The organism is Sinorhizobium sp. KGO-5, from assembly GCF_036245905.1.
In the GTDB taxonomy this organism is placed as follows: Bacteria; Pseudomonadota; Alphaproteobacteria; order Rhizobiales; family Rhizobiaceae; genus Sinorhizobium; species Sinorhizobium meliloti_A.
Genome location: NZ_BDIZ01000002.1, coordinates 734,445 through 791,718, shown reverse-complemented (window position 1 = coordinate 791,718; position 57,274 = coordinate 734,445). Strand labels below are relative to the sequence as shown.

The following is a 57,274-nucleotide window of genomic DNA, read 5'->3' as shown; positions in this document are numbered from 1 at the left end:
TTACCCGCGCGACGGCCGCAGATTTGACCGTCGTGTCGCCCGAAAACGGAATTTTCGGCTGTCTGTCTATCTCCAGTCGATGCATGCTGCTCGCCTTCCTCCGGTAGCCTCTTATGAGCTCACTTCGAGGACGCGCGACGACAAGCTTTGAGACAGTCTCCCCCTGCCCGTCGGGGAATTTCATCGGCGAGGGAGTGCGCTGTCGAAGGGGCAGAAAATAGTGCCGATAGATCAGCCGCCAAATAATTCCAGGTCAGCCTCCATGTCTCCAATCGTCAAGCGCATACAAAGCGATCAAGAGCTTCCCGCCAAGGCGGATGTCGTCGTCATCGGCGGCGGCATTATTGGTGCAACGGCAGCTTTCTTTCTCGCCGAGCGGGGACTGTCCGTAGCTCTGGTCGAAAAGGGCCATGTCGGCTGCGAGCAGTCGAGCCGCAACTGGGGATGGTGCCGCCAACAGAACCGGGATGAGCGCGAGCTGCCGCTATCGGGTGTCGCCCTGCGGCTATGGGGTGAGTTTGAGTCCAAAATCGGAGAGGACGTCGGCTTCCGTCGATGCGGTCTGCTTTACGCTACGGACAATCCCCGGCAACTGGCGGAATGGGAAGCATGGCGTGATACGGCCCGGCAGTTCAATGTCAATACGAAGATGCTGAGCGCCAAAGAAGCGGCTGCCACGATTCCCGCGAACGGCCGCCGATGGCTGGGCGGAGTGCATTCGATTGATGACGGCAAGGGCGAGCCTGCTATCGCCGCGCCGACGATCGCGAACGGCGCTCGCAAATTTGGGGCGACGATCCACCAGGAGTGCGCTGCCCGGGGCCTTGATCTGGTAAATGGAGCGGTGGCGGGGGTGATCACCGAAAAGGGGCTCATCCGGACACAAGCCGTTCTCTGCGCCGGCGGTGCCTGGACGTCCATGTTTTGTCGCCAGCACGGAGTTCTGTTTCCGCAGGCGAGCGTGCGCCAGACAGCGCTCCGTACGCGGCCAACAGCGAATCTGGGTGAGGCGATCTATACGCCGGAGTGTGCGTTGACCCGCCGGTTGGATGGCAGCTACACGCTTGCGATCAGCGGCAGGGCGATGCTCGATATCACCCCACAAGGCATTCGCTACGCCCGCTGGTTCATGCCGATGTTCATGAAGCGTCTGAAAGCGGTGCAGTTCGGCATCGGCAAATCCTTCCTCCATGGTCCGGAGGCATTCGGTACCTTGAACAAGAGTAAACCGTCGGCCTTCGAGCGGATGCGCGTTCTCGACCCGCCGCCGAGCCGCCGCACTCTCACGGCTATTTTGAAACGGGTAACCGAGCAGTTTCCTGCGTTGGCGGGGGTCGAAGTCGCCGACAGCTGGGGGGCCTACGTGGATTTCACGCCGGACGCGGTGCCGGTCATCTCGCCGGCCGATGGTGTGAAGGGGCTTTACCTGGCCGCGGGCGGCTCCGGCCACGGCTTCGGACTTGGACCGGGTATCGGACGCCTGGCGGCCGACCTGGTTGCCAATGACACACCCTGTGTTGACCCCACCCCCTTTCGCCTGTCGCGCCTCCTTGATGGTTCGAAAGTCAAGGTCGGCGCAATCTGATCGCGAGGCCAGATCCGGAGAAGGCCGTGGGATACGCGCCGAGGTTAGCTAGCGGAATGGATTACGACGGAATCGTCATCGGCGGCGGGCTGGTAGGCGTATCGATAGCCTGAACTCATCTCCTGCCTGGAACACCGTGAACCGGTAGTGCGCAATGACGGCTCTTGTCTGCAAACGCCGCCATTCAGCGCTTTGGGCGCCTAATTCCGCTCACCACCCAAAGCGGGAGTGCCAGGTCCTAAGCGCCAATTTTTCACCATTAGTTGGCTCCGAGCAGCAGCCGACATATGCAGCTCTCGATCTTGTTCCACTAGAAAAAGAACCTCCCCTGGCGAGGCCTGCCGTCCGAGCGTTCGACTGCACCTACGAGGGTATTGATGACACACGATTGTGCAGGGCACAAATTGTGCACGGCTAACGATCAGGAAAACCGGTAACGTACGGAGTGGCGGATCAAGCGGCCTTACCGTGCTGCCGACGCTCGGGCTGGGAAGAGCGGCGACCTGTTGGGGCCACGAATAGACCAGCAAGCCGCTACTTCTTGAAACGAACACCCGCGCCGCCACCATTTTCAGGGATGAACTCAATTCCAGCGGTTTCCAACGCGAGTCGAACGGCCTTTAAATTGGCGCTCGTAAGGGATGTGTTTCCATCCTCAACTTCCGCGCGGCTCACCGTTGCAACACCAATACCAGCTGCTTTCGCAAGCTCTTTTGCGCTCCAACGGATCAGCGCACGGGCCGCTCGTATTTGCGCCCCAGTGATTTCTTTGACATCATCTGATTTAGAATTGATCAAGCAGAACTCGTGTGCTACCTAGGGGTTACTTGAGACTGCAGTTCACTCTCGAATGGCGGCATCAAGGGAACTGCGGCTGCATCCGGTGCGGGAACACCGAATACAGCCTGACCACAACCAAGCTTACGGGAGCTCGGATCATGGCTGATTCCGACAATAGCAGAACTTTGTCTACGGTCACCCGGGGAGATATTCTTTCCTTCGTGGCCGCGTCGTTACCCACAATTCCCCACTTTACCACGACGAAGGCCCTGCCTTCGGATCGGTGCAACGACGATCCCGCGCTAGCGGTTTGGCAACAATGGTGCAGCGCTTGGCAGCATTTGAGCGAATCGAGTTTGCGCCAGCAGCAGCTCGAAAGAGCGCTCTTTTCGGCTGTTTTGCCGCCGCTTGAGCAAGCCGCAGGTTCGCGAGCCTACGACGATGCCCTCGAAGCTGAAGATCGTGCATCCGTCGCGGAGGACGAGGCGGCGGAAGCCCTGTGGAGAACACCGGCGCAATCGATTACGGGGGCAACGGCAAAACTCCACGCTGCCATCACCAAGTGGCAACCCTCCCCCACAAGCGAAGAAGATCCCTGGCCGCAAATCCGCTCCGTCATTGCCGACCTCCTGAAGATCGATATCGCCTCTGTTGCGAGCGCACGTAATCGCCTGTCGGCGCCCGAATTCCAACCCGAGTCTCCGGGGATGGTCCAACCACACGCGTGATCCCGGGCTCGCGGGCGAGCTAACAAGACATTCGCACCGCGCTCTTTGCGAGCATTTCGCCCTGGAAATCACGCGTTAGAGCCTGCCCCAACGCGGCATTCCGACTCTTCCAAAAACGAAAAACAAGGAACTTCAAATGAAACTGGGAAGCCAATTTCGTCCACGCCTGCTTTCCGCGCTTCTGATCTCAGTCTTCCTCGGGAGTGCTCCGTCGACGTCGGCGCAGGCACAGGAAACCGGGGAGCTTCGGATCGCCACGTCCTACAAGCTGATGACGCTCGATCCGCACTATGCCAATCTCAACGAGAACACCTCGCTGCTCTCCCACATCTACGAGCGGCTGGTCTATCAGGACGAGAATCTCGAGCTGAAGCCTGGCCTTGCCACCTCCTGGCGGCCGCTGTCCGACACGCAATGGGAGTTTAAGCTCCGCGATAACGTCCGCTTTCATGACGGCTCAAAGTTCGGGGCGGACGATGTCGTCTACACGATCGAGCGCATCCGTGACTTCCTCAAACCGCCTAGCGGCGGCTTTCGCTCCTATGTGAGCGGCATCAAGTCGGTCTCGGCCTCCGATCCCCTCACCGTCCTCATCGAGACCAATGGGCCGGTCCCCAATCTGCCACTCTTCTTCTCCTCCATTTTTGTGATGAACCGACCCTCTGAGGGCGAGACAACGGAGGATCTCAACGCCGGCCACTCTCCCGTCGGTACCGGTCCCTACCGGTTCGAAAGCTGGCGTTCCGGCGAGAGCCTGAGGCTTGTTCGGAACGACGACTACTGGGGCGGCAAGCCCGCCTGGCGCGATGTGATGTTCCGGGTCATCGAGAGCCCGGCCGCCCGCGTTGCGGCACTCAGCACAGGTGAGCTTGATCTGGCGGATGCCATCCCGGCGCGCGACGTCGCCTCGTTGAAGGAGCGCGGCGCCAGGATTGCAAGCGTGGGTGCCGCGCGCGTCAACTTCGTGCAATTTGACGTATCGCGAGAGACACTTCCGGGCGTGACGGGAAAGTCGGGCGAACCAATCGCCAATCCATTCAAGAACCCTCTGGTTCGCCGTGCGCTTGCGATGGCGACGGACCGAGGCATTTTGGTCGACAAGATCCTCGCGGGCTATGGCACGGCTGCGGCTCAGGTCTTTCCGAATGGCCTGCCGGGCACCTCGGCAAATTTGGTGCCAGGGAGGCCCAACTATGAAGAGGCAAAATCCCTTCTTGCGAAGGCAGGCTTTCCGAACGGCTTCAACCTCGTTCTTGCAGGGCCCGCCGGACGCTACCCCGGTGACGCCGAGAGCCTTCAAGCGATTGCCCAAAGCTGGGCGCGTATCGGCGTAAACGCCCAGCCATCAGCCGCTCCGTTCTCGGTCTTCAATACCAAACGTGCCGCCGGCGACTACGCGGTCTGGTACGGCGGCACGTCCGGCGAGGCGGTCGATGTCATCCTCCATACCCTGCTGGCATCCCCGAACCGCGAGCGCGGAACCGGTGCCCTGAACTTCGGGAACTATCAAAACGATGCCTTCGACGCGATGCTCGCAAAGGCGGAGAGCATTGAGGTGGGGCCGGAGCGGTACCAAGCGCTGGCGCAAGCCACGGAACTCGTTATGGCCGACCAGCCGATCATACCGCTCTACCATTTCCATCACATCGTCGGTTACGGCCCACGGGTCGGCTCCTATGTGATGCATCCCCGCGGCTGGACGACCGCGATGCAGACGCTTGCGGCAGTGGAGTAAGCGATCATGGGCATGATTTCAGTTGCATTGGGAAGGCTGTCGCAAGCCTTCCTGCTCCTCATCGTCATGTCGTTGATCGGATTTATCGGCATCCACAGCGTCGGCAATCCGGTCTTCAACGTGGTCAACATCGAAACCGCCACGCCAGAAGATATCAGGCAGGCGACAATCGCGCTCGGACTGGATCAACCGATCTGGAGGCAATATCTCGTCTTTATCGACAATGTGGTCAGCGGAAACTTCGGCACCTCCTACATCTATCATCTGCCGGCCTTCGAGCTGGTTATGGCCAAGCTGCCGGCAACGCTGGAACTCGCGTCGGTCGCCATGCTCATAGCGGCGCCGCTCGGAACGGGCCTTGGCCTCGTTGCTGGCCGACGGAGCGGAACCCTGTTCGATCGGACCGTCCTGAAGGCGAGCGTGTCGGCGCTGAGCATCCCTTCCTTCTGGCTGGCGATGATGCTGATCCTCGTCGGCGCCATACTGACAGGCTGGTTCCCTTCCGGTGGCAGAGGCTCGACCGCAAGTTTCCTGGGGCAGGAATGGAGTGTCTTCACCGGCAACGGGCTGTGGCACCTCGTGCTTCCGGCATTGGCGCTGGCGATACCGAACATCGCGCTGATCGCCCGTCTTTCACGATCGGGAACGATTGAAGTCGAAAGCCTGGACTATACGCGGTTTTGCCGCGCCAAAGGGCTTTCCCCGCAAAGGATTCTGTTCCGGCACACCCTCCCGAACATCAGCGTCCCGATCGTGACGATCATCGGCCTGCAGTTCGGCGGCATGCTCGCCTTTGCCGTTGTGGTGGAGTCGATCTTCTCGTGGCCTGGCGTCGGCAAGCTCTTGATCGACTCCATTCAGCTCCTCGACCGCCCGGTGGTGATGTCAACACTGACCTTCATCTCGGTCGCGTTCGTCGCGCTGAATGCCCTGGTCGACCTCTTCTATGCCGTGCTCGATCCGCGCGTGCGCCTGTCTTCGTGAAAGGTGACCCCGTCATGAAAGCTCAAATTTTGAGGGCGCTCCGAAAGCGTCCGCATGGACCGGTCCTGACTGCGTCCAAGGTGCTGCTTGCGAGCTACATTTTGCTTGCTATCGCGGCACCGGCAATCGCACCACAAAATCCCTACGATCCGTTGCAGATCTACGGATGGGAGGCGTCCTCGCCGCCGGGCACGCTCGGTAGCGGCGGCTATCTATACCTGCTCGGGACGGACGGGCTCGGCCGCGACATCGTCAGTACTATCCTCTATGGCCTGCGCATCAGCCTGGTGGTGTCGATCACCAGCGCGGCGATCGCCGCGCTGGTCGGGCTGACGGCCGGTGTCAGCGCCGCATATTTCGGCAAGTGGGTCGATGTCGCGATCATGCGGCTCGTCGACCTGCAGCTCAGCCTGCCGACGATCCTGATCGCGCTCATCGCCATCGTCACGCTCGGCCCGGGCGTGGACCGGATCATTCTGGCGTTGATCATTGCGCAATGGGCGACCTATGCGCGGATCGCGCGCGGCGTTGCCTTGAGCGAGGCGAACAAACCCTACATGGATGCGACCCGATTGATGCGGCTGCCGACGTCGCGGATCATCTTCCGCCACTTGCTTCCGAACAGCATCGCGCCGGCCGTTACCTTGATCCCGATCGAGGTCGGCCATGCCGTCGCACTCGAGGCGACCCTCTCCTTCCTGGGTTTGGGCGTTCCGATCGACAAGCCCTCGCTCGGCTCCGCGGTCGCAAACGGGTTCCAGTATCTTCTCACCGGTCAATACTGGATCAGCCTGTTCCCGGGGCTCGCCCTCTTCGGTCTGATCGCAAGCATCAATCTCGTCGGTGAAGACGTTCGACGCAGCCTCGATCCAAGGAACCATTCGCTATGACAGTGGAACACGTGACGACACCCCTGTTGCGGGTTGAAAACCTTGGCCTTCGCCACGCTTCGGGTGACGGCTTGACGACAATCCTCTCTGACGTGAGTTTGGAACTCGGACGCGGCGAGATCCTCGGCATCATCGGCGAGTCGGGAGCCGGAAAGTCGACGCTCGGCAATGCCGTGCTCGGCCTGCTTTCGCCCGAGTTCCAGCAGACGTCCGGGACGATCGAGTTCAATTGTCAGGCGATCCACACCATGACGCCCGATGAGCGCGAGGCGCTTCGAGGGCGTCGGATATCAGCGATCTTCCAAGACCACACCGCCTCCCTCGATCCGCTGATGAGCATCGGTGCCCAGGTGGAGGAAACCTGCCTTGCGGTCGATGGCTCACTTTCCAGGCGTGAGGCGCGGGCCCGCACCCTCGATCTCCTTGCCCGTGTCGGAATTCCGGAGCCGGAGCGACGATACCGCAACTACCCGCACCAGTTCTCCGGAGGACAAAGGCAGCGCATCGTCATAGCGATTGCTCTTGCCGGCTCTCCCGACATCATCATCGCCGACGAGCCGACCTCGGCGCTCGATGCGACCGTCCAGAAACAGATCCTCGGACTACTTCGAAACCTTGTAGACGAAACGGGCGTTTCCATCATCCTCGTAACTCACGACATGGGCGTGATCTCCGAGATCACCGACCGGGTCCTGGTGATGCGCAAAGGACAGGTGGTGGAAGCGGACCGCACGCCCACCATTCTCGATCAGCCCAGCCACGAGTACACACGCAAACTGCTCGCCGCCGTTCCGAGGCTCCGGGTCACCGCTTTGACAACCAGCGCGGACGACGGATGCGGCCGAAGTGTTTCCTCGATCGGAGACGACAAGGCGCCGATGTTTCTCGTCGCCGACGGCGTGTCGAAACAATTCGCGCAGCAGGGTTTTGCGTGGGGCTTTGGCCGAAGCAAGCCAAAGTTCGGCTTGCATGACGTCGGCCTCAAACTGCCGCGCGGCACGATCACCGGCGTTGTCGGCGAGAGCGGAAGCGGCAAGACGACCTTCGGCCGTATCATCGCCGGCCTTGATGCGGCGCTTGCGGGCAGGATCCGGATCGGTGCCAGCGAATTCGACGTTTCCAGAGGCGGTCGCCGCAACGGCCTCCTCGGCCGGGTGCAGATGATCTTCCAGGATCCTTCCGCGTCCTTGAACCCCCGCATGACCATCGCCGAGACGCTCGAGGAAAGCGTCCGCTTCGGCGCGAAGCTCGCCGCCGGGGAAGAAACTTCGGAAGCGGCGGCGATGATGGATCGGTTGGGGCTCGCTCGCAGCCTGCTCGCCCGCTATCCGCACCAGCTCTCCGGCGGTCAGAGGCAGCGCGTCTGCATCGCGCGGGCCCTGCTCGCGGCGCCTGAGATCATCGTCGCGGACGAACCGACATCGGCACTCGACGTGTCGGTGCAGGCCGAGATCATCCAACTTCTGAAGGACACCATCGCCGAGCGCGAGATGACGATGATCTTCATCTCCCACGACCTCGCCATCGTCCAGGAGATGTGCAGTTCGGTCTACATCTTCAAGGACGGCCGGGTCGAGGATTTCGGACCATCCGATTTCATCTTCTCACGATCCGACAATCCCTACACGCGCGCGCTCATCAACGCCCGACCGCACCGCTTCAGATGCTGAGCTGCGCCGGCGTCTCAACGAATGGGCCCAGCCCCGAACCACCAATTCTTGAAACACGTATCGCCACCGAGGGTGACTCCATGAATGACAGGTTCACATTGGCCGTGACTGGCCAATCGCTCATCAAGCACGACATCCGCGACATCCCTGCCCCGGCCTTCCGTGAGGTTCAGTCTCTCCTGCATCAGGCGGATCTCGCGTTCACCAACTTCGAAGGGACCATCCTTGGGAGCCACGGCGGGTGGCCACTTAAGGGATCCTTCTTCGGCTGCAGCGATCCAGCCGTTCTCGACAGCCTTCGTGCGATCGGGTTCCGCGCGCTTTCGCTTTCGAACAACCATGCGTTCGACCTCGGCCCATCCGGCGTGCTCTCGACGCTCGAGGAGGTGGAGAAGCGAGCCTTCCTCCATGCCGGCCTCGGCCGTGACCGCGCGCAAGCCTCACGGGCAGGCACCGGAATGATTGGTGGACGGCGCGTGGCGATCGTGGCGATGGACGGCGGCCCCGGTCCGAATTTCATGTACGCGGCCGACGCCGAGGACAATCGCCCAGGACGCCCGGGGGTCAATCGGCTTCGGCTGTCCCAGGTCATCGAGGTCGACGAGACCGCGTTCGATCAAATCCGGGCTATTCGCGACAAGGTTGGGTATACCGCTATCGATCTCACCAACGACAGTCAGCCGGACGATCCGCCGCGCCTCGCCCCGGAATCCGAAATCGGCATCTCGCGTGCGGTCTTCACGCGATCGGAAAGGTTCGGACGCAGCGTCAAGATCGATGAGGCCGATCTCGCCGGGAATCTCGCCGCGATCGCGGCTACGGCCGCGGACGGATCTCTGGTGATCGCCTATCTCCACCATCACCATTGGGCGTCCGACTGGTATCAGGTCCCCGACTGGGTGAGTGGCGTTGCCAAACGATGCATCGATGCGGGTGCTCATATGTTCGTGAGCCACGGTGCGCCCGTCCTCCAGCCGATCGAGATCCACCGGGGCCGGCCGATCTTCTACAGCCTCGGGAATTTCATTTTCCACGTGCGTTCCGAGAAGTCGACCTGGACGGCACCCGAAGTCTGGGAGAGCGTCATCGGCCTTTGCTCGTTCGGTGATGATAACGGTTTAATCGAGATCACGCTTCACCCCGTCATTATCGGAGGCGATGAAGCGCTGGCTGATGGGGTGCTGGAGCATCGCCTGGCGCCGCATCTAGCAGCAGGCGAAAGCGCCGAACGGATATTGCGCCGATTTTCCGAACAATCGACGAGATTCGGCGTCGACGTCGAGATTTCCGGCGGGGTCGGTGTCATCAGGTTTTAGCCTGTAGAGCGCCGTACCAAAGGGCTTGCTGGTTAACTCCGCAGTCCACCACGACAGCGGGCAGCGGAGCGGGCCGACCCATCTCAGCCAAAAAACGCCGACGACAAGAGCGGGAATCTCTTCAGGACGAGGATGGACAACATGGAAGTTAGGGAAGAACTCATCAGCCGCTTTTTTCGCTATTCCGCGATCGAGAGTCAAAGCAACGGCCGCTCCCAATCCTTGCCGTCCTCGCCCGGACAAGCAGCACTCGCTGCCCTGCTCGCCGACGAGATGCGCGCAATTGGCCTGAACGACGTGCTGGTCGACGAGCATGCCATCGTGACGGGAGTCAAGCGTGGCAACAGGCCTGAGGTCCCACCGATCGGCTTCATCGCGCATCTCGACACCGTCGATGTCGGCCTCTCGCCCTTCGTCCGCCCGCAAATCCTCCGCTTCGAAGGCAAAGACCTTTGCCTCAATCGCCAGGAAAACATCTGGCTCAGGGTCGCCGAACATCCGGAAGTTCTTGGGTGGGAGGGGAATGACATCATCACTGGTGACGGCACCAGTGTCCTCGGCGCGGACAACAAGGCCGCCATCGCCGTCATCATGACGCTGCTTGCCCGGCTTGATCAGCAGGTTGGCCACGGCGATATCTTTGTCGCCTTCGTCCCGGACGAGGAAATCGGAATGCGCGGCGCCAAGGCGATGGACCTCTCCCGCTTCCCTTGTGATTTTGCTTACACGATCGACTGCTGCGAACTTGGCGAGGTGGTCCTGGAGACATTCAACGCCGCATCCTGCGAGATCGTCCTCACCGGCGTCAGTGCGCACCCGATGTCCGCGAAGGGAACGCTCGTTAATCCGCTGCTGATGGCGATGGACTTCATCTCCCACTTCCACCGCGAGGAGACGCCTGAATCCACCGAAGGACGCCAGGGATTTTTCTGGTTCAAGGACGTCATCGCCAACGACAGCGGGGCCACACTGACCGCTTTGATCCGGGATTTTGGCACAGATGATTTCAATCGGCGCAAACGCCAAATCGCCGAGGTGGCGGAAGCGATGAGATCGCGCTATCCGACCGGGAATGTCCGGTATCAGGTCACCGACACCTATCGAAACATCTCCACGAGCCTCGCTCGTGACGATCGTGCCGTCGCTCTGCTATTTAGCGCTATGGAGGAACTAGGGATTGAGAAGAAGGTGATTCCGATGCGCGGCGGCACCGATGGCGCGGTCCTCTCGGCCAGAGGAATACCGACACCCAACTTCTTCACCGGCGCCTACAACTTCCATTCGCGCTACGAATTTTTGCCGATACCAGCCTTCGAAAAGTCGTTGGAAGTTGCGTTCAAGATTTGCCAACTGTCGGCGAGTAGCTGAGATGAGAAAGTCGCGGCCTAAATCTCAGAGTCGGTCGTTGTCGCCGCCAACGGCCGACACCTCTCTCTGCTCTCTATCCGTGAGCGTGCCCTGATCTGGAGTTAGGTCCAGCTTGCCCCAGATCGAGGTTGTGCGGTCGGTCGGTTTGAGCTTTCGGGATTGCTTGATTTCTACGGTAAACGGCTTTGTCTGCTGACGCATGAATCCTCCAGGCGACGAATCGCGAGCACTCGAGACCGGGTTGATTATTGAAGGCAACTCCAGCCGGCAGGTCCGTCGCCACCGAACCAGCGCCCGGACATAGGAATAGAGCAACGGTTTGACCACATGCTATGTTCCGCTTGGGCGAGTCCGTGGCACGTTGCCATCACCGCGTTCCTCTGATCCGTCGGCATTGGCCACGTCCTCCTCGGGCTCGATGAGGCATGTCTGATCGGAGAGCGGCTTCGCCTCGATCGTCTTCCCGCAACGGCTATACAAAACTTTCTTCCCCTGAGCGCTCAGGCGCTCATTCCTCCCGAAACAACAAAGTTTCTCCCGGCCGTCCTCCATTCCATTCCGGCCTTGTCAGGTGCGGCCCAATCGTCCCCGATCCTTGTGACAGCCATCGAGGCCGCGAAGGGCGCGGTCCGAAACCAACGAAAGGAACACCACAATGGCAACCATCGGCACCTTCAACTCCACCGAAAGCGGCTTCAACGGCTCGATCCGCACGCTCGCCCTCAACGTCAAGGCTCGCATTGCCCGCATCGAAAACCCCTCCGACAAGGGCCCGCACTTCCGCATCTACGCCGGCAACGTCGAGCTCGGTGCAGCTTGGCAGAAGCGGTCCGAGCAGGACCGCGACTACCTCTCGGTCAAGCTAGACGACCCGAGCTTCCCCGCGCCGATCTACGCAACCCTCACCGAAGTCGAAGGCGAGGACGGCTACCAACTGATCTGGTCGCGCCCCAACCGGGACTGAGATCCGGGCGAGGCCCCGCCGGGAGGCGGGGCCAACCGGCCGAATTGAGAAACCGCAAGCGGGCATCGAGCCGCTTCCGGCTCTTCTGGTGCCGTACAGGACCGGAAATGTCTGACCGATATCCGCGATTTTCTCCCCACCAAACCAGACGTATGGCCGTCGACGGCGCAGTTCACATGGCGATCGGCGCCGCAGATCAAAAACACGGTCGATAACGAGTCTGGTGTCGGTGTCCTAGCCGCAGTTAGCAGTTCCGGAGAGGTTGCCAGCGCCCCCGAGGGCAAGCCAGCCTCCCGTAGCAATGATGATCACGGCGCAGAGGATCGCGCGGTCAGTGATTTGCGCAGGCGGCTCGGTCCTCTCCTGTTCGCCTCAACCTACCTCGGCTTCGGTTTCATCTGCGTTTACGAACAAGGCGCTTTAGGCGGAGTGCGAGATGCGGGGCGCAGTCGATCCCGCCTCCCCTTCGGGCCACTATGTTGAAGCTCCTGCGGCTGCGCTGTTCCCGCCCTCGCACGACGAGAATTCCCGAAATCCCGCCCTTTGGGCGGCGCTCACGCTGATTTCTCCGATACTCTTCATTGTTCTGGTTCAGCCTTGCTCGCTGCGCTGCGCGCCGGCTCGACCCGAAGTGCATCGGGTGGGTTTCCGAGCGTGTGAAATCTGTTCGCTCCGACGCAGGATTTCATGTCGTCGCGCCTGAACCAGATCGCGCGGCCGCATCTCAGCGGCGCGTTCCCGGCCGTAAATACGATCTGCTCGTCCGCTCGCATTCGAAGAACCTCGTGCGGTTGGATCAACGGTCGTGCGGCCAACTGCTTCGACCGCGTCCGGGACGATCCTTTCATCTGCGAACTTCGGCTGACCTGGTCGATCTCGACTGTTGTCATGCCGCAACGGCGCGAGATGTAGTCCGCCGTTTCCGGGTCGTTGATCGCCGCAAACGAGATCCAGCTCGCACTCTCGAACCATTTGCTGGCGGCGTCGCGACCGCCATAGGTTTCGCGCATCTGCCCGATCGACTGGTAGATCATGACGAGCGTGATGCCATATTTGCGACCGGCATCGCGCGCGGTTTCCAGGATCCTCATATAGCCAAGCCGCGCCACCTCATCGAGGAGGAAGAGCGCACGGCCCGGCATCGCCCCATCACGATTGTAGATCGCGTTGAGAAACGAGCCAATGATGACGCGCGCGAGGCCCGCATGCGTCTCCAAGGTCTTGAGATCGATGTTGATGAAGACGTCGGTGTTTCCCTCGGCAAGATCCCCCGTCGAAAACATCTTTCCGGAAACCAGCGCGGCGTAGTTCGGATAGGACAGCCAATGGGTTTCCTTGATCGCATTGGCGTAGACGCCGGAGAAGGTTTCGGGCGTCATGTTCACGAAAGCCGCGACGTTCTCCTTGACGAAATCCGAATCCGAATTGTCGTAGATTTCCTGCAGGCGTTGGCGCAACTGCGGCTCCGGCTCGGAGAGATTGGCGCGAACTTGGCGAAGCGTTTGGTTCTCCTTCTCCGTATGGCCGGAGAGACAAACGTCAGCGATCATCGCCGTCAGCAATTGCAAGGCCGAGGCCCGGAAGAAGTCGTCGCGAACTCCGCGTGTGCCACCGCTATCACTCATGATCCATGAAGCGACGGATGAAATGTCCTCTTCCTTGGTGCCGCCGAATTGCCCGATCCAATCAAGCGCATTGAAGCCGGTCTCCGGCTTCTTCGGGTCGAGGACGAATAGATCCCGATTCGCGCTGCCTCGTTGCACTGACACCATCGGGGCAACCTCGTTCGACGGGTCGAGGACGATCAGCGAGCCGCCCCATTTGAGCGCCGTCGGGATCGTCACCGACGTCGTCTTGAAGCCGCCGGAACCGGCGAACACGATGCCATGTGATGAGCCGAACGAGCCGTCGAAGCACAGGAGCGGTGGCTTGCCGCCGATGCCCCATGTGTCGGGATCGTCAGCGCGAAACGGGCGCGTTCCTCCGCTGTCCTTGTCGACCCGATATCGTTCGCCGACGACGATGCCGCCAGCGTCCGAAAACAGGTTGGCCGCCTCCTGCATCTTCATCCAGTCGGCCTCGCCATGAAGCGCCCGCTTGCCGCGTATGCGTTTGGGCTCAGCACTGGCGAAGGCCGCGTTGCCGACGAGCGCGACACGTAGGGCGAAGCAGGCGGACATCGCTGCCGCCGCCGCGCCGATCAGCGTCGCGGGATCAATATAGGAGAGGATCGACTTGCCGGCCGGAACCTGGTTCCCGAATGCCGACAGCCTGATTGCCTCGCGAGCGATGGCGACAACGATTGTCGCTACACCGCCGGCAACTACGCCCCATCCTGCTGTCTTGATCCTGATCGCGCCGGCGCTCGCGAACAGGAAGACACTGCCGATGACCGCCGCGGCGACATAGGGCAGCGCGATACCGGCGCGTCCGAGCGTCTGCCGCGCAGTCTCCGTCTTTCCAAAGCCGGACAGCCAGTGTTCGATCCCCGTCAATCCGATCGTGACCAGGAACATCAGCGCGACAGGTACGATGAAGAGGATGATCCTATTCATCTGTCTTGAAGGCCTCCGCTCCGATCGCAAGCAGCCGCGGGCGCACGGTCTCGTCGGTTTTAAGCCGTTGGCTCAGCTCGATCAGGGCGCCCAGCAGAAGCGCGCGTTTCTCGTAGCGAAGGCCGGCTTTGACGATCAGGCCGCCAAGTTCGATCTTTTCCCGCGTGTCCTTCTTGCGGGCGTCGGATGTGGTCGTGCGCGCCATCCGCTCAAGCCTCCGCAGTCCCGCCCGCAGCCGCGCCAGCCGCGTTCTGCGCGGACGGTGCGCTGCTTTCCCCGACGCCAGCTCCTTTCTTCCCTCCGGTCGTGCGAACCTCGCCTCCGCGAAACCGTTTCGCCAGATCCTCGAAGGCCACCTGCAGCTCTGCCTCGTCGATCTCGATGTCGCCCAGACCTGCTTTTAGCGCGATCCGGCCGATCCGCTCGGCCTCGCGGGTCTCGGCGACCTTGAGCTGTTCCTGGAGTTTGGCGATTTCGTCGCGGATCTTCGAGGATGGCTTCTTCATTCCGTCTGTCTCCCTTGGGTGAGAAAGCTTGTCTTTCGAACCCAGTTTCAGGGAGGTGAGCGCGGAACGCACTACTGTGAATCCTACAATCGCCAAAGCGCAAGCTTTGGTGAATGATCCCGGCCGTTCCGAAGGAGCGGATCCGAAGGGCGCAATTATACGTCGCTAACGCGACGCCCTTGCTGGAGGCCTGGTGGCCCCGCCGCTCTCGACGAACCTGTTGATTTCGTTCGCAACCGGGAAAGAATTCGCCGTGGCCGTCCCTCACTTCTCCGTCAGCGTCGTCGCCCGTGGCTCCGGCCGCAGCGCCGTCCTGTCGGCGGCCTATCGGCACTGCGCCAAGATGGATTACGAGCGCGAGGCTCGAACGATCGACTACACTCGCAAGCAGGGATTGCTGCATGAAGAGTTCGTTATTCCTGCCGATGCCCCGGAATGGCTGCGTGCAATGATCGCGGATCGTTCGGTCGCCGGCGCCTCCGAAGCCTTCTGGAACAAGGTCGAAGATTTCGAGAAGCGCTCCGATGCCCAGCTTGCCAAGGACGTCACGATCGCACTGCCGATCGAACTGAGCGCTCAGCAGAACATTGCGCTCGTACGGGATTTTGTCGAGCGCCACATTATATCGAAGGGCATGGTGGCCGACTGGGTCTATCACGACGCCCCTGGCAATCCGCACGTTCATTTGATGACGACGTTGCGGCCGCTGACCGAAGACGGTTTCGGCGCCAAGAAGGTTGCCGTGCTCGGGCCGGACGGCAATCCGATCCGCAACGATGCAGGCAAGATCGTCTATGAGCTCTGGGCTGGAGGTATCGACGATTTCAACGCGTTTCGCGACGGATGGTTTGCTTGCCAGAACCGGCATCTGGCGCTGGCCGGTCTCGACCTTCGCGTCGATGGACGGTCCTTCGAAAAGCAAGGGATCGATCTCGAACCGACCATCCACCTTGGCGTCGGCACCAGGGCGATCGAGCGGAAAACCGATGTTGCCACGAAGCCGGTCGAGCTCGAGCGCATCGAACTGCAGGATGCGCGTAGAGCGGAAAATGCGAGACGGATCGACCGCAATCCGAAGCTCGTCATCGACCTGATCACCCGTGAGAAAAGCGTGTTCGACGAGCGTGATGTCGCCAAGGTCTTGCATCGTTACATCGACGATTCCGCCCTGTTCCAAAGCCTTATGGTTCGGATCATCCTGCATCCCGACACGCTCCGCCTGGAGCGCGAGCGGATCGACCTTGCCACCGGTATCCGAGTGCCGGTCAAGTACACGACCCGCGACATGATTCGTCTCGAAGCCGAGATGGCCAATCGAGCGGTCTGGCTGTCTCAGCGGACTTCGCATGGCGTTCGCGACGCGGTGCTGGCAGCGACATTTGCGCGTCATGAGCGTCTTTCGGACGAGCAGAAAACGGCGATCGAGCATGTATCGGGATCCGAGCGGATTGCCGCGGTGATCGGCCGCGCCGGCGCCGGCAAGACGACGATGATGAAGGCTGCGCGCGAAGCCTGGGAGGCGGCAGGCTACCGGGTTGTCGGCGGCGCACTTGCCGGCAAGGCGGCCGAGGGCCTTGAGAAGGAAGCCGGGATCGTCTCTCGCACGCTGTCGTCCTGGGAACTGCGCTGGAACGGGGGGCGTAACCAGCTCGATAGCAAGACGGTCTTCGTCCTGGACGAAGCCGGCATGGTGTCGTCGCGGCAGATGGCGCTGTTCGTCGAAGCCGTAACGAAGGCCGGTGCCAAGCTCGTTCTCATCGGCGATCCCGAACAGCTTCAACCCATCGAAGCAGGCGCCGCGTTTCGCGCGATTGCCGATCGCATCGGCTATGCCGAACTCGAAACCATCTATCGCCAGCGCCAGCAATGGATGCGCGATGCCTCGCTTGATCTGGCGCGTGGCAACGTCGGCAGGGCAGTCGCCGCCTACCGTACCAATGGCAAGGTGATCGGATGGGATCTGAAGGCCGACGCCGTCGACAACCTCATCGCCGCCTGGGACCGCGATTACGATCCGGCGAAGACGTCCCTGATCCTTGCCCATTTGCGCAGGGACGTTCGCATGCTGAACCAGATGGCGCGCATCAAGCTGATCGAGCGCGGGGTTCTCGACAAGGGAGCCATGTTCAAGACGGCGGACGGCGATCGCAATTTTGCCGTGGGCGACCAGATCGTGTTCCTCAAGAATGAGGGCTCGCTCGGTGTCAAGAACGGCATGCTGGCCAAGGTCGTCGAGACCGCGCCAGGCCGGATTGTTGCGCGGGTCGGCGAGGGCGAGCCTGCCCGCCAGGTCCTGGTCGAACAGCGCTTCTACAACAACCTCGATTATGGCTATGCCACGACGATCCACAAGAGCCAGGGCGCCACCGTCGATCGGGTGAAGGTGCTCGCGTCGCTGTCGCTCGATCGGCACCTCACCTATGTCGCCATGACTCGTCACCGTGAGGATCTGGCCGTCTATTATGGCCGCCGATCCTTCGCCAAGGCCGGCGGGTTGATCGCGATCATGTCGCGAAGGAATGCCAAGGAAACGACTCTCGATTACGAGAAGAGCGCCTTCTATCGCGAGGCGCTTCGCTTTGCGGAAGCGCGCGGTCTGCATCTCGTCAACGTCGCCCGAACTCTGGTTCGCGACCGCCTGGAATGGCTCGTCAGTCAGAAGCAAAAACTTGCCAATCTCGGTGTTCGCCTTGCCGCCGTTGCCGGCAGGCTCGGCCTTGTCAGCGGCGCCACGCAATCCTCAACCCAACCCAGCACCAAGGAGGCAAAGCCGATGGTCTCGGGCATCACAACCTTTGCCAAATCAATCGACCAGGCCGTCGAGGACAAGGTCACAGCCGATCCCGGCTTGAAGAAGCAGTGGCAGGAGGTTTCGACCCGTTTCCACCTCGTCTACGCGCAGCCGGAAAGCGCGTTCAAGGCAGTCGATGTCGACGCGATGCTGAAGGACGAGAGCGTTGCGAAATCCACGCTGGCGACGATCGGATCGAACCCTGAACACTTCGGTGCGCTGAAGGGCAAGACCGGCATGTTCGCAAGCCGCGCCGACAAGCAGGAGCGGGAGAAGGCTGAGACCAATGCGCCGGCGCTCGCGCGTAACCTCGATCGCTATCTGCGCCAGCGGGCGGATGCGGAACGCAAATATGAGGTCGAGGAACGCGCCGTCCGTCTGAACGTGTCGATCGATATTCCGGCGCTCTCGGCAAACGCAAAGGAGACCCTCGAACGTGTGCGCGATGCGATCGACCGGAACGACCTGCCGGCCGGTCTCGAATATGCGCTTGCCGACAGACAAGTGAAGGCCGAGCTCGAGGGTTTCGCCAAGGCTGTAGCGGAGCGTTTCGGCGAACGGACCTTCCTTCCTCTGGCTGCCAAGGACTCCAGCGGACAGACCTTCAATGCGATCACGGGTGCAATGACGGCCGGGCAGAAGGCCGAAGTGCAATCGGCGTGGAATTCGATGCGGACGGTGCAGCAGCTGGCCGCGCATGAGCGCACGACCGAGGCGTTGAAGCAGGCAGAAAGCCTGTGCCAGAAAAAGAGCCAGGGGATCTCCTTGAAATGACGGCGCAAGTGTCTGCACCTCGGATGGGACCTACGCAAAGATCGAATGCCGTCGTGCTTTTGCTGGTGGCAGCAACCACCCTTGCCGGCAGTGTTGCTGCGGCCATCATCGGCGGCTACCGCATCAATCTGACACCGAGCGAACCCCTTGGCCTCTGGCGCATCTCGGCGCTCAATCGAGTGGTGTCGACCGGCGATCTCGTCTTTATTTGTCCTCCGCAAACGCCTGTCATGCGGGAGGCCAGAGCGCGTGGCTATCTCCGCTTCGGAACGTGCCCGGGCGGGGTCGCGCCGCTCATCAAGACGGTCATCGCGGTTCCCGGGCAGCATGTCGAAATCGGTGCGGGCGTCACGATCGACGGGCATGCGATCCCTTTCTCCGATCTGGCTCAGCGCGACGGCGAGGGTCGGCCGATGGTGCCTTATTCCGGCGGCGTCGTGCCGCCAGAAAGCGTCTTCCTGCACTCACCGTTGAGGAGCTCCTATGACTCCCGCTACTTCGGACCCCTTCCCGTCGCGGGCATCCTCGGCCTGGCGCAACCGGTGCTCACCAATGCACTGTGAGCACGTTCGGCCGGTCCTGTTGATTACCGCTTCAATCATTGCCGGAACGGTTGCTTGGAGCGGGAACGTCCTTCTCCTTCCGCTCGCATGCACGTTTCCGACCCTCTGGGCGCTTGCGCGAAAGAGGCTGACGGCTGCGTGTGTCTCGGCCGGCTATTTTCTCGCTGCATCACGCGGTCTGCCACAAGGCGTGGCGGCCTTTTACGCGTTCGACCTGTGGCCTGGCTTGGCTCTATGGCTCTGCGCATCTTTGAGCTTTGTCGCGGTCCACGCGATCCTCTGGACAAGACATTCTGGCATTCGTCCGATTTGCTATCTGGTGGCGGCCGCGCTCATGGCTATCCCCCCATTTGGCATCACCGGTTGGGCGCATCCGATCACCGCCGCGGGCGTGCTGTTTCCAGGGTGGGGATGGTGGGGGCTGGTTGCCACGACAGCCGGCCTCATGGGCCTCGTTACCCGCATGTGGCCGGCTGTCCCGATCGTCCTCATTGGGTTTTGGGCATGGTCCGCCGCAACCTGGGACCCACCGAAACTACCGGAGGGCTGGCGGGGCGTCGATCTCCAGTTCGGAGCTTCGCTCGGTCGCGACGTCAGCATTGCGCGTCACCGTGATCTGATTGCCACGATGAAGGGTCAGGCATCCGGCGGCACCCGCACCGTTGTTCTTCCCGAAAGTTCTCTGGGCTTCTGGACGCCCACCGTCGAGCGGCTTTGGGTAAAAGCACTGCAGGAAAGTGACGCCACCGTCATTGCCGGCGCCGCCATCATCGATGCGAACGGCTACGACAATGTTCTGGTCGCGATTTCAGGCGACGGCGCTCAAATCCTCTATCGCGAACGTATGCCTGTTCCGGGCTCGATGTGGCAGCCTTGGCGCGCCCTGCTGGGTCAGAGCGGCAGCGCGCGGGCGCATTTCTTCGCCAACCCGCTTGTGACCGCCGTCGACGCTCGGATCGCACCGCTGATCTGCTACGAGCAACTGATCGTCTGGCCCGTCCTGCAGTCCCTGCTGCAGGAGCCGGACTTCATCGTCGCTGTCGGCAATGGCTGGTGGACCAAGGGGACATCGATCGTCGCCATCCAGCGCGCCAGCACTCAAGCTTGGGCGCGCTTGTTCGCGAAACCCCTCGTTCTTTCCTTCAACATCTGAATGCCAAGGAGCCCGCCATGCTCGACGCTGCCCTGATTCAACAATGCGCAGACCCCTCGTTGAAGCCCCCGATCGTCGAGCAGTTCGTGACCGCCGCGGGCGCAAATGATCCACTTGCCGTCACCGTCAAATCAGGTGGCCGATTGATCCTCATCCCGAAGGCGACGACGCCGGACGAAGCCATGGCGATCGTCCGGCAGTATGCCGGCCAAGCGGTGGTGCGTGTCGGCCTGACGCAGTTTCCGGCGGGCGTCGGAGTCAAGGATGCTTCCGATCTGCAGCCCGATCTGGTCGACGCCTGCGAGAACCTTCGCAAGGGAACTGCGATGTTCGCCAAGGTGCTTCGGATTGTGGCCAAGTGGTACGGCAACCCTTGGAGCGACGAGGTCTTTCCGCACATTTTCGACGATGCGATCTACGCTTGGAAGACCGGCGAATTCGAAGGCGTGCGTGTGTTTCAGGCTCCTGATCCGGGAGGGAGCGCGACGACAGACAGTGCGTCATCCTCAGACGCGGACGCCACCGACAGCTCTCCTGAGGATGCGGCCACTGAAAGTCCGGGGAAAAGCCGCAGCGTTGGATCGGCGGAGATGCGAATCGACCTTTCCCGGATCGGTGGGAAATAAACGACTGGAAATTTGAGACCTTCGTTCGCTGCCAAGTCAGATATAGACGGCTGCGCGATTAAAATTGGTCGGGAAATGACTTTAAAATAGACGGAGGCTCGTCCGATAGTCGAGACTGCGCTTGCCGACACTCGTGTCGTCCTCATAGCCGGCCCAAGGCAAGCTGGAAAGACAACTCTCGCGCGGCAATTCTCAGGCCCTGATCGCGCCTATATCACCCTCGACGACGCCGGCGCGCTCAGTGCTGCCAAGGCTGATCCGGTCGGTTTTGTCCGGGGCCTTAACAGGAGCGTGATCGATGAAGTTCAGCGGGCGCCCGAACTGATACTGGCAATTAAGGAAAGCGTTGACCGCGACAACGCCCCGGGCCGATTTCTACTCACAGGTTCGGCCAATCTGGCAACTGTGCGCGATTGCGGACTCCCTTGCCGGGCGCATGGCCGTGGTCCCGCCCTGCCTTTCGCCCAGTCCAAAATCCGTTCGACCCCGGGTGATTTGCTGGATCGTCTATTCGCTGGTGAGGAACCCGCGACCGGCGAGGACGCTATATTTGGTGATGATCTTCTGGAAACCGTGCTGCGCGTGGCTATCCGGAGGTCTTGCGTAGAGCGACGCCTGCCCGGCGGATCGCCTGGTTGGAAGACTACGTGGCCCTGATTCTCGACCGGGACGTTCGCGACATCGCCAACATCGATCAACTCGATCGACTGCCGCGGTTGCTGGATGTTCTTGCGGAACATGCCGGCCAACTGGTGAACCACAGCAGTTTCGGTGCCGCATTGGGACTGTCGAGCGTCACCGCGCAAAAATATGTAGCCATTCTCGAGCGGCTTTTTCTGATCAGAACGCTGGCGCCATGGTCGAACAACCGGTTAAGCCGGCTGATAAAAACGCCCAAACTGCACTTTCTCGATACGGGACTGCTGGCGAGCTTGCGGGAGGACGTATCCGAAGCGCTGCGTGAAAACAGAACACGGTATGGAGCGTTGCTTGAAAGCTTCGTTGTTTCCGAGCTTTTGAAGCTTGCCTCTTGGTCTGACCGGCGCTTTTCGTTTTCGCATTACAGGACCAAAGATCAGGACGAGGTCGATGTCGTCATCGAGGATCGCCGTGGTCGGATCGTCGGAATAGAGGTCAAGGCATCAGCGACGGTGAAGACTGAGGATTTCAGGGGATTGCGTCAGTTGCAGGAAGCGGTTGGCGGTCGTTTCGTGCGTGGACTGGTCTTGCACGATCATGACCGCGTGACGCCTTTCGGAGAAAAATTGCAGGCAGCGCCCTTGTCCATTCTATGGACCATGTGATTGCTGAGCAGCGTCAGGATGTTTCAAACCGATGCCCACGCATCTATTGCACGGCCGGTATCCGCAAAGCTTCCGGAAGTCGCGGCCTTTGTTCGTCACGAGGATGAAATCCCCCTTGATGATCCGAGGCATCAGATGCCAGTCGGTTTCGCCGCTAAACCCGAGCCAATTCACATTGGAAACAATCCTGGCTGTGAGCTTGGGCCACGGCCACGAATGATGTGTGAGGGCATTCATCAATAAGAAACTTCACGAGGTAGAGCCAGATGGTTTGGGGACGTTCTCGTTCCGAAGGACCAGGCGCTTCACGGATTTCACCTTCAGGCCCTGCTCCGAAAGCTTCCTCGGACGTCCCCTGGCGGGATGGGCCGCAACCCAGATCTCGGCAAGTTCCACCATACGCTCGGTGAGCGAAGGATAGCCCTCAACGATTTCCGCTGTACTTGCGCCTTGGGTCTTCATCGCGGCAATCGTTCGTACAGGAACACGGGTTCGCTTGAAAACCGGCTCGCCACCCACGACACCTTTCACGCTTTCAATCATTCGTTCGGCTTCTCGAAGCGCCTCGGCCCGCGCGGCCAGTTGTTCTCGTGCCCGCGCAACGTCGATAATGAGATAATCGTCTGCCCTGACAGTTTCGGCATCGGGATTCTGGTCGATGGTGTCGAACAAGCGCTTGCGGCGCTCGGCAGACAAGATCGATCCGACGCCGTACCAGAGCTTCAACCGAAGCAGATCCTGATCGGTGAGTGCTCGACCCCTGCTACCAACGAGATGAGTCTCGATGATGCGCTTGTCGATCGCATTGTGCACCGATTTCACAGCGATCTCGCTGACAGCCGCCGCCTCGGCGGGCGTGTAGACGTGTGATGTGCTGGTCATAATCATTCTCCTTATGGAGAATAAATATTGCAGGAGATGGCTGCCGTAAAGGCCGACCTCGCTTTTCGATCTCGCTGCTGATCAGGCTAGCAAGGCGTTCATTTCTTCTCTGCTGTCCGTTTCAGCAAATCAGACGCTTCTACTTCTAAAACCATTGCCAAGCGATCCACCACATCGATGCTCGCATTGTAAACGCTGCGTTCCAGGGAACTGATGTAGGTGCGATCGATACCTGCGCGATAAGCAAGCTCTTCTTGCGACAGGCCTTTGGCCCGACGCGCGGCTTTCAGATTTCGTGCAAATACCTCTCGAATCTCCATGATCGAGAGAGCAACGGCTTGTAGAGTATTTCACCACGGAGTATTCTCTACATCGACATTACATTTGACGAATCAAGGTGATGCCGCGGTGGCCGAAGCTTCTCTTCGTGTGGGACGGTGAACCGTTCGAAGATTTCGACTCTCTCCTATCCTCCGGTAATCTGGTATCTAATCGCAAGCGTATGCGACGCGAACTAAGCCTCGGTTCTTGGCGGTCTTAAAATGAAGTTAGAGGAGACAAGGATGAAGAACGCCAGCTCATCCGGGGCAGACGAAAAAATTGGAAGACAATCTCGCTGCGGTTTGATGCAAAAATCGGAATTAGAGGTCCTGGCTGTTTCGGCGATCCTCGAACACCGCCGGCTTCTCGCAGCCGATCAGGCCGTCTATGACGAGTGGTCGCGCGCAAGCGACGACCCGTCAACTTCCAGTTCCGTGCTCCAGACGCTTCAGGACGAATATATCGCACGTCAGAAAAAGTCCGAAGCCCATCAGGAGAAGCTCTCGGAAATTCTGGATGCACTCGGCTACGTTCCAGACGTGCCGTTTGAAGGCGACGATTAGACCTCAGACCAGGCCGCGATCCTTCGCAATGGCAACGAGCTGCGGCACAGACTTCGCGTCAAATTTCTCGCGCGCCTTGTCGAGATAATGCTGCACGGTTCTGGCCTTGATACCAGTGAGCATCGCCGTTTCAAGCGCGGTCCTCCCCTTCGTTGCCCACACAAGGCACACCATTTCGCGCGGCGACAGCATTCGTTTCGGGTTGATTGCAGTTTTCGCTGCGATGATTTTCAGTTGGTAATAGACAGCCATCACCAACTGAACCGCCTTCTTGGGATCCAGCATCCCTGAAATATCGACCTTTCTTTCCGAGGACGCGAAGGTCAGCATCATCGTGGATCCGAAACTGCCCTCAACCGGAATGGTGATGCCGCAGCGAATGCCGTGCTCAATGGCCTCGTCGCGAAACCGCCGAAGCGGAGAAGATCCTCGGGCAGGCCACTTATCGGCTGTCCAGAAAAACATACCTCGCCCGTGCTTTCCCTCCCTCACAACTGGGTCAATCCGTGAATAATCGCCACCGAGATAAATGCCCTCCCATGGTTCGGGATAGGAATTGAAGGTCCTGAGTTCGAGAGCTTCTGCTTGCAGATAGGCAAACCGGTCATATCCGCACGAATGGGCAAAGGTTTTCAGCGCACTTTTCATCATATGCTCGTCTTGCGCGGCTTCCAGCATATCGATGAGCGAGCGAACATGTCCGTCCACGGCTTTTCTCCTTACGTTCCTGACGCGGCGGCTCGTCTTCCCCGGCATCGTTCGTCGAAGAGGCAGATCAGCTGACCCGCGTACAGGGGGTCGTGGGGCAACGATAGCGTTTCGGACCTTCAGTCGATGTCTGAATCGCAAACCTGGTGTACCCGCGTCACGCGATGCAATGCGAAATTACTACCCAGCCCCGCGAAACTTTCAAGCGCGGTCAATCCGGAAAGGTGGCGGGAAATAGAAGGATTTCATATTGCGTGGTTGCACCGCCACACCTTGGTTCAACCTAAGGCATGGCGGCTGAGCATAGTCGCTGCCCCAAGTGGTTAAATTCCACGGTAAGCGGACGGGAAAATGATGTCCTGGTCCACTAACACGTTGAATCTGTAACCTGGCCGAATGCGGATTGTTGGCTGAACATTCAGGTTCTTCGAGATTGTCTGCTCCGCCACCCGACCAAACGATTCGGCGAAGTTTCTTCGCGCCGCATCGGATGCGGTATCCTGCGTCGCAAGCGTCGAACTTTCGGGCATTGACATGTCGATCCCGGTCCCGATCAAGGCAACGAGTGCTGCCGAACTCCACGTGCGCCATAGGTGCCGATCGACCTTGTCCTTTAAGCCGCCATATCCTTCCGAGTCAGTGCCTGCCATGCCCCCGATCTGAAGGGTTGAGCCGTTCGGAAAAATGAGGTCCGTCCAGACGACAAGGACCCTTTCCTGCCCGAATGAGACCTTGGAGTCATAGCGGCCGAGCAGCTTCGCACCCTGCGGTATGAGGAGCCGGTAGCCCGTCGCGCTATCAAAGACGTTCTGGCTCACCTGCGCTGTGATCCGTCCCGGAAGATCAGAGTTGAGGCCGGTGATCAACGTAGCGGGAACGACCGAGCCGCGTTTCAATTCGTAGGGCGAGATCTGCTTCACGGTCTGATTCGGCAGATAACCGAGATCTTTGATGTCCTGGTTGAAAAAATCTTCCTTCGAGGTTTGGCCATTCGGATCGACATTCTGACCCATAAGGCCGGCGTTCGTTGCCGCGGCATAGAGATCCGAGACCCTCGTGCCTGCCCCAGTCGAATTTTGGCCGCTCGAGTCTGTGGTAATCGTTGCGGCTTTTTCAATTTCGGAAATATCGACCTTCAATGGGGAGTCCAGCGCCGTTGCACGCGCCTGCAGGCGAGCCATCCGCTGGCGCTGGGCCTCTCGGATATACTGTTCATCCTGCTCCCGCTTCAAACGGTCCCGCCATTCTTCTTCCGATTCCAGCGGGGGGCGTCGCTCTTCCTGTTCGAGGGGTCGGCGAGCAACAGCCGGCGCCTCCTTCTCAACTTTCTGCTCGACGGCAGGCGTTGGCTGAAACGCTTCCCGCTCAACCGGCTCACCGATGATGCCGTCGGCAATGCCGCGCTTGAGCTGGTCCCCGAAATTGGTTGCGGGAGTATTCGAAGCACTGTCGATATCGCTGTTTCGGGCAAAGGGAAGCCCGCGCCACGACAGTCCGATCACGACCACGCCAACGAATAGCGCGACGAGAACGATGGCGATGATGATCGGCAGCCGATTGATTCGGCGCATGCTGTTCTCATCATCGGCATGAGCCGACGCACCAAGATAGAGAGACTGGACCATATCTGTCTCCCCTCAATTACGCTGCATGACGGAAAGCGGGCTTGCCGGCGTAGCGCCGACTGCTGTTGCTGTATACGCCCGGCCAAGGGCGATAGACGGCGTGGAGAGTCGCGCGAGCACCTGACCGTCAACGCCATCGATCGAATAGGCGAGCTCGACGGGTTTCACGTCCTTTCCGATCTTCCCGTCGGTAACGACCGTGTAGCCCCATCCCTTCAGCGCGGCCTCGAGGGCCATCCCATACTCCGACGTGCCCTTGCCCATCATGATGGTTGTGGTGCCTGCCGGGCCAATTTGCTCGGCGAACCGGCTCGCCATATCGCCGGCGATTGCGCTTGCGGCCGGGGCAGTCACCGCAGTGGCGTTTGAGCTGGTGTCCAGTCCCTCCTCGGCAGTTTGGCAACTGGAAAGAAAAACGGCAGCGACGATGAAAACGAGAGCTTTGCGCATCACTCAGCCTCCCCGCCGGATGGTGATCTTTTGTTGCTGCCAGCCAACTCCGGAGACGAGGATCGCCTTATCGATTGCGTAGTCGACGATCATCACGTCGTTCTTCATCCGGTAATTGACGACGCGGTTCTGGCCCCCGTTGACGACGAACAGCACAGGCGCATCCTGTCCCGAGATCGATTTGGAAAACTGGATGTAGGTTTTTACACCATCCGAATAGACGCGCTTCGGCTTCCAAGAGGCGCGCCCACTCACCGAGTAGGAGAAGTTCAGTTTATCGGGCGCCGTTCCGAGTGTTCCGCTGGTCTCGAGCCGGGCATTGATGTCCGCAAGCTTGGTCGAGACATCCTCGGGATATTCGAAGCCAACGCGGGCCATGTACTGGCTCGGATGGGACTTGAGTTGGATGTGATAGGTACGCCGCGACGTCGTGACCACCATGGAGGTGACGAGGCCGGGTTCCGACGGCTTGACGATCAAGTGGATAGCCTGACCGCCGGTGGCGCCGGAGGTCGCCGGCTCCACCTTCCAGCGAACGGTGTCGCCGACGAGGACATCGCGGACAATCTCGCCGCCCTGCAGCTCAATATCGCAGACCTGCAGCGGCGAGCAGACGACGGACGGCTGAGTTTCGCCGAAGAGAAAGATGACCTTGCCATCCAGCCCGGTGGTAACCAGTCCGGGTGTGCCGCGCCACTTCCGCGAAATGTTAGTTCCCTTCAACTCGTTCGACGTCATGCTTTGTGCATGAGCACCCGTCGCAATGACGAGTCCGGCTATGCAGCCCGCGGCTGCGATCAATCCTGTTCTTTGCATGTGAAGTCCCCTGCCCTTATAGCTGTGCTGTCCAATCGAAATCCCGGACGTAGAGACCGATTGGATTGTGGCGGATGGTCGCCTCGTCCTGTGGGGCCGTCAGCGTGACCGTCGCGATGCCGCGGAACCGGCGTGTGCCCGTTTCTTTGCCCTTCCGGTCCCGTTCGTATTCGGTCCAGTCGATCTGATAGGTCTGGTTCGAAAGCGCGACGATGTTGTTGACCTCGATGGCGACCGTCGACAACTTGGCCTTCTCGAACGGCGAATTGCTTCGGAACCAGTCATTTATCTTCTGCGTCGACGGATCGGACGTCCGAAGGAGTGCGTAGGTTCGGTCGATGTATTGCTTCTGAACCACGGCGTCCGGCGTGATCGAACGGAAGCTGGTGACGAAAATTCCGAGCGTGGCGCGCACCACCCGAACGTCGGCGTATTCGATCTGTTCAGGGAACCCGGCGGTCGCTGCGGTCCCAAGTTTGTCGACTTCGACGATATAGGGAACCAGTTTGACTTGGGTGCTGAGATACATGGCATACCCGAAGGCGATCACTGCCATGGCCAGACCCAGAATGCCGACGATGCGCCATGCAGCGGCTGCCTGGACATAGGAGCCGTATCGCTCACTCCATTCCTGGCGCGCGGCAAGATACGGGTTTTCGGGGGCGCGGTTCGCTGCCATCGACTGATCACTTTCTGATTGCTGTTAATCTTTGCGTTCGGGAGGTGGCTTTGGCCCGCTCTGCCCGCTACGACTCTGGTCCAGCTTGGCGTTGGCGAGCCCGAGAATCGATCCTGCATAAGCACCAGGAGAACCGATGGCCTTCTCCTTGGCAGCCGAGCCCGCCGCTTTTCCTGCGGATCCGATCCCTGCGCCAAAACCTCGAAGCATGGCACCTGCACCGGATGACCCTGCGGCCCGTGCGGTTTGAGTCGCCGCGAATCCCGCCCCGGCTGCACCGGCCGCGAGGAACCCTGCCCCGGTGGCAAAGGATGCCGCCTGACCACCGTGCCTGATCGCCTCCATTCCACCTGAAACGGATGCACCCTGAACGACACCTTGAATGATACTCGGCACATACATCGCGATGATGAAGACCACCACTGAAATGCCGGCGACCGCCAAGGTCGTGACGAACTGGTCCGAGGAGGCGGTTGGAGTATTCGCAAGACCCATCAGGACCTCGGATCCAATCTTTGCGATCATCACCAAGGCCATCAGTTTCATGCCGACGCCGAAGGCGTAGACGAGATAACGGACAGCAAAGTCCTTGGTGAAGGAGGATCCGCCAAGCCCGAGCATGATCATGCCGGCAAGCAGGCCGACATACATCTCGACCATGACCGAGACGAAAATTGCTGCGACCAGCGAGAAGCAGATGACGACGACACCCATCGCCAACACCGCCGCAATCGCCAGCGCATTGTCCTCGAATACGCCAAATTTCACTTGCTGCGACATTTGCGAGGCAACCCGGATACCGGCGTCGAACACTTCAGCAGGCGACGCCGATCCGCCGCCCGCGCCGATCTGGAAGAGGCTGTCGACTACCGCTCGGGCAAAGGTCGGCCCTTGAGTGAGAACGAAGGCGAAAAAACCAATGAACATGATCCGCCGCACAAGCTCCGCGAACCAGCTATCGAGCGATGCAGCGTGCAGCGCCAGCCAGACGGCGGCAATCCCCACCTCGATGGTCGCCAGGATCCAGAAGAGAGATTTCGCCGCATCCATGATGGTCGTCTCCCACCCTTTGGCGGCGGTCGAGACCTGATTTTCCAGTTCGGTTAGGACTTGTCCCTGTTGGGCAAAGGCGGGAGCTGCAAAGACGAGGCAAAGGATGCCCGCGATTAGTAATGACCGTTCAAGATTAGATTTCACCATCTTGGGCGCATCTCCTGGCCATCTTTGATCGGCGGCAGCGCTTTGTTCGAGCCGAAGAATTTTTCCCTGACGGCGCGTTGTTCCTCAGTGAGCGGGGGTTTGGTGGTGTCTCTGGATTTGACGATCAGCACCGTCGCCGCAGATGAAACAGCGGCAACAACCACAAGGAGGACAATGACGACAGCGCGGTTCACCAGCGGGGCTCCATCTTCTGACCTTCCGGAATGCTCTTGATCTCGGCGTTGAAGAACTTCTCCCGCCGGGCCTGGGCCAGGTCCTTGTCGGTTTGTTCGGTCTGAAGCCACGTCCCCATCATCGTCATCTGCTGGGAGACGAGACCGCGCAGCTTCTGCATCTGCGCCACCTGTTGCGCGGCGATTTGGTGACCCACTTGCAGGGCCTTCATCTGGCCATCTGATGTCTCGGACATCGACCGTAGTGAGGACATCGTACTTTCCTCGCTGTCGAACTGGTCGGCCGTCAGGTTCGCTGCCTTCAGCGTGCTGGCGATGGTTTCGCGGTTAGTGTCGGACCAGGTCTGGTAACTCGACGAGAATTTCTCGGTGTTGGGCAGATTGGTCCTAAGGCTCGAATAGCTTTGGAAGCGCTGCTGCAGCACGTCATCGGCGTTGCCCATGGAAAACGAAATGCTCTGGCCCTGGTCGACGATGCTGCGGAGATGATTGAGGTCGCTTTCTACCTGTCCCCACATATGCGACGGGAGGGTCGCGGTGTTTTGCAGCAAGTTTTGGTAGATGTTGAGCTGCGTTTCGATCTGCTGTGCCAACTGGCTGATCTGGGTGAGCTGGTTCTGGATTTGCTCGCCGGATTGGCCAACAAGGGAAACGAGCTCGCCATTGTTGAGGACCTGCGTCCACTCGGTCGCAGCGCCGGTGGCGGTTCCGGCCTCGGCGGGCTTTGCTTCGCCGGTAGCCACCACGAACGCCGCCAGACCAGCGAGCAATCTATTCGAAGTTAAGCAACGATGCGGCATCGTGGACTCCTTTCATTTGAAGCCAGTGGATCGGCCAGTCGCGGCCGTGTTCGGAATAGAGGGCGCGGATGCGCTTGAGGTCTTCCTTGCCGGATGCGCCGACGAAGCTAAGCGCCAGCGGCCCGAGCGCCATATCGAACAGCCGTCGGCCTTCAGGAGTGACGACGTAGTATTCGCGCTTGGGAATCGCGTTCGAGACGATCTCGATCTGCCGCTCGTTGAATCCGATCCGGTCGTAGAACTCGCGAGTTCCAGGCTCTCTGGCGGCACCATTCGGAAGGCAGATCTTTGTTGGGCAGGATTCCTTCAGCACGTCGATGATCCCGGAGCGTTCGGCGTCGGAGATCGACTGTGTGGCGAGCACGACGGCGCAGTTGGCCTTACGCAGCACTTTCAGCCATTCGCGTATCTTGCTGCGGAACACTGGATGGCCGAGCATCAGCCAGGCCTCATCCAGCACGATCAGGCTGGGAGCGCCATCGAGGCGCTTCTCGATCCGCCGGAACAGATAGGTCAGTACGGGCACGAGATTGCGTTCGCCCATGTTCATCAGTTGTTCTATCTCAAAGGTCTGGAAGGCACCGAGCGTCAGACCGTCTTCCTCGGCGTCGAGAAGCTGTCCCATTGGACCATCAACGGTATAGTGATGCAGCGCGTCTTTGATTTCACGCATCTGCACCCCACTTGCGAAGTCGGACAACGATCTTCCGGGCGCGCTGACCATCAACCCGATCTGGCGGGAAATTGCATTGCGATGATCGGGGGTGATGGTTACGCCTTGCAGGTCCACCAGCATCTCGATCCATTCCGTGGCCCAGGCCCGATCGGTTTCGCTGGAGAGGTCCGAAAGCGGGCAAAAGGCCAGCGCCTTTCCTTTTTCTTCAGAGCCGCCACCAATCTCATAGTGATCGCCGCCAGTGGCGAGCGTCAGGGGCAGGAGCGAGTTTCCCTTGTCAAAGGCAAAGATCTGGGCGCGTTCGTAGCGTCGAAACTGCGCCGCGATTAGTGCCAGAAGCGTCGACTTGCCCGATCCGGTCGGTCCGAAAATGAGAGTGTGACCAACGTCGTCGACATGAAGATTCAGCCGAAACGGTGTCGACCCACTCGCGACCTGCATGAGCGGTGGCGAGTCCGGCGGGTAAAAAGGGCACGGTGCAACGGGGTTGCCCGACCAAACAGAGTTCAGTGGGATGAGGTCGGCGAGATTGCTGGTATTGATCAGCGGCTCGCGCACATTTGCGTACCAATTGCCTGGAAGGCTTCCGAGATAGGCGTCGGTTGCGTTGAGTGTTTCGATCCTCGCTCCGAAGCCTTCGGCCTGTATTAGCCTGCGTACCGCCTCCGCCTCCTCCTGCAAGGCTTCGCGATCACCGTCGAATAGAACGACAACCGGGGTGTAATACCCATAGGCGACCAACTGCGAGGAGGCTTGCGCGATAGCGTCCTCGGTCTCGGCCACCATGCTCATGGCGTCCTGATCGATCGAACGACTTTGCGTCTGGAATAGCTGGTCAAAGAACGGCCGGACCTTTTGCTGCCATTTCTTGCGGGTGCGCTCGAGCTTTTGCCGCGCCTCCTCCGCATCGAGGAAGATGAAGCGCGATGACCAGCGATAGCTTAGCGGCATCAGATCAAGGCTGTGGAGAATCCCCGGCCAGCTCTCTGCCGGCAGTCCGTCGATCGCCACCACACCCAGGTAGCGGCTTTCAACCTTTGGCGTCAGCCCATGCTTGAGCTCGGCTGTCGCGATCCAGTCGAGATACATGGGAGCATCCGGCAGCCGGATTGGATGGTTTTCGCCCGTAATACAGAAGCGAACGAATTGCAGCAGTTCGTCATAGCGAGCGACCCTCTCCCCGCCCCTCTCGACGACCTCGCGCGTTTCCATTCGCCGGATCGAAAGGGTGTTGGCAAAATACTGCTCAATCTCCCGGACAGCGTTCTTGAAGATGAACAGCACCGTGTCGGCATAGGTCTTCTTGCGGCTCCCCTCGTCCGAGTAGATGTATCTGCTGAGGGCCGTCTTTTTGGGCTCCAGGGGCCGATAGGTGAGGATAAGAGCGTGCTTGCTCTCGAAATGCCGCTGATCTCGCGCAAAATGCGCCCGGCGCTCGGCATCAATCGCCCGGGTGACCGGGTCCGGGAAGTGGCACCGGTCCTCAGACGGATAGTCAACCGTCGGAATACGGATCGCTTCGACCTGGATCATCCACCCGTTTCCAAGACGCGACAGAATGGCGTTGATCCGTCGCGATAGCTCATTGCGTTCCAGATCGGTGGCACTTTCGGTGTCGGGCCCAGCAAAGTACCAGCCAGCCATAAGGCTGCCGTCCTTCAATAGCAGGACGCCATCGTCAACCAGACCGGCATAGGGGACGAGATCCGCGAAGGATGGGCCGGTTGCCCGGAACCGTTTAAGAGCGACCATGCAAACCTCCTCAATACCGCCGCCACGGCGAGGTGGTCGCCTTGTAGTAGGGCTTGTAAGAAATGTGCCGGAAGTAGACCTGACGCATCAGCGGGTCCGCCTTTGCCATCATTCTCAAGAGCCCGACGATGACGATCCAGACGGCAACCCCGAAGAGCGCGGAATATATTGTCAAGACCACAAAGATCAGGATGACCGCGGCGAGACCTGTGAGCAGGACCAGTTCCCGGTCCGCGCCCATCAGCAGATTCGGACGCGAAAGTGCACGGTGGATGCGGTTGTGTTTTAGACGGGACAGGGACTCAACCATGAGCCCCCTCCCCTACTCTGCTTCGGCTGAAGAATGTGGTTCGCTCGTCCGATGCTCCAATCGAGGCACCCGTCGCGCCGAACAGGCCGATGATGTTGGTGGCACCGAGCAGGATGCCCGCCACCAGCACGATATACACCAGCCGCCGCGCGAAGTCGTTCAGTTCTCCCCCAAAGATGAGCATGCCGCCAGCAATTGCGACCGCTGCAAGTGCAATAGCTCCCGCGACCGGCCCGGTGATCGACTCCTGGATTTGCTGCAGCGGCCCTTCCCAGGGAAGACTGCCGCCCGAACTGGCGAGCGCCGGCGCGACGCAGGCGAGAACGATGTGCGCCACAAGGAGTGCGACTGCGATGACGGCATTTCTACGCGACATTGCGCGCCTCCTTCTCTTCTGTAAGCTGGTCGGATTCGACTTCGTACTGGCCGCCCGCGAAGCGCTCGACCTGAATGACGTCGCGGACGCGCCGCCCGCGCGGGGTCCGTTCTATGGAGACGATGAGATCGACCGCTTCTCCGATCACCTCATGCATCGGCTGCTGGCTGGCTTCGGCGGTCAGCTGCTCGAGACGGCGGAGCGCCGACATCGCTGTATTTGAATGGATAGTCGCCACGCCACCCGGATGGCCGGTGTTCCACGCCTTGAGTAGTGTGAGCGCAGCGCCGTCGCGGACTTCACCGACCACAATTCTGTCGGGCCGCAGCCGCATGGTGCTCTTCAGCAGCCGCGCCATGTCAACGGTATCGCTGGTGTGGAGAAGGACAGCGTTCTGGGCCCCGCATTGAATCTCTGCGGTGTCCTCAAGAATGACGAGCCGGTCTTCTGGTGCGCTCTTCACAATCTCGTCGATGACAGCATTCGCGAGCGTCGTTTTGCCGGAGCCAGTTCCCCCGGATATGATGATGTTGAGCCTGGAGGAAATCGCGCTGCGGATCGTCGATGCCTGGTACTCTGTCATCACGCCGGAGCGCACATACTCATCGAGCGGGATAAGACGCGACGCACGACGACGAATAGTGAAGGCAGGCTTGGCGACCACCGGCGGCAAAAGACCTTCAAAGCGGTGGCCACCGATCGGCAGCTCTCCGGAGATGATCGGCTGTTCCGTGTCCACCTCTGACTGAAGCGCATGGGCAACGGTACCGATCACCATTTCCGCCGCGGCCGACGACATCTCACCGGCCGGCGCGACGCCGTGGCCGAGCCGCTCGATGAAGAGCTTTCCGTCCGGATTGAGCATGATCTCGACGACCGTTGCATCGTCCAGCGCCACGCAGAGGTGATCGCCGAGCGCCTCCTGAAGTTTGCGGACAAGCCGAGGGTGAGAGCGAAGCTGGTTCACCGATTTCTCCTTACGCTGCCTTGCAGAGGGGGGTGCATTCAGATCGGTAGTTAGATGGGCGGAGTTTTTGAAATGTGCCGGCGTCGGCGGGTAGGATGCCCGCCACGGCCATCGTTACGCCGATCTTCTTCGGCTCCCCCAACCGCTGCAGCGGCCAGCCAACACGAGCGAGGATCCGCTCGAAGCGGAGATCGGTCACCGTGACGATTTCGGTGAAGCCATTCGCCATGCACCATTCAATGATGCCTGCGAACATCGTCAGCGTTGCCTCATGTACCGAGCCGGCTCCCTTGCCCTCCCCGAGACTAGTGTCGACGCAGAAGCGGGAGCTTTCGATCATCGCGGAGTGCGCGTTGAGCTGGCCATTCGGAAGTAGCGAGGAAAAGACGTCCGTCACCATGGTCGGGCCAAGCGCCGGAAGCAGCCTCGCGCACCCTGCCACGTCACCGTTGTTCGAAATTGCGAGGATGTAGGTTGGCATCAGCGCGTCAAAAGCGTCTGACTCCCGACCGTCAATAACGTCAACGTCCCAGCCCAACCGGGCGGAAAAGATCCGGGCGCGCAATTGGTGATGCATGTGGAGGAGCCGGGCTTCTTCGTCATTCCGTGGCTTCGAGATCGCGAGAACCTGCATGAATTTCTCCGTCGTTGTTGGTCGGCGGTGAAATCAGCACGGATCGGAATCGGTTGGCAGTTGTAGAATCCTACAAAGCCAAGCCGAGATAAGCGGGCAATGCGGAAAGGGCTTGGTCATTCGGATGGGGATATCGCTGCCTTCGCTCGCACCGCGCCGAGCCGCCTCAATGGGGGTGACGGCCGAGTGTCAGCATGGGCGACCCTGTTACAACTCGGTTCGAGGCTCGGTTGGCTGCCAAATGCTTATTCTGCGGGTCTCTGGCATTAAGAAGATGGCGAGCACGAAACACACGGCAGGAACGGCAATTGGGTAGATCAGCGCGTACCCGATACTACCTGTCGCTGCGAAGGCCGCCGAGGTTATGAACGGCACCAGTCCGCCACCCCAGCCGTTTCCGATGTGATACGGCACTGATACCGACGTGTACCGAATCCTACCGGGAAAATATTCCGCCAGAAACGCCCCAACCGGTCCGTAGACCATGCCGACATAGCAAACGAGGATGAAGATGATGAAGATTGCGATCGGATAGTTGATGCTCCCAGGCTGCGTGACCGCACCGAGCCACAAATACAGCGGGTAATAGGTGAGCGCGGCGAGCAGCATTCCTCCCAGGATCACTGGCTTGCGGCCGATTACGTCGGAAAGCCAGCCAAAGAGGATTAGGCTCGGCGTTGCAAGAAGCAATGCCGCTCCGACGATGTAGGCGGAGTTCAGCGGATCCACTTTGGAGACCTGCTGCAGAAAGTACAACGCCCAGAACTGTCCGCTGTACCAGACCACGCCCTGTCCAATAAGCACGATGGTGGCGATCCCCACATATTTGATGTTGGAGCTGAGAAACGCTTCCCTCCAGGGATTTTGGGTCATTTGCCCCTTGGCCTTGATCTCCTGGAAGATTGGTGTCTCCTGGAGCTGGAGCCGAATGTAGATCGCGATGCCTACAAGCAGGAACGACACCAGGAATGGAACGCGCCACGCCCATGCGTCGAAAGCTTCACTGCCAAAATAGGTTCGCGCCGCGATGATCACCGCCAGCGACACCACGATCCCGAGAGTCGGGGAAGTCTGAAGCCAGCCTGTATAGTAGCCGCGGCGTTCGTCGGGGACGTGCTCGGCGACGTAGGTGATGGCGCCGCCATACTCGCCGCCTAAGCACAAGCCCTGGATCATCCGCAAGCTGAAAAGAAGGAAGGCAGCGGTCAGACCGATCGACTCATAGGTGGGGATTAGACCGATCGCACCGGTGCCTAACCCCATTCCCGTCAGCGTGATGAGGAATGTGTATTTGCGGCCTACCCTATCGCCCATCCAGCCGAAGAGGAAAGCGCCAAGTGGGCGGATCAGGAATCCTGCCGTGAAGAGCGCAATCGTACTCAGCAGCGCCGCAACCGGGTGTGATTGCTCGAAGAACTTGACGGACAGAACCGCAGCCAAGCTCCCGAAGATATAGAAGTCATACCATTCGATGATGTTTCCAACCGATGCGGCAACGATCACGCGGCGGAAATCCGTCGGGACTTGAACAGCCATGTTGCTTCCTCCCGTTTCAAGACATGGCTCTCGGTAATTTCCTATAGTTTACCACGAAAATCGCTTGGCCAAAATCGAGCAGTGCTCGCGAAACGCGGCATCGAGCCACCAGGATTAGCATTGAAGACGAAGGAGGGCCCCGTGAAACAACACTCCCGCTTGGCGATGCCGAGCCGCTCTTTTAGAGTTCCAGGGTGCGGGCGTCATTCTAAGCGCTTTGCTCACCAATTTCCGCTCTCCACTGGTGGCGGACCGAGGAAGCGTCCGCCCTTCGAAAGCCGGCTCTGAATCCTGTGCCTTGAATGGAGCCCAACCGAAGACTTCGAATGCTTCGGCAAGCTTGCCTCATACGCTCTTACCGCTAGTTATTCGTTTGACCAGGAGACGAGTGCGGTGATGATGGCGTTGTCGCGTAGAGGCCTCTTGCTGGCGGCTGCTATCTCGGCCGCTACTGCGCGCATGTCATTCACGTTGGCAGGGGAAACGGCTGTGGCGAAAAAGGTCGTGCTTCTGGGCGATTCGGTGTTCGACAACGGGGCTTACGTCGCCGGCGGGGCAGACGTCCTGCAGCATCTTGTGCGTCGGCTGCCGGCGGGGTGGTCTGCCTCTTTACTTGCCGCTGACGGCAGTCTGATGGAGGATGTGCGTCTGCAACTGCAGCGCCTACCGACCGATGCCACCCACCTGGTAGCAAGTGTGGGCGGCAACGATGCACTCCGCGTCTCCGAGGTCTTAAACGCTCCCTCGCGGTCGGTCGGCGACGCACTGCTCAGGCTCGCGGCCGTAAGAGAGCAGTTCTGCTCAAGCTATTTCGATATCCTAGATGCCGTACTAGCCGCCAAACTTCCGACGGCCATCTGCACGATTTACGACGTACGCTACGCCGACCCCGACCAAAGGCGTGTTGCGGTCACGGCCCTCTCGATCCTTAATGACTGCATTACTCGTGCAGCCGCCGAGCGAGGGGTTGCGCTAATCGACCTCCGCGTTATCTGCGACGAGGATAGCGATTTCGCCAATGCCATCGAACCGTCCGAGAAGGGCGGCGGCAAAATCGCTTCCGCCATCGTCTCGTTTGTTGCCCCGAATCCATCACCAGGTGGACGCGGCGAACTGATTGTACGCTGATTTCGACATCGAGCCAGTTCGGCTCAATCGGGCTGCGGCTTGGCTCGGCTTAAACGCCGCGGGTCCTTGCACTCACTCAGCTCGCAACTTCGCAGCGCCGGCACGCTCGTGACCGGACGAGGAAGCGGGGTGTACTTTGGCTCAACGCGTCCTACCGCCAACCTTGTGACAAGCCCCCTGAATGAACTTGAGTTGCGCGCGCGACCGACCCGAAAGCGCTAAAACTCAGCCACTTTGCCCCAGGCGGAGCCTGTAAGACGCTCCGGTTTGTAGGGAATAGGGTCGACAAGGGGCGTTTGTCCGGTGATGACATCTGCGATCAGATGACCGGCACCCGGGCCGATTCCGAAGCCATGTCCGCTGAAACCGGCCGCGAGAATGAAGCCGGGAATGTTGGGGACCTCGCCGATCGCCGGCACACCGTCGGGCGTGCTGTCGATATAGCCGGCCCATCTTGAGGCGATTTTCGCCTTTGCGAGACCTGGCAGTAAGTTCCGGGCCCGGCGGAGAACTTCGGAAATCGTGCCCTCGTCGACAGCCGGATCGAGAATACGCATGTGTTCCATCGGTGTGCGCTCATCGAGCCGCCAGCGTCTGAGCGTTTCATGTCCCGAGCGCCAGCCCTCGACCCCGCCCGGTGCCAGATTCCGCCAGCGGCGGGCAAACATCGGTACGAAATATCTCGCGAACCGGAGTTGCTGTGCCGTAACGTCGACCCTGGCGCGGCCGCTGATCGCCAGGGTGTAACCGCCATCGGCACGCCGTGTCGTGGAGACCTCCGTCGTGTGGAGAGCATCCGGCAGGCCCTCGACCGGTTCGACGGACAGAATCGACGACCGGACCGAAGCCTGAGGGAAGCGCACACCCAGGTTGTTGCAGAATGACGAGGCCCAAGCGCCACCGGCAAGGACGGCGACCTTTGTCCGGATTGTCCCTTTCTCGGTGATAACGGCGGAGAGTCGGCCGCCACTCGTCTCAATGCCGCGAGCTGCGCAATTCTGGAGTACGACGCCGCCCGCGCTGATGATCGCGCGCGCCACCGCAGGCGCTGCCTTGGACGGATCCGCGGTGCCGTCAGACGAAGAAAAGACACCGCCTTTCCACGGCTTCCCCGTGGCTTTGCCACGCTCGGTCGCCTCCGTGGAAGATAGCATGAAGGTGGTCACACCCGCCGTGCGGGCGAAGTCCCGCCAGCGAGCCCAGCCCTCCAACTCCCTCTCGTTGTTGGAGAGATAGAGAAGCCCGCAGCGTCGGAAGCCGGTGTCCTCTCCGGTCTCGGCGGCGAACCGATCCCAGAGATTAAGGCTCTTGGTGGAGAGTGGAAGTTCGCGGGCATCGCGGTTCTGTTGCCGGCACCACCCCCAATTGCGGCTCGATTGCTCGGCGCCAATAAGCCCCTTTTCAACGAGAACTACCTTGAGACCGCGGCAAACGAGATAGTAGGCCGTAAAGACGCCGACGATGCCGCCCCCGATCACGACCACATCTGCGGCTTGGGGCTGGGAGTCCGTGGTTTCTATGAGAACGAGCGGGGCAGGCATGGTCATCTCCGTTGAGGCAAATCCATACTATTGCGGGCTCCGCCAAAGTGGCGCGCTGAATCCAGCGTTCAACGGAATAATGTTCTGCAATCGATGGCAAGTATAACCATTTATGCTGGCTGGATGTTTCCAAGCGAAAATGGACAAGGTGGGAAGCTGTGTTATGCTCTCTGGCATAATCTGCTGAAAGGCGGGCCCGAAACGGCCCCGGGGAGACCGCGTGAAGCTCGACCGCATCGACATCAAGATTCTCTATGAATTGCAGAAGAACGGCCGGATCACCAATGTCGAGCTCGCCGAATTAGTTCATCTATCGCCGAGCCCTTGTCTGATGCGGGTGAAAAAACTGCAGTCGGAGGGCTATATCGACGGCTATTCCGCCCATATTAACACCGCCAAACTCGGTCAGACTATAACGGTATTCACCGAAATCACCTTGAAGAACCACCGGCAGGTTGATTTCGCACGCTTCCTGTCGACTGCCGAAAAGATTGACTCGGTCATCGAATGCCACCTGGTTTCAGGTGGGTACGACTATCTGATCAAGTTCGTCACCAGCGGCATCGCCGAATATCAGGAGATCATGGAGCGTCTCATCGACATGGATATCGGCATCGACCGATATTTCAGTTACGTGGTGTTGAAATCGCCGATCGTCAAATCGCACCTGCCGCTGACCAGCCTATTTCCCCTGTGAGCCGGCAAAAGCCAGCAAAGTTCGAGTGGCGCCTCCCGAGCAAGGCTTTTCCGAGCTGCCGGAAGTAAACAACTCGCTCCCGCATCAAGCCATGACTAACCTGACATCACTGTCTTCCAGCGTCTGGTCCAGTGTCTTCCGGGTGCGGGCGACGATCGCATCGATATCGCCATCTGTGCAACAAAGCGGCGGCGCATAGCCCAGCACGCCATTGCCGAAGGCGCGGATGATGAGGCCGTTGTCCCACGCCCGGTCGAAAATCCGACGGGAAGGATCGGCCGTGGCCGGAAGCGGCGTCTTCTTCGTCTTGTCGGTGACGAGCTCGATCGCCGCCAGCATGCCGCGGCCCCTGATGTCGCCTACGAGGGGATGGTCGGCAAGACCCTGCAGCCCCTCCATAAGGCGCTTGCCGGCCTTACGGCCATTTTCCAGAAGCCCGCCCTCGTAGAGGCGCAAAACCTCGAGCGCCACCGCGGCACTCACTGGGTGGGCTGAATAGGTATAGCCATGCCCCACCAGGGAAGTGCCAGCGCCGTCTGCGATCGTGCTATAGACGCGCTCGGTCATGAAGACCGCGCCCATCGGCACATAGCCCGAGGTCAGGCCCTTGGCGACTGTCAGGAAGTCGGGAACGACTTCGTCTTCGCTGCAGGCGAAGAGCGGGCCGGTGCGGCCGAAACCGGTGATCACTTCGTCGGCGATGAACAGGATATCCAGTTCGTGGCAGAGGTCGCGCATCGCCTTCATCCAGCCCTTGGGCGGCACCAGTACGCCGCCCGAGCCCTGGATCGGTTCAGCATAAAATGCCGCCACCCGCTCCGTGCCGATCTCCTCCACTTTCTGCCGCAACGCCTGTTTCGAGGCAGCGATAATCGCTTGCGGATCGGGGCCCACGGGATTGCGGTAAGCGTAATGCGAGGGGATCTTGTGCTGCCAGTCGAAGGGGATGCCGAAGCCGGCATGGAAGGCCGGAAGAGCCGTCAGCCCGGCGCCGACCGTCGAAGAGCCATGATAGCCCTGTTCGAGCGAGATGAACTGGTCTTTCTGCGGGGTACCCTTGGCGTGATAGTAATAGCGGATGAACCGGACAGTGCTGTCGATCGCGTCGGATCCGCCGAGGGTGAAATAGACATGATTGAGATCGCCAGGGGCCCGCTCGGCAAGCGCCGCGGCAAGACGGATCCCCGGCTCGGCTCCGAGGCCAAAATAAGCGGTAGCGTAGGGCAGTTCCCGCATCTGCCGCGCGGCAGCCTCGACGATGCTGTCATGACCGTATCCGGCATTCACGCACCAGAGGCCCGCGAAACCATCGATGAGCTGGCGCCCGGACATGTCGGTCACGGTCGCACCGGAAGCAGAGGACAGGACGCGTACGCCGAGTTTTTCGTGGGTACGATAGGAGGCGACCGGATGTATGAGATGGGCGCGGTCGAGTTCGATAAGGGAGTTGCTGAGCATCTTTGTCTCCGATTCAGCCGAAAGCCTGATTGGCCAGGGCAAAGGTTTTTACACGGGGAGAAGGGTTGACTTGGCCGCCGCGCTGCATTGCCGTCGCTCCGCCGACATGGATAAGTCCACGTTCGGCCAACCACTGCGACAAGCCCAAGTCCTTGGGTGTGTCGATGCGAAGAAATCTGTCGCCTCGAGCCGCTATTTGGAACAAAATAAGCTTTTTGGCATCATCGGCATTCTCCGCCACCACGGGACCGATGACCTCACCGCGGCCGAAGGGGCGCGTCGCCGAGAAACCTGCGACGTGTCCGTCGCGCCGGATCACCGCAAACCGCCCGATATCCTTCATATAGAAAATCAGCTTGCTGCGATCATCGCCGAAGGCTGCCCTGTCCAGGGCAGCTATTTGCGGGAGATCGCCGGATTGCATCCATTCGACATCGATCGGCGCTTCAACGGCCGCACAGATGCCCTGACATTGCAGAATATCTCCAACTTGGCGAAAGCCCATCTTCTCATAAAGCGGCAGGCCTTCCTGGGTCGCAACCAGTCTGCATGGCACTCCGTGAGCACCATCAAGACCCGCTTCCATCAGTCGGCGGCCGAGCCCACGCCCGCGCATGGCTTCAGCAACGATGACCATATTTATCGTGGCGCAGCCTCCGAAGACTGTTGTGAGTGTAGTGCCGACGACTTTTTCATTCTCCAGCACGACGACGCCTGTGCTCATTGCAAGTGCCGTTTCCCAATCCTCCAGCCTGTGTGGCCAACCGGCCTGTCGCGAAAGCGCCAGCGCGCCTTCGAGATGTTCGGTACCAAACGGAACGATGTCGAGTTGGGTCATATGCATTACCTGGATCCCTGCTTCTTCACAGGGAAGAATAACGTCGCCTGAAAAGAAGATCGTCCCGACAACCGGAGACGGGCGACATCTTTGACCGTGTTGGCGAGCGCTCACCGCATCTTATGCTGATAGCAAATCTTCGAATGGCTCGGTGCCACAACGGCTGGCGGGCGCAACTCTCTGCCAAATATCGAGGAAATACGAAAGATTCTGCTTCGCATAGTGGCATCTGCGGCCAGTTGCTCTGCATAGCCCCCGGTAGAATGACCTATATCGAAGGCGCCTCGGCATAACCAAGGACCACTCGATGATACGATACCGACCGAATGCACTACCTTAAATTACTGGAGTGTTCTCCTCTCATGTTCATGTCGGCACTCCTTTTCCAGAACAAACTTGATCGTAGACGCGAGCCGATCAACGGCTATGTCGAGATCAAGAGCATGGCAGACCATTCCGGCGTTGTCGGCCTCTAGCGGAGCAAGGCGATGAAGTTCGAATCCTACTGGCACGACACCGCCCCGAAATTCGCAGGCGCCTGCAGTGGCCCCGTCGAAGGCCATTATGATGTTGCCGTGATCGGCGGCGGCTTCACCGGCTTGGCCGCAGCACGGCAGCTCGCGAAGTCCGGCGCGCGCGTGGCCGTGCTGGAGGCGAACCATATCGGATGGGGTGCATCCGGCCGCAACGGCGGGCATCTCAACAACGGGCTTGCCCACAGCTTCATCGCCGCCAAGGCAGAGCTTGGAAAAGAACGCGCGGTGGCGCTTTATCGAGCTCTCGACGACTCCATCGATACGATCGAAAAAATCGTTGCTGAGGAAGCAATCGATTGCGACTTCCGGCGCGCGGGGAAGCTGAAGCTCGCTTCAAAGCCTCAGCATTTCGAGGCGATCGCCCGCAATTTCGAAGCGGTGCATCGTGAGGTCGATCCGGATACCGCCCTGCTGACGCCGGATGATCTCAGGACCGAGGTCGGCTCTCCCTTCCATGGCGCAATGCTCTCAAAGAAGAGCGCGATGATGCATATGGGCCGATATGTCGTTGGATTGGCCAAGGCGGCAGCACGGCATGGCGCGACGATATTGGAAGACGCCCATGTGACGCGCCACACCATATCGGGCCCGAAGCACCGACTGGAGACGGCCCGAGGTGAGGTGACCGCCGACCATGTCCTAGTCGCAACCGGCGCCTATACGTCCGGGGCCTCCTTCAACTATTTCCGGCGCCGCATCATCCCGGTCGGCAGTTTCCTCATCGCGACCCGGCCTTTGACCTCGGCGGAAGTGGCAGCCACCATGCCGGGCAACCGCACCTGCACCACCTCGATGAACATCGGCAACTATTTCCGCCTGTCGCCCGACAACCGGCTGATCTTCGGCGGGCGCGCCCGCTTTGCCGCGACGTCGGACCAGCGCTCCGACGCAAAGAGCGGCGCCATATTGCGCGCCAGCCTCGCCCAGATCTTCCCGCATCTTGCCCATGTGGAGATCGACTATTGCTGGGGCGGCCTGGTGGATATGACCAAGGACCGCTATCCCCGCGCGGGCTATGTCGACGGCGTGTGGTATGCGATGGGCTATTCGGGCCATGGGGCACAGCTCTCGACGCATCTCGGGATAATCATGGCCGACGCCATGCTGGGCAAGGCTGACCGGAACCCGCTCAAGGGCCTTGAATGGCCTGCTGTGCCCGGTCATTTCGGCAAGCCCTGGTTCCTGCCGCTGGTCGGGCTCTACTACAAGACCCTCGACCGATTTCAGTAAGGCGGCCCTCCTCCCCTGCCGCCAATTGGGGCGCGGATCTCTCGATCCGCGCCTTCTTTTTCACCGCTAGAATGGATGGAAGCACTGCAAGCAAGGATGCAGCTCAAAGCCAAGTTGGGGGCGCTTGAGCACTTGAGTGGCTCCTCAGAGAAGGCGTTCGAGCACTGCCTTCGCAATCGTCTCAGTCATATGCCTTCCGGGAATGGTGCCAATCCCGGCCTTCGTCGTCGCTTCGATCGCCGCCATGACGCGCGCCGCGGCGGCACGCTCGCCGAGATGGTCGAGCATCATCGCGCCCGACCAGATGGCGGCGATCGGGTTGGCGATACCGAGATACGCGATGTCGGGTGCTGAGCCATGGACCGGCTCGAACATGGAAGGCGCGGTGCGATCGGGATTGATATTGGCCGAGGCCGCAAAGCCGAGCCCGCCCTGGATGGCGGCGCCGAGATCGGTGAGGATATCGCCGAACAGGTTGGAGGCGACGACGACGTCGAGCGTGTCCGGTGCCATGACTATGCGCGCCGCCATCGCGTCGATATGATAGCTCGTCACCTCGACGTCGCGATATTCAGCGGCTAGGCTCCGGGTCATCTCGTCCCAGAACACCATGGTATATCTTTGGGCATTGGATTTGGTGACCGAGGCCAGCTTGCCGCGTCGCGCGCGCGCTTGCTCGAAACCGAAGCGCAGGATGCGTTCGACGCCTTTGCGGGTGAAGATGGCGGTCTCTATAGCCACCTCGTCGGCCGTTCCTTGATGAATGCGCCCGCCCGCGCCGGAATATTCGCCTTCGGTATTCTCGCGGATGCAGAGTATGTCGAAGTTGTCGCTCTTCAGCGGGCCGGAGGCGCCGGGCAAGAGCCGGTGCGGGCGGATATTGGCATATTGGGTGAAGGCCTTGCGGATCGGCAACAGCAGCCCGTGCAGCGACACGGAATCCGGCACCTCCGCCGGCCAGCCGACGGCACCAAGCAGGATGGCATCGAAGCGTCTGAGCGTTTCTATGCCGTTTGCCGGCATCATGGCCCCTGTTTGCTTGTAGAAGTCGCAGGACCACGGGAAGGTCGTCCCCTCAAGTGTAAAGCCCGATGCCTTGGCGGTCGCCTGGAGGACGTCCCAGGCGGCCTCAGTGACTGGTTTGCCGATGCCGTCGCCCGGCAGTAGCGCGATCGAGTAGGTCTTCATGTGTGATCCTGGAGGTTGATGAGCACGCTCTTGCTCTTGCGGTTGGCGTGATAGGCTTCGCGGCCGAGGTCCTTGCCGATGCCGGAACGCTTGTAGCCACCGGTCGGCAGGATATGGTCTCGGGAGCGGCTGTAGCGATTGACCCAAACAGTGCCGGCCTGCAGCCGTCGCGTCATGCGGATGGAACGCGAGAGATCGCAAGTGAAAAGTCCCGCCGCCAGCCCGTATGTCGGGTGGTCGGCGAGTGCGAGGGCCTCCTCTTCATCCGTGAAGCTCTGCACAGTCAGCACTGGGCCGAAGATTTCCTCCGTGACGGCCGGGGAGGTCTGGTCGACGTTCGACAGCAGGGTTGGGCCGTAGAAATAGCCGTCAGTTTCGAGGCGTTTGCCACCGGCCAGGCATTCGGCTCCAGCCTGACGCGCCGCCTGCACGATGGCATCGATACGGGTGATCTGGCGCTCGGAAATGATCGGCGAATAGTCGCTCGTCTCGTCCCAGGTCGGGCCGGGTCGGATTGTCGCCATTTGTGACAAGATCGCCTCAATCAGCGGCTCCATTACGGATTGCTCGACGATGATGCGCGAACCCGCGACGCAGGCCTGGCCGGCATTGACGAGGATGCTGTTGGCGATGGCATTGGCGGCAAGCGTCAGGTCGGCATCGGCAAAGACGATCTGCGGGCTTTTGCCGCCGAGCTCGAGCGTCATTGGCTTTACGCCCGTCCTCGCGATATTCGCCATGATGGCTGACCCGGCCGCAGTCGATCCGGTGAAGCTGATTTTCGCGATATCCGGATGACCGGTCATCGCCTGGCCGGTGGTCTGCCCGTCGCCGAGCACGATATTGATGAGGCCCGCCGGAATGCCGGCCCGAACGGCTAGTTCGGCGAGGTAAAGCGTCGAGAACGGCGTCATCTCCGAGGGCTTCAATACAATGGCATTGCCAGCGGCAAGTGCGGGCCCCAGTTTCCAGCCCGCCATGGAGAGCGGAAAATTCCACGGCGTGATAGCGCCGACGACGCCATAGGGCTCGGTCAGGATCATGCCGAGGCACGAGTCATCGGTCGGGACGAGATCGCTGCCTTCCTTGTCAGCGAATTCGGCGAAGAAGCGTATCTGCTCGGCGGTGACCGCGACATCGCCCCCAATGAGCTGGCCGATCGGGCGCGTGGAGGAGACGGCTTCCAGCCGGGCAAGGGTTTCGCCTTCGGACTCGATCAGGTCCGCCCAGCGATGCATGGCATTGGTGCGTTCGCGCGGGCGGCGGGTGGACCAGCTGCTTTCGCGGAGCGCCGTCTTGGCAGCGGATACGGCTTCGTCGACAAGGCCGTCATCGGCTACGGGGCACTCGGCATAGACGACGGCATCGGAGGGGCGGCGCATGGGCAACCCACCCCCGGCATCGATGTAGCGCCCGCCGATGAAATGGCCTTTCGGCAACTGAATTGTGTCTGGATCAAAGCTCAGAGCCATGGCCGTGTCCTTGGATGATATTGGCGAGGCCACACGAGGCCTACTATTCCACTCAACAGGCTCGTGCGGTCCTCATAAAAAGTGGTCGACGGTGCGGTTACATCACCGTCACATAGATCTTCCTGACCGTTTCGATGGTGCGCCAAGTGCCGGTGAAGCCCGGCTTCATGACAAAACTGTCGCCCGCTTTGTATCTAACCGGCTCGCCTTCATCCGGTGTGAGCTCAACGACGCCTTGAAGGATATGGCAGAACTCGAAGGTCTCGCCCTTGATCGAGCGGGTGAGACCCGGCGTTGCTTCCCAGACCCCGGTATGGACGAGCCCATCGCGCGCCACATCCTGGGCCCAGGTCTTGAACGAGGGATCGCCAGAGATCAGCCGCTCGGGGAGCGGTTTGGATTCGCGCGGGGCCTCTGTGCTGTTCGGGTCGATGGTCTTGAGAAGGGACATGATTTCTCCTTGCTGTCCTGCTGTGGTTTAGTACCCGCGGCTGCGATCGACCAGTCCGATCGGGACGAGGCCGGCGCGATGGCGCTTGACGTTCTCGATGACCGCACGGGCCGCGGTGTCCGGCTGTGTCACGCTGGCGATGTGCGGCGTGAGCATGATCTTGGGGTGCCGCCAGAACGGATGTTCGGGCGGCAGAGGTTCCGGCTCGGTGACGTCGATCACCGCCCCGGACAATTGATGCCTATCGAGCGCATCTATGAGGGCATCATGATCTAGCTGTGCGCCACGACCGACATGAACGAGCGATGCGCCGGGCGAAAGGGCCGCAAAGAGCTGCGCATCGAGAATGCCGCGGGTCTCCCCCGTGAGCGGGAGAAGGCAGACCAGAATGTCAGTCTCCCCAAGAAAGGACGGCAGCGACTCGGCGCCATAATGACAGCGCACTCCGTCGATCCGGCGTGGGGAACGGCTCCACCCGGACAGCGGAAAGCCGAATGGCGTCAGCCGCTCGATGACCGCTTGCCCGAGCATCCCGAGACCGAGCACGCCGATCCGGCGGTCTGCCGCCTGCCGGGCGGGCAGGGCTTGCCATCTGCTTTCGGACTGCTGCGCAAGATATGCCTTGAGATTGCGGTGAAGCGATAATACGGCAAGCGTCACATATTCCTGCATCATGCGCACGATGCCGTCTTCGACCATCCGGACGAGCTTGACCTCAGTCGGAAGGGTCTCGATCCGGAATTGATCGACGCCGGCACCGATCGAAAAGACGATTTCGAGATTTTTGAAGCGGTCGAGATCCGGCGGTAAGGTCCATGTCAGGACGTAACGGACATCATCAGGATCAACCTGCGTCAAATCCATAATGAAGGGGAGATCGGGAAGGTCGCGGGCGAAGGCTTCGGCGAAGATGCGCCCTCTCTCTCGATCGGAATTGAACCAGAACGCCATTTGTATGCCTCAGCTTCGGAGTGTTTCAGCGAGTCGCTCGATCATTGTCTGACACGCAACGAGTTCGTCGGTGCGAATGAATTCGTCGGCGCGATGGGCCCGGGCGATATCGCCCGGGCCGCAGATGATCGCGTCGATGCCGGCCGCCTGATAAAGCCCGGCTTCGGTGCCGTAGCTTACGGCGGCAAGCGTTTCGATACCGGTCAGTTGTTCCATCAGCCTAGCAAGTGGCGCATCGGCGGCGAGCGACAACGCGGGGTAGCAGCTCAGAAGATCCCACTTTGTTTCAAAGCCTCGCTGCGCAAGCGCGACTGCGGCAAGCCTTACCGGCTCGAGGAGATCGGCGGGTGTCGCTCCCGTGATCGCCCGGGCCTCGATTTCCGCCGTGAGGAAATCCGGAATGATGTTCACTGCTTGCCCGCCAGACACAGTTCCGACCTGGAGCGAGGAATAGGGTGGCTCAAAGCTTGGGTCCAATCGGCTGCTCCGGAGTGCCTCTCCCGTACGAACGGCGGCAAGCAGGACGCAGGCGAAGGCATGGATCGCATTTAGACCCTGATCGGGCCGCGACGAATGACCGGATCGTCCGCGAATCTCAACTCTTGCAGCGGCCTTTCCCTTATGGGCGCGGATCGCACGCATGCCACTGGGCTCGCCGATGATCGCTCCGATCGGCTTAGCGCAAAGGTCAGGCAACTGGCGGATCAGATGGGGCACACCCCGACAGCCGGCTTCCTCGTCATAGGAAAATGCAAAGTGTAGGGGGCGTGCGAGCGGCATTTCCACGACCGCGGGGAGTGCGGCCAATGCTGCAGCGAGAAAGCCCTTCATGTCGCTCGTCCCCCGGCCGAAGAGCAAATCGCCATCGGACCTCAGCGTGAACGGATCGGATGTCCAGTTCGACTCCAGGGCGGGAACGACATCCATATGTCCAGAGAGAATGTAGCCGGGCACATGATTGGGGCCGACCGTTGCGAAGAGGTTGGCACGATCGCCTTCCGGTCCCCGCAGTACCGTCACCCTGGCACCGCAGCCTTCGGCAAAATCCCTGATCCATGCAACGATTCCGTCATTCGGCGTGCCGACGACGGAGGGAAAACCGACCAGCCGGTCGAGTATTTCCTTGGCGTTCATCGCAGGTCTCCTTGACGTAAGCTTCCAGCCGCGCTCTGATCTCCACAATATCGCCAACTGGGGCCATATCCTGCCGAACGCTCCGTCCGGATTAGCAAAATCTATCGAATCGCCGTATTCCGAAGCAGGATGTTTCGTGCGGGGCGCACCCCCGCGCCAACGGCGGGCGATCTGCTTGACTAGCGACTCCGCTGCCTGCAATCGCGACCATTGCGGTGCGAATTCCGTGCGGATACAACTGGGATCATGGAGGGGTTATTCCGAGCCGGTCTTGTATATATCGGCAAGATCCGGCAGGTCCCAATTGCCACCGGTCAGAACCGCACAAACCTTTTCATCCGACCTGATTTTTATGGAGCCCGCGAGCAGTGCTCCGATGCCGATCGAAGCCGCGGGTTCGGCGATCAGCTTGGCGTCCTTAGCAAGTGCGCGCATGCCTGCGATGATGTGCTCGTCTTCGACGAGAATGATTTCATCGACGTATTTCTCAATTATTGGATACGGGTTCTGACCTGGAACGCTAATTCTCAGGCCATCGGCAATCGTGTTCTTCAGAGGCAACGAGGTGCGCTGCCTGTTGATCCGACTATGATAATATTTCGGCGTCAGAGCAGGCTCAGCACCGATGACCCGAACCGACGGTTTGGTTTCTTTGATGGCGGTCGCAATTCCCGAGATTAGCCCTCCACCGCCCAAGGGAACAATGACCGTGTCCACGTCCTCCAGATCGTCCAAAATTTCACACCCGATCGTTCCCTGGCCGGCCATAACAATGGGATCCTCAAAACCGTGGATGGTCGCATAGTTGTTTTCTTGCGCGATCTCGTAGACCTTTTTCCACCTGGCGGCGGTGTCGCCGTCAAAGAGGACCACCTCCGCGCCGAGTGCTTCCGTATTGGCAATCTTAATCTTGGGGGTTGTTGTCGGGAGCACCAGGATGACTTTCACGCCCAGCATCCGGGCCGCATAGGAGAGCCCCTGAGCATGGTTGCCAGAGGAACTGGCTATGACGCCGTTTGCCATCGCCTCCCTTGGCAGGGAAAGTGTCTTGTTTAGAGCGCCACGAATTTTGAAGGCTCCGGTAATCTGAAGCGTTTCGGGTTTGAGATAAAGCTCGCAGCCAACAGCTTGCTCGATCTTCTCTGCACGCAGCAACGGAGTGTGTCTGATGTGGGGCGCCAATCGTTGGCGGGCTTCTTGAATGTCCTGAATAGTGGGATGGTTTAACATGATGCTGCTCGCCTTAGTAGGTTGCGTTCCCTCGAGGCACAGGATGGTCTAGGTCGAAGATTGATTAATCTTCCGGGTCAGATCGCAAGATAACGTAATCGTCCCGCTGGGACCTTCCAGTTCTTTAAGAATAAGCCGTGACCGAGGTCAGGATTCGAAGAATTCGAAGAAGGTCCCGACGCTTCTTTCTATCGCGTTGCTATAGATCTTCGACGCGGTCGTATTGTCTTGGATGGCCATTCCTGTGGAGTCGAAAATCGTCACTTCTTGATCGTTTTCCCTTCCTGGCTTTTTGCCGAGCAATATCTCTCCAATTTCGCCATGGATCCCGTCCTTGGTGATGATATGCTTGTCGAGCGGATGCCATGTTTCGCCCTTGTCGCTGCACTGCGCGATCGAGTCCACGACGACTTTGGCACTCCTGAATATCTCTGGATCCAGTTCCTGTTTGCCACGTTGATCCGTACCGATGGCGACGATATGCGTTCCGGGTCTTATCCAATCGGCTTCCACGAGGGAGCCCTTCCCGCGTGTCGTCGTAACGAGGATGTCGGCCTGCTCGACCGCATCCTTCTTGGAACGCGCGATGACGACCGGAATGCCGAATTCGTTTTCGATATCGATTTTGAAGCGGGAGAGCGTATCCGCGCTATTGTCCCAAGCATGGATCTCTTCGATACTCATGACCTCCCGGATCGCTCGGATCTGCATTCTGGCCTGATTTCCAGTCCCGATCGACGTGATTCTGCGAGCATCTTTCCTCGCCAGCACCTGTACGGAAACAGCCCCCGCAGCGCCGGTTCTCAAGCCCGTGATCAGGCTGCCGTCCATAACGCAGATCAACGCGCCATTTCTGGCGTCGAACAGCAGAATGGTCCCCATCCCGTTAGGTACGCCAAATACAGTCGGATTGTCGACGAACCCTCCCGAAGACGTCTTCATTGAAATAAGTTCATTGCCTTTGTAGTAGCCGAGCTTGAAATCGATTTCGCTACCGGGCGACGGGAGATGCATTCCTATATAATCGGGTTGCTCCACCTGATCACTGTTGAAGGCTTTGTATGCCTCCTCGACGGCACCGATGACGTCCTTCATGCTGATCAATCTGCTGACTTCTTCTTTCTTGAGAAGCAGGGTTTTCACGAACTTTCTCCCGTCATGGCACGAAGGTAAAACGTTAGGTTGGGCCCGCGAACTTAAGCCAGCCCGCCGATATGGAAGCTCTTCATCTCCAGGTATTCCTCAATGCCTGCCTGAGCGCCTTCGCGTCCGAGACCAGATTGCTTAACGCCGCCGAAGGGAGCCACTTCGGTCGAGATCGCACCAGTGTTGAGGCCGATCATACCGAATTCCAGCGCCTCGCCCACGCGCCAGGAGCGCTTCAGGCTCTCTGTGTAGAAATAGGCCGCGAGGCCAAACGGTGTCCCGTTGGCAATCGCAATCGCCTCCTCTTCCGTCTCGAAACGGAACAACGGGGCAACAGGGCCGAAGGTCTCTTCGGTGGCCAGTAGCATGTCGGTCGTTGCGCCGGTGAGGACTATCGGCGTTGCATATTGCTTACCGTCCACCAACGAGCGGCCGCGAGCCGCAATCTGAGCACCCTTTGCAAGCGCATCTTCAACGTGACGATCAATTTTCTCTATGGCCGCAGTGTTGATCATCGGACCTATGTCGATGCCGGCCTCGGTTCCAGGGCCGACTTTCATGGCTTTGACCCTGGCGCCGAGCTTCTCGGCAAAGACGTCATAGACGCCGGTCTGCACCAGAATGCGGTTGGCGCAAACGCAGGTCTGGCCGCCATTGCGGAACTTCGAGGCGATGGCGCCCTCCACGGCGAGGTCAAGATCGGCATCATTGAAGACGATGAAGGGCGCGTTTCCGCCGAGCTCGAGGCTCAACCGCTTCACGCTGTCGGCGGCGCCGCGCATCAGGAGCGAACCGACCCGCGTGGAGCCGGTGAAGGAGATCTTCCGCACCGTTTCGTTCGCCATCATTTCATTGCCGATCTCGGTCGGCATGCCGGTGACGATGTTGATTACGCCGGCGGGAATGCCCGCACGCTCGGCAAGGACACCGAGGGCGAGTGCCGAAAGCGGCGTGAATTCCGAAGGCTTGATGACAACGGTGCATCCGGCCGCCAGGGCGGGCGCGACCTTGCGGGTGATCATGGCATTGGGGAAGTTCCAAGGTGTGACGATCGCGCAGACGCCGACCGCCTCCTTCAGTACGACGATCCGGCGATCTGCCGTAGGCGACGGAATAGTGTGGCCACCGATGCGACGGGCTTCCTCGGCAAACCATTTAACGAAGGAAGCACCATAGCGAATCTCGACGCGTGCTTCATCGAGCGGCTTGCCCTGCTCGAGCGTGAGGAGCGTAGCAAGATCCTCGAGGTTCTCGATCATCAGCGCATGCCAGCGCTCAAGCAGGGCGGCGCGCTCGGCGTGGGTCTTCTTCTTCCATGTCGCGAATGCCTTGGCTGCCGCGTCTATCGCAGCACGTGTCTCAGCCTGCCCCATATCTGGGACGGTACCTACGGACGCCTGAGTGGCCGGGTCGATGACATCAATCGTCTTTGAAGAGGTGGCTCCCACCCAAGAGCCGTCGATGAGACCGGCTTGCCGAAATAGGTCCTTATCGTTCAACTGATGCATGCTGTTTCTCCCTTCGATCAGTCATTACTTTAATGCCATGCTTCTTCGTTCCATCCCGAGGGCCGTCAGCCCGGCCGAACGCCGAGATGGACGGACGGCAGCTGCAGCGGTCGGAGGACGATTTGATGAAGCCGTCGTCCTGTTCGACATAATCCTAGCGAGGAACGGAAAGCAGAATGCGTCGGCCTGGGCTGCCTGGACGAAACAAAATGATGTGGTTGGCTGCTCAGCAGTCGTTTATTCGGAGCGCATTCTAACGGGAGCAGACTCACAATCTGAAGAGCACCGCCGGCGTCAACGGCGTGCTCGATAGAATGCTATTCGATCCTGGATCCGGTAACCTTGGATGATGGCAGGCATGAACCAAGGATTGCCACTGTAGAGAGGAATTGACGCGGGCGGCCGAAAATCGAAAGCCGAACGGGCCTGCTCTGTGTGACCCAGAAGTTTGTGAGCAGCGCGCGTTCCCACCCACGGCGCCCAGACCACGCCTGAACCGCAGAAGCCAGTCGCGTAAACGACCCCTTCCCGCTCGAATATCCTGGGAAGCATGTCGCGATGCATGGCAACGTTGCCAAACCAAGTGTGGGACAATTTGAAGTTTTCCAGCTCCGGAAACAGGTTGACGAGGCCGTTACGCAGATAGAGCTTGGGCTCAATCGGATCGCCCCTTCGTGAGCTGTCGCGGCCGCCGAGTAGAATGCGCTTTCCGTCCGGCGTGGGCCGGTAATAGAATCCAAGCTTACGGCCTTCCGTCATCGTCATCTGCTTCGGCATCAAGCGCGCCATGACATCTGGTGCAAGCTCTTCCGTTACGATGATGCGGCTTCGGACCGGCACCAGCCGGCGACGCAGATAGGGCACTGCGCCGTCTGTGTACCCGTCCGTGCAGACGAGAACTTGGCGAGCCCGCACCGTGCCTGCGGAGGTCGAAACCAGGAAGGCCGAACCATCCCGTTCGATAGAGCTCACACGAGTTCCAGAATGGACGGTCAACCCGGAAGCAAGCGCCACGCGCAACAATTCGGCATGGAATTTAGCCGGGTGCAGTCCACCGATATCCATTCGCACCATGCCGCCGCGATAGAAGTCGGTGCCGATATATTTGCCTTGTTCGCGGTAGGGTACACCATATGCTTCAATGCCGAGCTTTTTCGCCAGGACGTCAGCGCTCCGGGCCGTCTTCTCATAATCTTCGAATCCGACGACGCCTTTGAATTGACCCACAAGCCGGAAATCGCAGTCTAGCCCTTCAGTTTTGATCAGGTTGTAGACGAATTCACGTGCGATCTTGCCCTCGGTCTCGATCGCGATCGCCTTCTCTTCGCCAAATCGCCGAGTGATTGTCGCGTAATCCGGACGAATGCTTCCGCTTGTGATCCCCCCATTGCGGGAAGACGCACCCTCGCCGGGATTCATTGCGTCAAACGCAGCTACCGACCTGCCTGCGCGCGCGAGAGTCAGGCCCGCGGACAGCCCGGTATAACCTGCGCCGACGATCAAGACATCCAGGTTCTTGGCCAGCGACTGCTTCGGCAAGGGTCTTACAGGCGCCGCCTCCCACCAATATGGAGTATCCTTTTCGGCAATCTTATATTCTTTCATGAGCTCTGCTCTTTCGCTGTTTTGACCCGAGCCGGGAAGGACAAAGTTGTCAGCTGTGGTCGCCCCGCACATCAAGCGCGTCACGCAGACCATCTCCGATAAAATTGAAACTGGTGACGGCGATGGTGATTGCCGCGCCCGGAATGATCGCCAGCCAAGGCGCGGTCCCGAGATACTGCTGTGCCCCATTCAACATGTTGCCCCAGCTCGGAAGCGGCGGCTGGATGCCGTAACCCAGGAAGCTGATATACGCCTCCATCAGGATGGCCCGGGCGATGGTCAGGGTCGATGCAACAATGATCGGACCAATCGCATTCGGGAGGATTTCTCGAAACATGATATGCTTAGCGCTCAATCCCAGCATCCGTCCGGCCTGAACGAATTCCCGTTCGCGGAGCGAGCGAACCTCGGCCTCGACGATGCGCGCCACTTCCATCCAGCTGCTGGCGGCGATAACAACGGTGATCATGATCGCGCTTGGTTTGAGTGCCGCGGCAAGCGCAAGCACGAGGAAGATCGAAGGGAAGGCGAGGAAACCGTCCACTGTGCGCATCAGCGCCGCCCCGATCCAGCCGCCGCGATATCCCGCGATCACGCCAACGATGGTCCCGACCAGAGTGGACAGGAGCATTGCGGAAAAGCCGACGAGCAGCGAGATACGGCCGGCCATGAACAGTCGCGCCGCGATATCCCGGCCAAGAGGGTCGGTTCCGAGGTAATGATGACCAGTGAACGGACCAGCGAAGCGCGCACGCAGGTCGATATAAAGGGAGTCATAGGGGAGAATGTACGGTCCAAGCACGCATGCGAGCGTCAGAGCCACGATCATCGCCATCCCCAGCAGTGCGAGATGATGGCTCATGAAGCGGCGTGCAGCGCGGCTGTTCCACCAACGGTCCGACCCGGGATTTGCAGCAATAGCGGTCATAACGAGTGTCTCCTGTTGGGCGTGATGCGCTTAACTCATCCGAATGCGGGGATCGATGATCGCCACGGCGATGTCCGCGATCAGATTGCCCAGGATGACAAGTATGGCGGAGAACATCAGTAGTCCCATCACCACCGGATAATCGCTATATCCGAGACTATCGAGAAACAACCGGCCCATTCCCGGCCAGGTAAATACGGTCTCGGTAACGAGCGCCCCCGTAAGGATGCTGGGAAGCTGCATGCCCGCAAGCGTTATCATGGGCAGCAGGGCATTGCCGACGACGTGCTTCATAAGGATCCTGCGTTCACTCAACCCCTTGGCACGGGCGGTCTTCACAAATTCCTGGCTGATAGCATCAAGCGTCGCGGTCCGCATATAGCGGCTCCAAATCGCCACATGGACCAGAGCAAGTACGATACTCGGGAGGATCAGATGGTGCAGATAGTTCAGAAGGGAGCCATCGCCGACCGTGTACATGTTGCCGGCAGGCAGCCAACCCAGTTTGAGGGAAAAAACATAGATACCCAGCAATCCGAACCAGAAGGTCGGAATCGATAGTGCCACCATGGCGCCGACGGTGGCTAGATAGTCAAACGCCGAATAGCGGTGCGTGGCGCCACGGATACCAATCCAGGTGCCGATTGCGATCGCTATCACCGTGGACGAACCCATCAACAACAGGGTCGCGAAAAGGTGACGGCCGATGACGCTCAACACCGTTGCCCCATCCCGGAACGAGTGCCCCCAATCGCCCTGCAGCAGGCGCCAGGCCCAGTCCAGGTACTGCATCCAAAGAGGGCGGTTCAGCCCAAGCTGTTCCTTGAGGCGGTCGAGATCTTCTTGGGTCATTCCGGGGTCGAGGCCGTACTGCGCCAACGGGCCTCCCGGTATCAGATTCAGGATGGTGAATCCGATGATTGAAACTATCACCAGTAGGATGAGACTCTGGTAAAGCCGGTTAAGTAGGAAGCCGCGCATTCCACTCTCCTCATGACATCGCCAATGGATGGGCCGCCGCCGCTACTCGTGACGGCGGCTCCGGAGATCAGCTCTTCCAATGCCATCCGGCGGCATGCCAGGATGCGACGCGCGTGTTGGCATTCGGCTTGAAGCCCTCGAGTCCTCCCTTACGGCCGAACACGTTGGTGTACGCAAACAACGGCAGGAACGGCAGGTCTTGCCGGACGATTTCCTGCACGCGGAAGTAAATTGCCCTTCGCTCTTCGGGATCAAACGTACGGACACCCTTTTCGAGCAGCGCGTCGACCTCCGGGTTGGAGTACTGGCCGGTATTTGATCCTTTTCCGCCTTTCGCGACAATCGCGCGCGTGTGCAGGCGGTTCGTCACGTCGGGGTCCGCCGCGATGACATAGGTCACACCGGAAATTGCGGAGTCGAACTGCGATTTGAGCCAGAAATCGCCCCACATCACTGCTCCTGGCAGATTCG

Annotated in this window: 53 protein-coding genes and 1 pseudogene (1 of these 54 running past the window's edge); 18 read left to right on the top strand and 36 right to left on the bottom strand. The window is 60.0% G+C overall.

Annotated features, from left to right (window positions below; genetic code table 11):
- Positions 1–262 precede the first annotated feature (262 nt).
- The gene (locus BHD07_RS13020; RefSeq protein ID WP_338280602.1) at positions 263–1,585 is read left to right on the top strand and encodes an NAD(P)/FAD-dependent oxidoreductase; all 1,323 of its coding nucleotides are present in this window, start codon (positions 263–265) and stop codon (positions 1,583–1,585) included.
- 534 nt (positions 1,586–2,119) lie between these two features.
- Here BHD07_RS13020 and BHD07_RS13015 read toward each other — a convergent pair.
- On the bottom strand, positions 2,120–2,383 hold the full coding sequence (locus BHD07_RS13015) for a helix-turn-helix domain-containing protein (RefSeq protein ID WP_338280600.1): 264 nt from the start codon (positions 2,381–2,383) through the stop codon (positions 2,120–2,122).
- 140 nt (positions 2,384–2,523) lie between these two features.
- Between BHD07_RS13015 and BHD07_RS13010 the strand changes: the two genes are divergently transcribed.
- From BHD07_RS13010 to pepT, 7 genes are all read left to right on the top strand, one after another.
- The gene (locus BHD07_RS13010; RefSeq protein WP_338280598.1) at positions 2,524–3,093 is read left to right on the top strand and encodes a hypothetical protein; all 570 of its coding nucleotides are present in this window, start codon (positions 2,524–2,526) and stop codon (positions 3,091–3,093) included.
- 136 nt (positions 3,094–3,229) lie between these two features.
- Positions 3,230–4,828, top strand: coding sequence for an ABC transporter substrate-binding protein (locus tag BHD07_RS13005; protein WP_338280596.1), 1,599 nt, complete (start codon positions 3,230–3,232; stop codon positions 4,826–4,828).
- Positions 4,829–4,834: 6 nt separating this feature from the next.
- Positions 4,835–5,812, top strand: a complete 978-nt coding sequence (locus BHD07_RS13000) for an ABC transporter permease (RefSeq protein ID WP_338280595.1) — start codon at positions 4,835–4,837, stop codon at positions 5,810–5,812.
- Positions 5,813–5,826: 14 nt separating this feature from the next.
- Positions 5,827–6,702, top strand: a complete 876-nt coding sequence (locus BHD07_RS12995; protein WP_338280593.1) for an ABC transporter permease — start codon at positions 5,827–5,829, stop codon at positions 6,700–6,702.
- Positions 6,699–8,372 carry an ABC transporter ATP-binding protein gene (locus BHD07_RS12990; protein ID WP_338280591.1) on the top strand — a complete coding sequence of 558 codons (1,674 nt, stop codon included), beginning with the start codon at positions 6,699–6,701 and terminating at the stop codon, positions 8,370–8,372. Before BHD07_RS12995 ends, BHD07_RS12990 begins: the two co-directional genes overlap by 4 nt.
- 80 nt (positions 8,373–8,452) lie before the next feature.
- Positions 8,453–9,688 carry a CapA family protein gene (locus tag BHD07_RS12985; RefSeq protein ID WP_338280589.1) on the top strand — a complete coding sequence of 412 codons (1,236 nt, stop codon included), beginning with the start codon at positions 8,453–8,455 and terminating at the stop codon, positions 9,686–9,688.
- A gap of 141 nt (positions 9,689–9,829) precedes the next feature.
- Positions 9,830–11,056: a peptidase T gene (gene pepT, locus BHD07_RS12980; protein WP_338280947.1), complete on the top strand. Its 1,227-nt coding sequence runs from the start codon at positions 9,830–9,832 to the stop codon at positions 11,054–11,056.
- A 24-nt stretch (positions 11,057–11,080) separates the two neighbouring features.
- Here the strand turns inward: pepT and BHD07_RS12975 are convergent, their stop codons facing one another.
- Positions 11,081–11,257 (bottom strand): hypothetical protein, encoded by a 177-nt coding sequence (locus BHD07_RS12975; protein ID WP_338280587.1) that lies wholly within the window; start codon positions 11,255–11,257, stop codon positions 11,081–11,083.
- A gap of 454 nt (positions 11,258–11,711) precedes the next feature.
- On the opposite strand from BHD07_RS12975, the gene BHD07_RS12970 reads away from it, so the two are divergent.
- A complete protein-coding gene (locus BHD07_RS12970; RefSeq protein ID WP_018098123.1) occupies positions 11,712–12,020 on the top strand; it encodes a DUF736 domain-containing protein in 309 nt (102 codons plus the stop codon).
- A 578-nt stretch (positions 12,021–12,598) separates the two neighbouring features.
- On the opposite strand, the gene traG is transcribed toward BHD07_RS12970, so the two are convergent.
- The 3 genes from traG to traC are packed head-to-tail and all read right to left on the bottom strand — an operon-like array spanning position 12,599 to position 15,081.
- On the bottom strand, positions 12,599–14,575 hold the full coding sequence (gene traG, locus BHD07_RS12965) for a Ti-type conjugative transfer system protein TraG (protein WP_338280584.1): 1,977 nt from the start codon (positions 14,573–14,575) through the stop codon (positions 12,599–12,601).
- A complete protein-coding gene (traD, locus tag BHD07_RS12960) occupies positions 14,568–14,780 on the bottom strand; it encodes a type IV conjugative transfer system coupling protein TraD (RefSeq protein WP_338280582.1) in 213 nt (70 codons plus the stop codon). Before traD ends, traG begins: the two co-directional genes overlap by 8 nt.
- 4 nt (positions 14,781–14,784) lie before the next feature.
- Entirely contained in the window at positions 14,785–15,081 is a 297-nt protein-coding gene (gene traC / locus BHD07_RS12955) for a conjugal transfer protein TraC (RefSeq protein ID WP_338280945.1), read from the bottom strand.
- A 253-nt stretch (positions 15,082–15,334) separates the two neighbouring features.
- On the opposite strand from traC, the gene traA reads away from it, so the two are divergent.
- From traA to BHD07_RS12930, 5 genes and pseudogenes are all read left to right on the top strand, one after another.
- Positions 15,335–18,646: a Ti-type conjugative transfer relaxase TraA gene (traA, locus tag BHD07_RS12950; protein WP_338280943.1), complete on the top strand. Its 3,312-nt coding sequence runs from the start codon at positions 15,335–15,337 to the stop codon at positions 18,644–18,646.
- Entirely contained in the window at positions 18,643–19,209 is a 567-nt protein-coding gene (gene traF, locus BHD07_RS12945) for a conjugative transfer signal peptidase TraF (RefSeq protein ID WP_338280580.1), read from the top strand. The genes traA and traF overlap by 4 nt, the downstream gene beginning before the upstream one ends.
- Positions 19,199–20,362, top strand: coding sequence for a conjugal transfer protein TraB (locus BHD07_RS12940; protein WP_338280577.1), 1,164 nt, complete (start codon positions 19,199–19,201; stop codon positions 20,360–20,362). The genes traF and BHD07_RS12940 overlap by 11 nt, the downstream gene beginning before the upstream one ends.
- Positions 20,363–20,379: 17 nt before the next feature.
- A complete protein-coding gene (locus tag BHD07_RS12935; protein WP_338280576.1) occupies positions 20,380–20,988 on the top strand; it encodes a TraH family protein in 609 nt (202 codons plus the stop codon).
- Positions 20,989–21,093: 105 nt separating this feature from the next.
- Positions 21,094–22,292, top strand: a pseudogene (locus tag BHD07_RS12930) (ATP-binding protein).
- A gap of 249 nt (positions 22,293–22,541) precedes the next feature.
- Here the strand turns inward: BHD07_RS12930 and BHD07_RS12920 are convergent.
- Both BHD07_RS12920 and BHD07_RS12915 read right to left on the bottom strand, forming a co-directional pair.
- On the bottom strand, positions 22,542–23,174 hold the full coding sequence (locus BHD07_RS12920; RefSeq protein ID WP_324765115.1) for a DUF433 domain-containing protein: 633 nt from the start codon (positions 23,172–23,174) through the stop codon (positions 22,542–22,544).
- 98 nt (positions 23,175–23,272) lie between these two features.
- Positions 23,273–23,494: a helix-turn-helix domain-containing protein gene (locus tag BHD07_RS12915; protein WP_324765114.1), complete on the bottom strand. Its 222-nt coding sequence runs from the start codon at positions 23,492–23,494 to the stop codon at positions 23,273–23,275.
- A 243-nt stretch (positions 23,495–23,737) separates the two neighbouring features.
- Here BHD07_RS12915 and BHD07_RS12910 point away from each other — a divergent pair, with 243 nt between their 5' ends.
- Positions 23,738–24,058, top strand: coding sequence for a transcriptional repressor TraM (locus BHD07_RS12910; protein ID WP_324765113.1), 321 nt, complete (start codon positions 23,738–23,740; stop codon positions 24,056–24,058).
- 3 nt (positions 24,059–24,061) lie between these two features.
- Here BHD07_RS12910 and BHD07_RS12905 read toward each other — a convergent pair whose 3' ends face one another.
- The 14 genes from BHD07_RS12905 to BHD07_RS12840 all read right to left on the bottom strand — a co-directional run bounded on the left by BHD07_RS12905 (position 24,062) and on the right by BHD07_RS12840 (position 36,781).
- The gene (locus BHD07_RS12905) at positions 24,062–24,766 is read right to left on the bottom strand and encodes an autoinducer binding domain-containing protein (protein WP_324765112.1); all 705 of its coding nucleotides are present in this window, start codon (positions 24,764–24,766) and stop codon (positions 24,062–24,064) included.
- A gap of 323 nt (positions 24,767–25,089) precedes the next feature.
- Positions 25,090–26,391, bottom strand: a complete 1,302-nt coding sequence (trbI, locus tag BHD07_RS12900; RefSeq protein ID WP_338280572.1) for an IncP-type conjugal transfer protein TrbI — start codon at positions 26,389–26,391, stop codon at positions 25,090–25,092.
- Between the two features lie 12 nt (positions 26,392–26,403).
- Positions 26,404–26,841 carry a conjugal transfer protein TrbH gene (gene trbH / locus BHD07_RS12895; RefSeq protein ID WP_338280570.1) on the bottom strand — a complete coding sequence of 146 codons (438 nt, stop codon included), beginning with the start codon at positions 26,839–26,841 and terminating at the stop codon, positions 26,404–26,406.
- A 3-nt stretch (positions 26,842–26,844) separates the two neighbouring features.
- Positions 26,845–27,657: a P-type conjugative transfer protein TrbG gene (gene trbG, locus BHD07_RS12890; protein ID WP_338280568.1), complete on the bottom strand. Its 813-nt coding sequence runs from the start codon at positions 27,655–27,657 to the stop codon at positions 26,845–26,847.
- A 16-nt stretch (positions 27,658–27,673) separates the two neighbouring features.
- Positions 27,674–28,336, bottom strand: coding sequence for a conjugal transfer protein TrbF (locus BHD07_RS12885; protein WP_338280566.1), 663 nt, complete (start codon positions 28,334–28,336; stop codon positions 27,674–27,676).
- A gap of 24 nt (positions 28,337–28,360) precedes the next feature.
- Positions 28,361–29,536: a P-type conjugative transfer protein TrbL gene (gene trbL / locus BHD07_RS12880; protein ID WP_338280564.1), complete on the bottom strand. Its 1,176-nt coding sequence runs from the start codon at positions 29,534–29,536 to the stop codon at positions 28,361–28,363.
- On the bottom strand, positions 29,530–29,730 hold the full coding sequence (gene trbK / locus BHD07_RS12875) for an entry exclusion protein TrbK (protein ID WP_338280562.1): 201 nt from the start codon (positions 29,728–29,730) through the stop codon (positions 29,530–29,532). The genes trbL and trbK overlap by 7 nt, the downstream gene beginning before the upstream one ends.
- A complete protein-coding gene (trbJ, locus tag BHD07_RS12870) occupies positions 29,727–30,530 on the bottom strand; it encodes a P-type conjugative transfer protein TrbJ (protein ID WP_338280560.1) in 804 nt (267 codons plus the stop codon). The genes trbK and trbJ overlap by 4 nt, the downstream gene beginning before the upstream one ends.
- Positions 30,502–32,958 (bottom strand): conjugal transfer protein TrbE, encoded by a 2,457-nt coding sequence (locus BHD07_RS12865; protein WP_338280558.1) that lies wholly within the window; start codon positions 32,956–32,958, stop codon positions 30,502–30,504. The genes trbJ and BHD07_RS12865 overlap by 29 nt, the downstream gene beginning before the upstream one ends.
- Before the next feature lie 10 nt (positions 32,959–32,968).
- Entirely contained in the window at positions 32,969–33,268 is a 300-nt protein-coding gene (locus tag BHD07_RS12860; protein ID WP_324765103.1) for a conjugal transfer protein TrbD, read from the bottom strand.
- Entirely contained in the window at positions 33,261–33,644 is a 384-nt protein-coding gene (locus BHD07_RS12855) for a TrbC/VirB2 family protein (protein WP_338280554.1), read from the bottom strand. Before BHD07_RS12855 ends, BHD07_RS12860 begins: the two co-directional genes overlap by 8 nt.
- Complete coding sequence (trbB, locus tag BHD07_RS12850; protein WP_338280552.1) at positions 33,634–34,611, bottom strand: P-type conjugative transfer ATPase TrbB; 978 nt, start codon at positions 34,609–34,611, stop codon at positions 33,634–33,636. Before trbB ends, BHD07_RS12855 begins: the two co-directional genes overlap by 11 nt.
- 10 nt (positions 34,612–34,621) lie before the next feature.
- The gene (locus BHD07_RS12845; protein ID WP_338280551.1) at positions 34,622–35,245 is read right to left on the bottom strand and encodes an acyl-homoserine-lactone synthase; all 624 of its coding nucleotides are present in this window, start codon (positions 35,243–35,245) and stop codon (positions 34,622–34,624) included.
- A 207-nt stretch (positions 35,246–35,452) separates the two neighbouring features.
- Positions 35,453–36,781, bottom strand: coding sequence for an MFS transporter (locus BHD07_RS12840; RefSeq protein WP_338280549.1), 1,329 nt, complete (start codon positions 36,779–36,781; stop codon positions 35,453–35,455).
- A gap of 489 nt (positions 36,782–37,270) precedes the next feature.
- On the opposite strand from BHD07_RS12840, the gene BHD07_RS12835 reads away from it, so the two are divergent.
- Positions 37,271–37,909 carry an SGNH/GDSL hydrolase family protein gene (locus tag BHD07_RS12835; RefSeq protein ID WP_338280547.1) on the top strand — a complete coding sequence of 213 codons (639 nt, stop codon included), beginning with the start codon at positions 37,271–37,273 and terminating at the stop codon, positions 37,907–37,909.
- 218 nt (positions 37,910–38,127) lie between these two features.
- Here the strand turns inward: BHD07_RS12835 and BHD07_RS12830 are convergent, their stop codons facing one another.
- A complete protein-coding gene (locus tag BHD07_RS12830) occupies positions 38,128–39,450 on the bottom strand; it encodes an NAD(P)/FAD-dependent oxidoreductase (protein ID WP_338280545.1) in 1,323 nt (440 codons plus the stop codon).
- Between the two features lie 220 nt (positions 39,451–39,670).
- On the opposite strand from BHD07_RS12830, the gene BHD07_RS12825 reads away from it, so the two are divergent.
- Complete coding sequence (locus BHD07_RS12825) at positions 39,671–40,147, top strand: Lrp/AsnC family transcriptional regulator (protein WP_102762975.1); 477 nt, start codon at positions 39,671–39,673, stop codon at positions 40,145–40,147.
- A gap of 84 nt (positions 40,148–40,231) precedes the next feature.
- On the opposite strand, the gene BHD07_RS12820 is transcribed toward BHD07_RS12825, so the two are convergent.
- Both BHD07_RS12820 and BHD07_RS12815 read right to left on the bottom strand, forming a co-directional pair.
- A complete protein-coding gene (locus tag BHD07_RS12820) occupies positions 40,232–41,605 on the bottom strand; it encodes an aspartate aminotransferase family protein (RefSeq protein WP_338280542.1) in 1,374 nt (457 codons plus the stop codon).
- Positions 41,606–41,618: 13 nt separating this feature from the next.
- Positions 41,619–42,449, bottom strand: a complete 831-nt coding sequence (locus tag BHD07_RS12815; protein WP_338280540.1) for a GNAT family N-acetyltransferase — start codon at positions 42,447–42,449, stop codon at positions 41,619–41,621.
- A 482-nt stretch (positions 42,450–42,931) separates the two neighbouring features.
- Here BHD07_RS12815 and BHD07_RS12810 point away from each other — a divergent pair, with 482 nt between their 5' ends.
- Entirely contained in the window at positions 42,932–44,209 is a 1,278-nt protein-coding gene (locus tag BHD07_RS12810; protein WP_338280538.1) for an NAD(P)/FAD-dependent oxidoreductase, read from the top strand.
- Positions 44,210–44,353: 144 nt separating this feature from the next.
- Here the strand turns inward: BHD07_RS12810 and BHD07_RS12805 are convergent, their stop codons facing one another.
- From BHD07_RS12805 to BHD07_RS12750, 12 genes are all read right to left on the bottom strand, one after another.
- The gene (locus tag BHD07_RS12805; protein ID WP_338280536.1) at positions 44,354–45,397 is read right to left on the bottom strand and encodes a tartrate dehydrogenase; all 1,044 of its coding nucleotides are present in this window, start codon (positions 45,395–45,397) and stop codon (positions 44,354–44,356) included.
- Complete coding sequence (locus BHD07_RS12800) at positions 45,394–46,869, bottom strand: aldehyde dehydrogenase family protein (protein WP_338280534.1); 1,476 nt, start codon at positions 46,867–46,869, stop codon at positions 45,394–45,396. The genes BHD07_RS12805 and BHD07_RS12800 overlap by 4 nt, the downstream gene beginning before the upstream one ends.
- 97 nt (positions 46,870–46,966) lie before the next feature.
- Positions 46,967–47,320: a cupin domain-containing protein gene (locus BHD07_RS12795; RefSeq protein WP_102764728.1), complete on the bottom strand. Its 354-nt coding sequence runs from the start codon at positions 47,318–47,320 to the stop codon at positions 46,967–46,969.
- Between the two features lie 27 nt (positions 47,321–47,347).
- Positions 47,348–48,271: a 2-hydroxyacid dehydrogenase gene (locus BHD07_RS12790; protein WP_338280532.1), complete on the bottom strand. Its 924-nt coding sequence runs from the start codon at positions 48,269–48,271 to the stop codon at positions 47,348–47,350.
- Between the two features lie 9 nt (positions 48,272–48,280).
- Positions 48,281–49,405 carry an acetylornithine deacetylase gene (gene argE, locus BHD07_RS12785; RefSeq protein WP_324765089.1) on the bottom strand — a complete coding sequence of 375 codons (1,125 nt, stop codon included), beginning with the start codon at positions 49,403–49,405 and terminating at the stop codon, positions 48,281–48,283.
- 255 nt (positions 49,406–49,660) lie between these two features.
- Positions 49,661–50,635, bottom strand: a complete 975-nt coding sequence (locus tag BHD07_RS12780; protein ID WP_324765088.1) for a threonine/serine dehydratase — start codon at positions 50,633–50,635, stop codon at positions 49,661–49,663.
- Positions 50,636–50,782: 147 nt separating this feature from the next.
- The gene (locus BHD07_RS12775) at positions 50,783–51,778 is read right to left on the bottom strand and encodes an ornithine cyclodeaminase family protein (RefSeq protein WP_324765087.1); all 996 of its coding nucleotides are present in this window, start codon (positions 51,776–51,778) and stop codon (positions 50,783–50,785) included.
- Between the two features lie 53 nt (positions 51,779–51,831).
- Complete coding sequence (locus BHD07_RS12770) at positions 51,832–53,289, bottom strand: NAD-dependent succinate-semialdehyde dehydrogenase (RefSeq protein ID WP_338280527.1); 1,458 nt, start codon at positions 53,287–53,289, stop codon at positions 51,832–51,834.
- Between the two features lie 294 nt (positions 53,290–53,583).
- Entirely contained in the window at positions 53,584–54,894 is a 1,311-nt protein-coding gene (locus BHD07_RS12765) for an NAD(P)/FAD-dependent oxidoreductase (RefSeq protein WP_338280526.1), read from the bottom strand.
- A gap of 49 nt (positions 54,895–54,943) precedes the next feature.
- Entirely contained in the window at positions 54,944–55,822 is an 879-nt protein-coding gene (locus BHD07_RS12760) for an ABC transporter permease (protein ID WP_275598427.1), read from the bottom strand.
- 30 nt (positions 55,823–55,852) lie between these two features.
- On the bottom strand, positions 55,853–56,803 hold the full coding sequence (locus tag BHD07_RS12755; protein WP_338280523.1) for an ABC transporter permease: 951 nt from the start codon (positions 56,801–56,803) through the stop codon (positions 55,853–55,855).
- Between the two features lie 67 nt (positions 56,804–56,870).
- A protein-coding gene (locus BHD07_RS12750) for a peptide ABC transporter substrate-binding protein (protein WP_338280522.1) crosses the window boundary here: on the bottom strand, positions 56,871–57,274 show its 3' end. 1,267 nt of this gene lie beyond the right edge of the window; only the last 404 of its 1,671 coding nucleotides appear in the window; the start codon falls outside the window, past its right edge; its stop codon occupies positions 56,871–56,873.

Excerpts from the sequence above, each read along its gene's own strand:
- BHD07_RS12790 (WP_338280532.1), bottom strand. The coding sequence starts at position 48,271 with ATGGCGTTCTGGTTCAATTCCGATCGAGAGAGAGGGCGCATCTTCGCC.
- BHD07_RS12995 (WP_338280593.1), top strand. The coding sequence starts at position 5,827 with ATGAAAGCTCAAATTTTGAGGGCGCTCCGAAAGCGTCCGCATGGACCG.
- BHD07_RS12815 (WP_338280540.1), bottom strand. The coding sequence starts at position 42,449 with ATGCATATGACCCAACTCGACATCGTTCCGTTTGGTACCGAACATCTC.
- BHD07_RS12820 (WP_338280542.1), bottom strand. The coding sequence starts at position 41,605 with ATGCTCAGCAACTCCCTTATCGAACTCGACCGCGCCCATCTCATACAT.
- BHD07_RS12885 (WP_338280566.1), bottom strand. The coding sequence starts at position 28,336 with ATGGCAGCGAACCGCGCCCCCGAAAACCCGTATCTTGCCGCGCGCCAG.
- BHD07_RS12795 (WP_102764728.1), bottom strand. The coding sequence starts at position 47,320 with ATGTCCCTTCTCAAGACCATCGACCCGAACAGCACAGAGGCCCCGCGC.
- BHD07_RS13005 (WP_338280596.1), top strand. The coding sequence starts at position 3,230 with ATGAAACTGGGAAGCCAATTTCGTCCACGCCTGCTTTCCGCGCTTCTG.
- trbL (WP_338280564.1), bottom strand. The coding sequence starts at position 29,536 with ATGGTGAAATCTAATCTTGAACGGTCATTACTAATCGCGGGCATCCTT.
- BHD07_RS13000 (WP_338280595.1), top strand. The coding sequence starts at position 4,835 with ATGGGCATGATTTCAGTTGCATTGGGAAGGCTGTCGCAAGCCTTCCTG.
- BHD07_RS12800 (WP_338280534.1), bottom strand. The coding sequence starts at position 46,869 with ATGGCTCTGAGCTTTGATCCAGACACAATTCAGTTGCCGAAAGGCCAT.
- BHD07_RS12760 (WP_275598427.1), bottom strand. The coding sequence starts at position 55,822 with ATGACCGCTATTGCTGCAAATCCCGGGTCGGACCGTTGGTGGAACAGC.
- BHD07_RS12840 (WP_338280549.1), bottom strand. The coding sequence starts at position 36,781 with ATGGCTGTTCAAGTCCCGACGGATTTCCGCCGCGTGATCGTTGCCGCA.
- trbH (WP_338280570.1), bottom strand. The coding sequence starts at position 26,841 with ATGCGCAAAGCTCTCGTTTTCATCGTCGCTGCCGTTTTTCTTTCCAGT.
- traF (WP_338280580.1), top strand. The coding sequence starts at position 18,643 with ATGACGGCGCAAGTGTCTGCACCTCGGATGGGACCTACGCAAAGATCG.
- BHD07_RS12830 (WP_338280545.1), bottom strand. The coding sequence starts at position 39,450 with ATGCCTGCCCCGCTCGTTCTCATAGAAACCACGGACTCCCAGCCCCAA.
- BHD07_RS12985 (WP_338280589.1), top strand. The coding sequence starts at position 8,453 with ATGAATGACAGGTTCACATTGGCCGTGACTGGCCAATCGCTCATCAAG.
- BHD07_RS12990 (WP_338280591.1), top strand. The coding sequence starts at position 6,699 with ATGACAGTGGAACACGTGACGACACCCCTGTTGCGGGTTGAAAACCTT.
- BHD07_RS12910 (WP_324765113.1), top strand. The coding sequence starts at position 23,738 with ATGAAGAACGCCAGCTCATCCGGGGCAGACGAAAAAATTGGAAGACAA.
- BHD07_RS12780 (WP_324765088.1), bottom strand. The coding sequence starts at position 50,635 with ATGTTAAACCATCCCACTATTCAGGACATTCAAGAAGCCCGCCAACGA.
- BHD07_RS12970 (WP_018098123.1), top strand. The coding sequence starts at position 11,712 with ATGGCAACCATCGGCACCTTCAACTCCACCGAAAGCGGCTTCAACGGC.
- BHD07_RS12975 (WP_338280587.1), bottom strand. The coding sequence starts at position 11,257 with ATGCGTCAGCAGACAAAGCCGTTTACCGTAGAAATCAAGCAATCCCGA.
- BHD07_RS12940 (WP_338280577.1), top strand. The coding sequence starts at position 19,199 with ATGCACTGTGAGCACGTTCGGCCGGTCCTGTTGATTACCGCTTCAATC.
- trbJ (WP_338280560.1), bottom strand. The coding sequence starts at position 30,530 with ATGCCGCATCGTTGCTTAACTTCGAATAGATTGCTCGCTGGTCTGGCG.
- BHD07_RS12855 (WP_338280554.1), bottom strand. The coding sequence starts at position 33,644 with ATGTCGCGTAGAAATGCCGTCATCGCAGTCGCACTCCTTGTGGCGCAC.
- BHD07_RS12770 (WP_338280527.1), bottom strand. The coding sequence starts at position 53,289 with ATGCATCAGTTGAACGATAAGGACCTATTTCGGCAAGCCGGTCTCATC.
- traG (WP_338280584.1), bottom strand. The coding sequence starts at position 14,575 with ATGAATAGGATCATCCTCTTCATCGTACCTGTCGCGCTGATGTTCCTG.
- BHD07_RS12845 (WP_338280551.1), bottom strand. The coding sequence starts at position 35,245 with ATGCAGGTTCTCGCGATCTCGAAGCCACGGAATGACGAAGAAGCCCGG.
- BHD07_RS12805 (WP_338280536.1), bottom strand. The coding sequence starts at position 45,397 with ATGAAGACCTACTCGATCGCGCTACTGCCGGGCGACGGCATCGGCAAA.
- trbI (WP_338280572.1), bottom strand. The coding sequence starts at position 26,391 with ATGGTCCAGTCTCTCTATCTTGGTGCGTCGGCTCATGCCGATGATGAG.
- traC (WP_338280945.1), bottom strand. The coding sequence starts at position 15,081 with ATGAAGAAGCCATCCTCGAAGATCCGCGACGAAATCGCCAAACTCCAG.
- BHD07_RS12860 (WP_324765103.1), bottom strand. The coding sequence starts at position 33,268 with ATGGTTGAGTCCCTGTCCCGTCTAAAACACAACCGCATCCACCGTGCA.
- BHD07_RS13010 (WP_338280598.1), top strand. The coding sequence starts at position 2,524 with ATGGCTGATTCCGACAATAGCAGAACTTTGTCTACGGTCACCCGGGGA.
- BHD07_RS12935 (WP_338280576.1), top strand. The coding sequence starts at position 20,380 with ATGCTCGACGCTGCCCTGATTCAACAATGCGCAGACCCCTCGTTGAAG.
- BHD07_RS12915 (WP_324765114.1), bottom strand. The coding sequence starts at position 23,494 with ATGGAGATTCGAGAGGTATTTGCACGAAATCTGAAAGCCGCGCGTCGG.
- BHD07_RS12810 (WP_338280538.1), top strand. The coding sequence starts at position 42,932 with ATGAAGTTCGAATCCTACTGGCACGACACCGCCCCGAAATTCGCAGGC.
- BHD07_RS12865 (WP_338280558.1), bottom strand. The coding sequence starts at position 32,958 with ATGGTCGCTCTTAAACGGTTCCGGGCAACCGGCCCATCCTTCGCGGAT.
- trbG (WP_338280568.1), bottom strand. The coding sequence starts at position 27,657 with ATGCAAAGAACAGGATTGATCGCAGCCGCGGGCTGCATAGCCGGACTC.
- argE (WP_324765089.1), bottom strand. The coding sequence starts at position 49,405 with ATGAACGCCAAGGAAATACTCGACCGGCTGGTCGGTTTTCCCTCCGTC.
- BHD07_RS12920 (WP_324765115.1), bottom strand. The coding sequence starts at position 23,174 with ATGACCAGCACATCACACGTCTACACGCCCGCCGAGGCGGCGGCTGTC.
- pepT (WP_338280947.1), top strand. The coding sequence starts at position 9,830 with ATGGAAGTTAGGGAAGAACTCATCAGCCGCTTTTTTCGCTATTCCGCG.
- BHD07_RS12765 (WP_338280526.1), bottom strand. The coding sequence starts at position 54,894 with ATGAAAGAATATAAGATTGCCGAAAAGGATACTCCATATTGGTGGGAG.
- BHD07_RS13020 (WP_338280602.1), top strand. The coding sequence starts at position 263 with ATGTCTCCAATCGTCAAGCGCATACAAAGCGATCAAGAGCTTCCCGCC.
- traD (WP_338280582.1), bottom strand. The coding sequence starts at position 14,780 with ATGGCGCGCACGACCACATCCGACGCCCGCAAGAAGGACACGCGGGAA.
- BHD07_RS12755 (WP_338280523.1), bottom strand. The coding sequence starts at position 56,803 with ATGCGCGGCTTCCTACTTAACCGGCTTTACCAGAGTCTCATCCTACTG.